48 protein-coding genes (1 of these 48 only partly in view) are annotated in these 56,688 nt (G+C 70.3%); 22 read left to right on the forward strand and 26 right to left on the reverse strand.

The genetic code is table 11. The features are described 5' to 3' along the window. Together pta and FM069_RS13780 are read left to right on the forward strand one after the other, a co-directional pair. Window positions 1–1,041: the 3' portion of a phosphate acetyltransferase gene (pta, locus tag FM069_RS13775; protein ID WP_143488937.1), read on the forward strand. The gene continues 1,038 nt to the left of window position 1, outside the view; 1,041 of the gene's 2,079 nt are visible here — the last part of the coding sequence; the start codon falls outside the window, past its left edge; the stop codon is at window positions 1,039–1,041. A gap of 190 nt (window positions 1,042–1,231) precedes the next feature. Beyond that, the gene (locus tag FM069_RS13780) at window positions 1,232–2,146 is read left to right on the forward strand and encodes an acyltransferase (RefSeq protein WP_143488938.1); all 915 of its coding nucleotides are present in this window, start codon (window positions 1,232–1,234) and stop codon (window positions 2,144–2,146) included. 9 nt (window positions 2,147–2,155) lie between these two features. Here the strand turns inward: FM069_RS13780 and FM069_RS13785 are convergent, their stop codons facing one another. The 5 genes from FM069_RS13785 to FM069_RS13805 form a co-directional block, all read right to left on the reverse strand. Next, entirely contained in the window at window positions 2,156–4,300 is a 2,145-nt protein-coding gene (locus FM069_RS13785; RefSeq protein WP_143488939.1) for a putative bifunctional diguanylate cyclase/phosphodiesterase, read from the reverse strand. A gap of 105 nt (window positions 4,301–4,405) precedes the next feature. Beyond that, window positions 4,406–8,158: a CHASE domain-containing protein gene (locus tag FM069_RS13790; RefSeq protein WP_143488940.1), complete on the reverse strand. Its 3,753-nt coding sequence runs from the start codon at window positions 8,156–8,158 to the stop codon at window positions 4,406–4,408. 187 nt (window positions 8,159–8,345) lie between these two features. Beyond that, window positions 8,346–9,077, reverse strand: a complete 732-nt coding sequence (locus FM069_RS13795; protein ID WP_143488941.1) for an OmpA family protein — start codon at window positions 9,075–9,077, stop codon at window positions 8,346–8,348. Window positions 9,078–9,159: 82 nt separating this feature from the next. Further along, window positions 9,160–9,804: an MBL fold metallo-hydrolase gene (locus FM069_RS13800; RefSeq protein ID WP_143488942.1), complete on the reverse strand. Its 645-nt coding sequence runs from the start codon at window positions 9,802–9,804 to the stop codon at window positions 9,160–9,162. Window positions 9,805–9,988: 184 nt separating this feature from the next. Continuing rightward, window positions 9,989–11,020 (reverse strand): AraC family transcriptional regulator, encoded by a 1,032-nt coding sequence (locus FM069_RS13805; RefSeq protein WP_143488943.1) that lies wholly within the window; start codon window positions 11,018–11,020, stop codon window positions 9,989–9,991. Between the two features lie 184 nt (window positions 11,021–11,204). Between FM069_RS13805 and FM069_RS13810 the strand changes: the two genes are divergently transcribed. Beyond that, window positions 11,205–12,053, forward strand: coding sequence for a metal-dependent hydrolase (locus FM069_RS13810; RefSeq protein WP_143488944.1), 849 nt, complete (start codon window positions 11,205–11,207; stop codon window positions 12,051–12,053). A 4-nt stretch (window positions 12,054–12,057) separates the two neighbouring features. On the opposite strand, the gene FM069_RS13815 is transcribed toward FM069_RS13810, so the two are convergent. The 5 genes from FM069_RS13815 to FM069_RS13835 all read right to left on the reverse strand — a co-directional run bounded on the left by FM069_RS13815 (window position 12,058) and on the right by FM069_RS13835 (window position 21,783). Continuing rightward, window positions 12,058–14,856 (reverse strand): LuxR C-terminal-related transcriptional regulator, encoded by a 2,799-nt coding sequence (locus FM069_RS13815; RefSeq protein WP_143488945.1) that lies wholly within the window; start codon window positions 14,854–14,856, stop codon window positions 12,058–12,060. 265 nt (window positions 14,857–15,121) lie between these two features. Next, window positions 15,122–16,483 (reverse strand): DUF1329 domain-containing protein, encoded by a 1,362-nt coding sequence (locus FM069_RS13820; protein ID WP_143488946.1) that lies wholly within the window; start codon window positions 16,481–16,483, stop codon window positions 15,122–15,124. A 106-nt stretch (window positions 16,484–16,589) separates the two neighbouring features. After that, window positions 16,590–18,518 carry a DUF1302 domain-containing protein gene (locus tag FM069_RS13825; RefSeq protein WP_143488947.1) on the reverse strand — a complete coding sequence of 643 codons (1,929 nt, stop codon included), beginning with the start codon at window positions 18,516–18,518 and terminating at the stop codon, window positions 16,590–16,592. A gap of 213 nt (window positions 18,519–18,731) precedes the next feature. Beyond that, window positions 18,732–20,414, reverse strand: coding sequence for a fatty acid--CoA ligase (locus tag FM069_RS13830; protein WP_143488948.1), 1,683 nt, complete (start codon window positions 20,412–20,414; stop codon window positions 18,732–18,734). Window positions 20,415–20,589: 175 nt separating this feature from the next. Then, the gene (locus FM069_RS13835; RefSeq protein WP_143488949.1) at window positions 20,590–21,783 is read right to left on the reverse strand and encodes an MFS transporter; all 1,194 of its coding nucleotides are present in this window, start codon (window positions 21,781–21,783) and stop codon (window positions 20,590–20,592) included. Window positions 21,784–21,875: 92 nt separating this feature from the next. Here FM069_RS13835 and FM069_RS13840 point away from each other — a divergent pair, with 92 nt between their 5' ends. Continuing rightward, complete coding sequence (locus FM069_RS13840) at window positions 21,876–22,655, forward strand: AraC family transcriptional regulator (RefSeq protein WP_143488950.1); 780 nt, start codon at window positions 21,876–21,878, stop codon at window positions 22,653–22,655. Here FM069_RS13840 and FM069_RS13845 read toward each other — a convergent pair. After that, complete coding sequence (locus FM069_RS13845; protein WP_143488951.1) at window positions 22,639–23,265, reverse strand: LysE family translocator; 627 nt, start codon at window positions 23,263–23,265, stop codon at window positions 22,639–22,641. The two genes, FM069_RS13840 and FM069_RS13845, sit on opposite strands and share 17 nt — an antisense overlap. A 151-nt stretch (window positions 23,266–23,416) precedes the next feature. Between FM069_RS13845 and FM069_RS13850 the strand changes: the two genes are divergently transcribed. From FM069_RS13850 to FM069_RS13870, 5 genes are all read left to right on the forward strand, one after another. After that, complete coding sequence (locus tag FM069_RS13850; protein WP_143488952.1) at window positions 23,417–24,376, forward strand: 2-hydroxyacid dehydrogenase; 960 nt, start codon at window positions 23,417–23,419, stop codon at window positions 24,374–24,376. A gap of 52 nt (window positions 24,377–24,428) precedes the next feature. Next, complete coding sequence (locus FM069_RS13855; protein ID WP_143488953.1) at window positions 24,429–25,430, forward strand: class I SAM-dependent methyltransferase; 1,002 nt, start codon at window positions 24,429–24,431, stop codon at window positions 25,428–25,430. A gap of 85 nt (window positions 25,431–25,515) precedes the next feature. Then, a complete protein-coding gene (locus tag FM069_RS13860; RefSeq protein ID WP_143488954.1) occupies window positions 25,516–26,982 on the forward strand; it encodes an amino acid permease in 1,467 nt (488 codons plus the stop codon). A 245-nt stretch (window positions 26,983–27,227) separates the two neighbouring features. Further along, a complete protein-coding gene (locus FM069_RS13865) occupies window positions 27,228–27,818 on the forward strand; it encodes a TMEM165/GDT1 family protein (protein WP_143488955.1) in 591 nt (196 codons plus the stop codon). 74 nt (window positions 27,819–27,892) lie between these two features. Then, a complete protein-coding gene (locus FM069_RS13870; protein ID WP_143488956.1) occupies window positions 27,893–28,696 on the forward strand; it encodes a SirB1 family protein in 804 nt (267 codons plus the stop codon). Window positions 28,697–28,846: 150 nt separating this feature from the next. Here the strand turns inward: FM069_RS13870 and FM069_RS13875 are convergent, their stop codons facing one another. Then, window positions 28,847–29,818 (reverse strand): XdhC family protein, encoded by a 972-nt coding sequence (locus FM069_RS13875; RefSeq protein ID WP_143488957.1) that lies wholly within the window; start codon window positions 29,816–29,818, stop codon window positions 28,847–28,849. A 139-nt stretch (window positions 29,819–29,957) separates the two neighbouring features. On the opposite strand from FM069_RS13875, the gene FM069_RS13880 reads away from it, so the two are divergent. Then, entirely contained in the window at window positions 29,958–31,205 is a 1,248-nt protein-coding gene (locus FM069_RS13880; RefSeq protein ID WP_143488958.1) for an MFS transporter, read from the forward strand. A 36-nt stretch (window positions 31,206–31,241) separates the two neighbouring features. Here FM069_RS13880 and FM069_RS13885 read toward each other — a convergent pair whose 3' ends face one another. From FM069_RS13885 to FM069_RS13895, 3 genes are read right to left on the reverse strand one after another with little or no spacing between them, the layout of a single operon-like run. Continuing rightward, window positions 31,242–33,440 (reverse strand): xanthine dehydrogenase family protein molybdopterin-binding subunit, encoded by a 2,199-nt coding sequence (locus FM069_RS13885; protein WP_143488959.1) that lies wholly within the window; start codon window positions 33,438–33,440, stop codon window positions 31,242–31,244. Beyond that, a complete protein-coding gene (locus FM069_RS13890; RefSeq protein ID WP_143488960.1) occupies window positions 33,437–34,435 on the reverse strand; it encodes an FAD binding domain-containing protein in 999 nt (332 codons plus the stop codon). The genes FM069_RS13885 and FM069_RS13890 overlap by 4 nt, the downstream gene beginning before the upstream one ends. Then, window positions 34,432–34,953 (reverse strand): (2Fe-2S)-binding protein, encoded by a 522-nt coding sequence (locus FM069_RS13895; RefSeq protein WP_143488961.1) that lies wholly within the window; start codon window positions 34,951–34,953, stop codon window positions 34,432–34,434. Before FM069_RS13895 ends, FM069_RS13890 begins: the two co-directional genes overlap by 4 nt. Window positions 34,954–35,278: 325 nt before the next feature. Here FM069_RS13895 and FM069_RS13900 point away from each other — a divergent pair, with 325 nt between their 5' ends. The 5 genes from FM069_RS13900 (at window position 35,279) to FM069_RS13920 (ending at window position 39,187) form a co-directional block, all read left to right on the forward strand. Then, a complete protein-coding gene (locus FM069_RS13900) occupies window positions 35,279–36,571 on the forward strand; it encodes an NCS2 family permease (RefSeq protein WP_143488962.1) in 1,293 nt (430 codons plus the stop codon). Between the two features lie 85 nt (window positions 36,572–36,656). Further along, window positions 36,657–37,745 carry a tRNA (uridine(54)-C5)-methyltransferase TrmA gene (gene trmA, locus FM069_RS13905; protein ID WP_143488963.1) on the forward strand — a complete coding sequence of 363 codons (1,089 nt, stop codon included), beginning with the start codon at window positions 36,657–36,659 and terminating at the stop codon, window positions 37,743–37,745. 104 nt (window positions 37,746–37,849) lie between these two features. Then, window positions 37,850–38,146, forward strand: coding sequence for a sigma factor-like helix-turn-helix DNA-binding protein (locus FM069_RS22155; RefSeq protein WP_143488964.1), 297 nt, complete (start codon window positions 37,850–37,852; stop codon window positions 38,144–38,146). Beyond that, window positions 38,143–38,505: a FecR/PupR family sigma factor regulator gene (locus tag FM069_RS13915; protein ID WP_143488965.1), complete on the forward strand. Its 363-nt coding sequence runs from the start codon at window positions 38,143–38,145 to the stop codon at window positions 38,503–38,505. Before FM069_RS22155 ends, FM069_RS13915 begins: the two co-directional genes overlap by 4 nt. A 253-nt stretch (window positions 38,506–38,758) precedes the next feature. Further along, the gene (locus FM069_RS13920; RefSeq protein ID WP_143488966.1) at window positions 38,759–39,187 is read left to right on the forward strand and encodes a DUF411 domain-containing protein; all 429 of its coding nucleotides are present in this window, start codon (window positions 38,759–38,761) and stop codon (window positions 39,185–39,187) included. 4 nt (window positions 39,188–39,191) lie between these two features. On the opposite strand, the gene FM069_RS13925 is transcribed toward FM069_RS13920, so the two are convergent. Both FM069_RS13925 and alaC read right to left on the reverse strand, forming a co-directional pair. After that, window positions 39,192–40,409: a hypothetical protein gene (locus tag FM069_RS13925; RefSeq protein WP_143488967.1), complete on the reverse strand. Its 1,218-nt coding sequence runs from the start codon at window positions 40,407–40,409 to the stop codon at window positions 39,192–39,194. Window positions 40,410–40,539: 130 nt separating this feature from the next. Continuing rightward, complete coding sequence (gene alaC, locus FM069_RS13930; RefSeq protein WP_233282040.1) at window positions 40,540–41,823, reverse strand: alanine transaminase; 1,284 nt, start codon at window positions 41,821–41,823, stop codon at window positions 40,540–40,542. A gap of 267 nt (window positions 41,824–42,090) precedes the next feature. Here alaC and FM069_RS13935 point away from each other — a divergent pair, with 267 nt between their 5' ends. The 3 genes from FM069_RS13935 (at window position 42,091) to ypfJ (ending at window position 43,874) form a co-directional block, all read left to right on the forward strand. Continuing rightward, on the forward strand, window positions 42,091–42,507 hold the full coding sequence (locus FM069_RS13935; protein ID WP_143488968.1) for an NlpC/P60 family protein: 417 nt from the start codon (window positions 42,091–42,093) through the stop codon (window positions 42,505–42,507). Between the two features lie 11 nt (window positions 42,508–42,518). Beyond that, window positions 42,519–42,890 carry a hypothetical protein gene (locus tag FM069_RS13940; protein ID WP_143488969.1) on the forward strand — a complete coding sequence of 124 codons (372 nt, stop codon included), beginning with the start codon at window positions 42,519–42,521 and terminating at the stop codon, window positions 42,888–42,890. A gap of 123 nt (window positions 42,891–43,013) precedes the next feature. Continuing rightward, the gene (gene ypfJ, locus FM069_RS13945; RefSeq protein WP_143488970.1) at window positions 43,014–43,874 is read left to right on the forward strand and encodes a KPN_02809 family neutral zinc metallopeptidase; all 861 of its coding nucleotides are present in this window, start codon (window positions 43,014–43,016) and stop codon (window positions 43,872–43,874) included. Window positions 43,875–43,910: 36 nt separating this feature from the next. On the opposite strand, the gene FM069_RS13950 is transcribed toward ypfJ, so the two are convergent. From FM069_RS13950 to FM069_RS13990, 9 genes are all read right to left on the reverse strand, one after another. Beyond that, window positions 43,911–44,504 (reverse strand): HAD family hydrolase, encoded by a 594-nt coding sequence (locus FM069_RS13950; protein WP_143488971.1) that lies wholly within the window; start codon window positions 44,502–44,504, stop codon window positions 43,911–43,913. A 55-nt stretch (window positions 44,505–44,559) separates the two neighbouring features. After that, window positions 44,560–45,540, reverse strand: a complete 981-nt coding sequence (locus FM069_RS13955; RefSeq protein ID WP_143488972.1) for a Csu type fimbrial protein — start codon at window positions 45,538–45,540, stop codon at window positions 44,560–44,562. Beyond that, entirely contained in the window at window positions 45,537–47,888 is a 2,352-nt protein-coding gene (locus FM069_RS13960) for a fimbria/pilus outer membrane usher protein (RefSeq protein ID WP_233282041.1), read from the reverse strand. The genes FM069_RS13955 and FM069_RS13960 overlap by 4 nt, the downstream gene beginning before the upstream one ends. Before the next feature lie 9 nt (window positions 47,889–47,897). Beyond that, window positions 47,898–48,680: a fimbrial biogenesis chaperone gene (locus tag FM069_RS13965; protein WP_143488973.1), complete on the reverse strand. Its 783-nt coding sequence runs from the start codon at window positions 48,678–48,680 to the stop codon at window positions 47,898–47,900. 9 nt (window positions 48,681–48,689) lie between these two features. Continuing rightward, entirely contained in the window at window positions 48,690–49,253 is a 564-nt protein-coding gene (locus FM069_RS13970; protein WP_233282042.1) for a Csu type fimbrial protein, read from the reverse strand. Then, window positions 49,250–49,768, reverse strand: a complete 519-nt coding sequence (locus FM069_RS13975) for a Csu type fimbrial protein (protein WP_178106742.1) — start codon at window positions 49,766–49,768, stop codon at window positions 49,250–49,252. The genes FM069_RS13970 and FM069_RS13975 overlap by 4 nt, the downstream gene beginning before the upstream one ends. A 115-nt stretch (window positions 49,769–49,883) precedes the next feature. After that, on the reverse strand, window positions 49,884–50,417 hold the full coding sequence (locus FM069_RS13980) for a Csu type fimbrial protein (RefSeq protein ID WP_456107176.1): 534 nt from the start codon (window positions 50,415–50,417) through the stop codon (window positions 49,884–49,886). A gap of 287 nt (window positions 50,418–50,704) precedes the next feature. Continuing rightward, window positions 50,705–51,574, reverse strand: coding sequence for an acyl-CoA thioesterase II (gene tesB, locus FM069_RS13985; RefSeq protein ID WP_143488974.1), 870 nt, complete (start codon window positions 51,572–51,574; stop codon window positions 50,705–50,707). 389 nt (window positions 51,575–51,963) lie between these two features. Continuing rightward, on the reverse strand, window positions 51,964–52,548 hold the full coding sequence (locus FM069_RS13990) for a GNAT family N-acetyltransferase (protein ID WP_143488975.1): 585 nt from the start codon (window positions 52,546–52,548) through the stop codon (window positions 51,964–51,966). A gap of 153 nt (window positions 52,549–52,701) precedes the next feature. Between FM069_RS13990 and FM069_RS13995 the strand changes: the two genes are divergently transcribed. The 4 genes from FM069_RS13995 to FM069_RS14010 all read left to right on the forward strand — a co-directional run bounded on the left by FM069_RS13995 (window position 52,702) and on the right by FM069_RS14010 (window position 56,540). Then, window positions 52,702–53,631 (forward strand): histone deacetylase family protein, encoded by a 930-nt coding sequence (locus FM069_RS13995; protein ID WP_143488976.1) that lies wholly within the window; start codon window positions 52,702–52,704, stop codon window positions 53,629–53,631. Window positions 53,632–53,680: 49 nt separating this feature from the next. Continuing rightward, window positions 53,681–54,937 (forward strand): TIGR03862 family flavoprotein, encoded by a 1,257-nt coding sequence (locus tag FM069_RS14000; protein ID WP_143488977.1) that lies wholly within the window; start codon window positions 53,681–53,683, stop codon window positions 54,935–54,937. A 124-nt stretch (window positions 54,938–55,061) separates the two neighbouring features. Further along, window positions 55,062–56,081: a response regulator gene (locus tag FM069_RS14005; RefSeq protein WP_143488978.1), complete on the forward strand. Its 1,020-nt coding sequence runs from the start codon at window positions 55,062–55,064 to the stop codon at window positions 56,079–56,081. Window positions 56,082–56,087: 6 nt separating this feature from the next. Then, complete coding sequence (locus FM069_RS14010; RefSeq protein ID WP_143488979.1) at window positions 56,088–56,540, forward strand: PAS domain-containing protein; 453 nt, start codon at window positions 56,088–56,090, stop codon at window positions 56,538–56,540. Window positions 56,541–56,688 lie beyond the last annotated feature (148 nt).

Raw genomic sequence — 56,688 nt, forward strand, 5'->3', positions numbered from 1 at the left:
CACCTGGACCAGGACTGGCTGCGCACCCGCTGCGGCACGCCGCGGGAACTGCGCCTGTCGCCGCCGGCGTTCCGCTACCAGCTGGTGCGCCGCGCCCAGGCGGCGGACAAGCGCATCGTCCTGCCCGAGGGCGCCGAGCCGCGCACGGTGCAGGCCGCCGCCATCTGCCAGGCCCGCGGCATCGCCCGCTGCGTGCTGCTGGCCAAGCCGGAGGAGGTCCACGCGGTGGCCCAGGCCCAGGGCATCGAGCTGCCGCCGGGGCTGGAGATCCTCGACCCGGACCTGATCCGCGAACGCTACGTGGATCCCATGGTGGAACTGCGCAAGGGCAAGGGGCTGAACGCCCCCATGGCCCTGGCCCAACTGGAGGACAGCGTGGTGCTGGGCACCATGATGCTGGCCCTGGACGAGGTGGACGGGCTGGTGTCCGGCGCGGTGCACACCACCGCCAGCACCATCCGCCCGGCACTGCAACTGATCAAGACCGCGCCCGGCTACAACCTGGTGTCCTCGGTGTTCTTCATGCTGCTGCCGGAACAGGTGGTGGTGTACGGCGACTGCGCGGTGAACCCCGACCCCAGCGCTGCCGAGCTGGCGGAGATCGCCCAGCAGAGCGCGGCCTCAGCGGAAGCCTTCGGCATCCCCGCGCGAGTGGCGATGATCAGCTACTCCACCGGCGACTCCGGCAGCGGCGCCGAGGTGGAGAAGGTCCGCGAAGCCACCCGCCTCGCCCGGACGCAGCAGCCGCAGCTGTTGATCGACGGCCCGTTGCAGTACGATGCCGCCGCCATCGAGAGCGTCGGCCGGCAGAAAGCCCCCGCCAGCCCGGTGGCCGGCCGTGCGACGGTCTTCGTGTTCCCCGACCTGAACACCGGCAACACCACCTACAAGGCGGTGCAGCGCAGCGCCCAGGTGATCAGCGTGGGGCCGATGCTGCAGGGCCTGCGCAAGCCGGTGAACGACCTGTCCCGCGGTGCCCTGGTGGACGACATCGTCTACACCATCGCCCTCACCGCGATCCAGGCGGCCTCGCGCGCCTGAATCGCCCTGTGACGATCGGAAGCCCCGCAATGCGGGCGCTTCCGGTGACCGAACGGTCGGTGACAAGGCTTGCAGTCCAGTGAACAAGCGTTAACCATTGCGCCTTTTCCGACCGCCGTGAAGGAGTACGGATGGTCTCCGATTTATCTGGCACGCCACCTGCGCGCCCTTGTGGAGGCTCGATCCGCCCATGCTCAGTTTCCTGCCCGCCGTCCTGCGCGGGATCATCGCCAACCTGTTGCTGTTCGCCAACACGCTGTTCTGGTGCTGGCTGCTGTTCCTCACCGCGCTGGTGAAGCTGTGCCTGCCGTTCCAGCCGGTGCGGCGGGCCTGCAACGCCGTGCTGAACGCCATCGCCGAGTCCTGGATCGCCTGCAACAGTGGCTGGATGCGCCTGACCCAGCGCACCGAGTGGGACCTCCAGGGCCGCGAGCAACTGGGCCAGGACGGCTGGTACCTGGTCACCAGCAACCACCAGAGCTGGGTGGACATCCTGGTGCTGCAGCACACCCTCAACCGGCGCATGCCGTTCTTCAAGTTCTTCCTCAAGCGCGAGCTGATCTGGGTCCCGGTGATCGGGCTGTGCTGGTGGGCCCTGGATTTCCCGTTCATGAAGCGCTACACCAAGGCCTACCTGGCGCGGCACCCGGAAAAGCAGGGCGAGGACATGGCCACCACCCGCCGCGCCTGCGAGAAATTCCGCGACGTGCCGGTGGCGGTGTTCAACTTCCTCGAGGGCACGCGCTTCACCCGGGCGAAGCACGACGAGCAGGGTTCACCGTTCCGCTACCTGCTCAAGCCCAAGGCCGGCGGCATCGCCTTCGTCCTGGACGCCATGGGCAGGCAGCTCAAGTCCATGGTGAACATCACCATCCATTACCCGGACGGGGCACCCAGTTTCTGGGCGTTTCTCAGCGGGCAGGTGCGCAAGGTGGTGGTGCGCTACGAACAACTGGAGATCCCGGCGCAGTTCCTCGGCCGCAACTACAGCACCGACGCGGACTACCGCGCGGAATTCCAGGCCTGGGTGAATCACCTGTGGCAGGAAAAGGACGAGCAGCTGGCGCGGTTGCACCGCGAGTACCCGCCCGCCCTGCCCCGCTGAGCGGGGCGATCAGCTACTGGGCTTGGCCAGGGGCAGACGGGTCCAGTCCACCTGCATGGGGAAGGTCTCGGCGTCCGCCACCGGCAGCCCCGGCGCCACCAGGAAACCCTGCATGATCGAGCAGCCGTGCTCGATCAGCCACTGGCGCTGCTCCAGGGTCTCCACGCCCTCGGCGATCACCTCCAGGCCCAGGTTGCGCCCCAGGTCGATGATGGTGCTGACCACCGCCGCGTCCCGGGGCGAGCCCAGCATGTTGGCGACGAACAGCCGGTCGATCTTCAGGGTGTCCAGCTCGAAGTGGCGCAGGTAGGCCAGGGACGAGTAGCCGGTGCCGAAGTCGTCGATGGCCACCCGCACGCCCAGGGTGCGCAGCTGACGCAACTGCTCCCGGGTGTTGTCCAGGTCCTGCATCAGGGCGCTCTCGGTCACCTCCACTTCCAGTTGCATGGGGTTCAGCTCGTTGGCCTCCAGCACCCGCCGCAGGTCGTCCGCCAGCTGCGGCATGCCGAACTGCACCGGGCTGACGTTCAGGCTCAGCACCAGCTCGTCGCCGAAGCGCTCGCGCCACTCGCGGCACTGCCGGGCGCCCTGGCGGAAGATCCAGTCGCCAACCCGGTTGATCAGCCGGGTCTCCTCCAGCAACGGGATGAACACGTTGGGCGCCACCATGCCGGCGACCCGGTGGCGCCAGCGCAGCAGGGCTTCGAAACCCCGCAGGCGGCCGCTGTCCAGGTGGACCTGGGGTTGGTAGACCAGCAGGAAATCATCCTGCTCGATGGCGTTGCGCAGGCTTTCTTCCAGCATCAGCCGGGAGCGCGCCCGGCCGTTCATTTCTGGCGAGAAGAAGCGGTACTGCTGGCGGCCGGCGCGCTTGGCCTCGTACATGGCCATGTCGGCGGCCCGCAGCAGGCCCTCCACGGTCTGCCCGCACTCCGGGTAGCAGGCGATGCCGATGCTGGCGCCCAGGGTGACGTCGATGCCGTCCACCCGGTAGCGCACCGAGACCAGCTCGATGAGCTTCTCCGCGACCCGGGCGGCGTCCTCGGGGTGGTCCAGGGAATCCAGCAGCGCGGTGAATTCGTCGCCGCCCATGCGCGCCAGCACGTCGTAGGGCCGCATGCAGCTCTTGAGTTGCTCGCCGACCCGCCGCAGCACCTGGTCGCCGGCGTCGTGGCCGAGGGAGTCGTTGATCCGCTTGAAGCCGTCCAGGTCGAGGTAGAGCACGGCGATGCGCTTGCCGCTGCGGCCGATGCGCGCCAGGGACGACTCCACCGCCTGGTGGAAACCGCGCCGGTTGAGCAGCCCGGTGAGGGCGTCGGTGATGGCCTGGGATTCCAGTTGAGCGTGCAACTGGCGCACCACCGACATGTCCAGGGCCAGGACCACCATGGAGCGCTGCAGGCGCGGCAACGGCGAGCTGGACAGCGCCACCGGCAGCAGCCCGCCCTCGAAGGTGCGCAGGTTGGCGTCGTGCAGGCGGTAGACCTCGCCGCGCTTCCAGAAGCGGTAGAAGTCCGAGAGTTTCCAGTCGCAGCCGTTGTCTTCCAGCTCCAGGCGCGACAGCAGCGGCGTGCCTTCCAGGTCGGTGACCGAGCAGTGGAGCATCTGCGCGATGGCCGGGTTGGCGAAGTTGATCAGGCCGTCCTCGCCTACCACCAGGATGCCCTCGGCGGCGTTCTCCAGCACCGAGGCGTTGAACGCCCGGGCGCTGTCCAGCTGTTGGGTGAGGTGCACCAGGTCGCGGCGGTTGCGCTCGTGGGCCAGCAGGGAATGGATCTTGTGCCGCAGGACCTGGGGGTCGAAGGGCTTGAGGATGAAGTCCACGGCGCCGCTGGTGTAGCCGCGCAGCACGGCATCCTGGGTCTGGGCGATGGCGGAGACGAAGATGATCGGGGTGTAGCGGGTGCGCGGGTTGCCGCGCATCAGGCGGGCCACCTCGAAGCCGTCCATGTTGGGCATCTGCACGTCCAGCAGGACCAGGCTGACCTCCTCGTCCAGCATCTTCTGCAGGGCCGCCTCGCCGGAGTCGACGCAACGCACCAACCAGTCGCCCTCCTCCAGCAACGCCTCCATGGCGACCAGGTTTTCCGGCCGATCATCCACCACCAGCAGGACGTTACGCTCGGCGACGCTTTTGATCTGTGCTTGCGCCATTTCTTTCTCCCCACAGGCAACCGGCAAAGGATTGCGTCGGCGGCGACTTCATCGATCTGTCGCTCTCTGATGCGAGCGGCCATGGTGTGTTCACGATTCGCAGCCTCAGCCGCCCTCAGATTCCGGGCCCTGCTGAGTTACGACCTTGTCGGTGGAGGTTCGATCCACCGGCGTATCCAGCCAGCGGTGCAGCATGTCCAGCAGGTCCTGGCGTTCCACCGGCTTGGCCAGGTAATCGTCGGCGCCGGCGGTGATGCATTTTTCCCGGTCGCCCTTCATGGCATGGGCGGTCAGGGCGATGATCGGCGTCACGCAGCCGTGGTGCTCCTTCAGCTCGCGGGTGGCGGTGTAGCCATCCTTCACCGGCATCGCCATGTCCATCAGGATCACGTCGAAGGGCTCGCGCAGGAAACAGTCGATGGCCTCCTGGCCGTCCCGCGCGGTGGTGATGTGGAAACCCACGTCGTCCAGCAGCGCGCTGAGGGCGTAGAGGTTGCGCACGTCGTCGTCCACCAGCAGCACCCGGCGCCCGCTCAGGGACTGCGGTGCGCGGATGTCGACCGACTCCCGCACGCCGTCGAGGAAGCCCTGCACGGCACCGCTCAGGCCCTGCAGGTCCGGCCCGGCCTTGCGCACCACCACCGCGGAGTAGCGGCGCAGCTGCTGCAGCGCGTTGTGGTTGACGTCAACCCCGGTGTTGATCACCACCCGGGTGCCGTTCAGCGGGCGCACCAGGTGCAGTGCTTCCAGCAGGTCGAAGCCGTGCTGGTCGGGCAGGTTGAGGTCCACCACCAGGGCGTCGAACGCATCGTCCACGTAGGCCGCGTGGGCCGCCTCGGCGGTGGACAGCGCGGTCACCTCGAAGCCCAGCTGGCTCAGGTGCTCCTTGTAGTGCTCGCGCTCGCTTTCCACGTCTTCCACCAGCAGCAGCTTCTTCGGCTCGGCCGGGCTCTTCTGGAGGGTGCTGAAGACTTCTTCCAGGTCGCGCCGGCCGATGGGCTTGACCAGGTAGCGGGTGCCGTCCTCGCTCCAGTCCAGGGGCTGCGGCACGCAGGAAATGATGTGCACCGGGGTCTCGCGGTGATTGGGCAGAGTGCGCAGGCTGCGGTAGATCTGCCAGCCGCTGATGTCCGGCAGCAGGATGTCGAGAATCACCGCGGCGAAGCGCTCGTCGTGCAACACCTGCATGGCCTGCTTGCCGCTGCGGCAGTGCACCGTGGAAAAGCCGTGGGCCTGGGCGCTCTCGGCGATCACCGAGGCGAAGTTGACGTCGTCCTCGACGATCAGCAGCGGGTCGCCCTTGCCGGCGCGCACCGGCGGCCCGTCCGGCTCCGGTTCCTCGCTCTGCACCACCGAGACCGGCAGGCGCACGGTGAATACCGAGCCCTCCCCCGGCGCGCTTTGCAGTGCGATGTCGCCGCCCAGGGCCAGCACCAGCTGGCGGGTGATGGCCAGGCCCAGGCCGGTGCCGCCGAAGCGCCGGCTGGTGGAGCCGTCGATCTGCTGGAAGGCCTGGAAGATCCGCTCGTGGTGGTCGGCCGCGATGCCGATGCCGGTGTCGCGCACGGCGAGGGTGAGCATCTCGGTGTCGCGGCCGGGATCGGGCGGCTCGACGCCCACGGTCAGTTCCACCTCGCCGTGGTCGGTGAACTTGAGGGCGTTGGACAGCAGGTTGCGCAGGATCTGGTGCAGGCGCACCCGGTCGCTGTAGAGGGTGCGCGGCACGTCCGGGGCGACGTGGGTGACCAGCCGCAGCCCCTTCACCTCGGCCATGGGCCGCAGGCTGCCGTCGATCTCCACCAGCATGTCCTGGACCCCCACCGGCTCCAGCTTCAGCTGTATGCGCCCGGCTTCCACCTTGGCCAGGTCCAGCACATCGTTGATCAGTTGCAGCAGGTCGCTGCCGGCGCGGTAGACGATGTCGGCGTGCTTCACCTGCTTGTCGGTGAGGTTGCCTACCACGTTCTGCCGCAATTGGTCGCTGAGGATCAGGATGCTGTTGAGCGGCGTGCGCAGCTCGTGGGACATGTTGGCGAGGAATTCCGACTTGTAGCGGTTGGCGAGCATCAGTTGCTCGGCCTGGTCCCGCAGCTGCTGCTCGGCGGCCTTGCGCTCGCTGATATCGATGATCACCGCCTGCACCTGGGTCTGCTCGCCGCTGAGGATCGGCGACAGGCCCACCTCCAGGGGGATCAGGTGGCCGTCGCGGTGCATGCCGAACAGCTCGCGGTTCTTGCCCATGCGCCGCGTCTCGGGCGCGTCGAGGAAGGCATCGCGGACCTTCACGTGGTCGGTGCGCAGCGATTCCGGCAACAGCATTTCCACCGGCCGGCCCAGCAGTTCCTGGCGCGGGTAGCCGAACATCTGCTCGGCCTGGCGGTTCACCAACGTCAGCAGGCCCTGGCGGTTGACCAGCACGATGGCGTTGGGCGACGCCTCCACCACCAGGCGGAAGCGCTCCTCGGCGATCTTCCGCGCCTGCAGGTCGATCAGGTTCAGCAGGTAGCCGGCGCCGCCCTCCTGGCTGAGGATGTTCAGGCTCACGCCCACCGGCACGCTGCTGCCGTTCTCGCGGCGAATCTGGTACTCGCCCAGGTCGCCGAACGCCGCGTCCTGGGTCAGCCCGTCGATGCCGCCCAGCTCCGGCAGGAAACGCCGCACCCGCTCCCCCAGCAGGTCGTCCGAGTGGCAGCCCAGCAGGTCGCCGGCGCTGCGGTTGGCGAACTCGATGCGCCCGTCGAGGCCGCACATCAGGGTGGCCACCGGCAGGCGCTCCAGCAGCAGGCGGAAGCGTTCCTCGCGCTCACGCAACTGGCCGGCCGAGGCCTGGTTGGCGCGCAGCTCCCGCTCCCGGTAGTGGAGGAAGCCGCCCACCAGCAGTGACAGCAGGACCGCTGCGGCCAGGCCGGTCCACAGGCTGAAGGTCAGTCGGTGGGTGCCCAGGGACGCCTCGTAGGCCGGCAGGCTGGTGAGGGTGAGTTCCCAGGTACGGCCGTATATGTGGAGTTCCTGGCGCAGCTGGAAGCGTGCCGGGTCCTGGGGCGCGGCCCCGTCCAGCAGGCGGGCGTCCGGCGCCTGCAGATCCTTGATCTCGACGTGGAACAGCGGCGCCTGGGTACCGAGAATGCCGGTCAGCAGGTCGCGGATGCGGAACGCCCCCATGACCACCCCGAACAGCGCGGCTCGACGTTCCTCCGCGGTGGTGACGGGCTGGTTGGGGTGGTACACCGGCATGAACAGCAGCACGCCGCTCTGGGTGTCCGTATCGGTTTCCTGCTTCAGGGTCACGGGTGCGGTGAGCACCGGCTCGCCGCTGTCCCGCGCCTGGTCCAGGGCGGCCTTGCGGGTGGGCTCGCTGAGCAGGTCGAAGCCCACCACCCGGCGGTTGCGCCAGTTCAGCGGGCTGATGTAGTCCACCAGCAGGTACTCATCCCGGGGACCGGGCGGGAATGGATGCAGGTCGTGACGGCCTTCGCCCAGAAGCGCGGCGCTGAACGGCGCCAGCTCGGCCTCGCGCAGGTAGCGGGCCCAGGCGATGGCCTGGATGCCGGGATAACGCTCCTGTAGCTGCAACTGGTCCGAGGCCCGCGCCCACTCGTCCAGGGAAACGTCGTCGCTGCCGATCATCACGCCGGCCATGCCGCGCAGCACCATCTCGTAGGCCTGCATGCGCGAATCGATGCGCTTGGCGATCTCCTGCGCTTCCATGGCGAAGCGCTGCTCGTACTCGTGCTGGTTGCGCGACTCCAGCGCCGCCCATTGTCCATAGACCAGACCGCCCAGGCACACCAGCAAAATCAGGGTCACCGCCAGCGGAAGGCGCGTACTGCGCTTCACGGGGACGTGCCTGTCATCCATGGGTATCGGTCCTTATCTGTGCAATCTGTGCAGCCGGATCGGCGAGCCTTTGACGCCGAGTAAATGGCGAGTCCTGAGGAGTCTAGACAGGAATCCTCCAAATGGCCTTGCGCCAGCAGCGACTCGACGAACGGCAGAAAGCAAAAAGCCCCTGGATAGGGGCTTTTGGCGACATTGTTAAGCGTGTTCAGGGATATTGCTGCACGGTGCCTGGTTGCGCCGCCGGTGCCTGCTGCTGGGGTTGCTGAACCTGGGCGCCCGGCAGCGGGCGCAGGTTGACCTCGACGCGGCGATTCTGCGCCCGGCCGCTCTCGGTGGCGTTGTTGCCCACCGGCTGGTCCGGCCCCATGCCGCGGGTGGTGACCCGCTGGACGTTGACGCCCTGGGCGATCAGGTAGTTGGCCACGCTCTGGGCGCGGCGCTGGGACAGGTCCATGTTGTGGGGGCGGGAGCCGGTGCTGTCGGTGTGGCCGACGATCTCGATGCTGTTCTGGTCGTACTGCTTGAAGGAGGTCGCCAGGTTGTTCAGCGGCGTATAGAAGTTGCTGGCGATGTCGGAGGAGTCGGTGGCGAAGGTGATGTTGCCGGGCATGATCAGCTGGATGTTGTCGCCCTGGCGCTGCACCTGCACGCCGGTGCCTTCCATGCTGCGGCGCAGTTCCGCTTCCTGGCGGTCCGCGTAGTAGCCGTAGCCGGCGCCGGCCGCACCGGCCACTGCCGCGCCGATCAGCGCACCCTTGCCGCGGTGGTTGTGGTCGATGGCGGCCCCGGCCACCGCACCGGCGAGGGCGCCGAGCCCGCCGTAGGTGGCGGTCTTGTTGCGGCTGGAACCCTGGCCCTCGTAAGGGTTCTGGGAGGCGCACCCGGCCAGCAGGGCGACGACGGTGGCGGCGATGATCGAGCGGCTCGAACGGGACATGGATCGGCTCCTGGCTAAGTCGCGCCCCGAAGGGTGGGGCGAGGCGTTAGAGCGACCGACGCCGGGGAAATTCCCGAGGGCCTCAGGCGCGCACGAAGGGGTTTTCCCGCATTTCATCGCCCAGCCGGGTGTCCGGCCCGTGGCCGGTGACCACCGTGGCGTCCTCGTCCAGGCGGTACAGGCGCTCGCGGATGGAGCGCTCGAGGGTGGCGTAGTCGCCGCCCCACAGATCGGTGCGGCCGATGCCGCGGCGGAACAGCGTATCGCCGGCGATCAGCAGCTTGGCCTCGGGGAACCAGAAGCTCATGGAGCCGGGCGTATGCCCCGGCGTGTGCAGCGCCACACCGCACCCGCAGGACAGCGCCTCGTCGTCCGCCAGCCACTGGTCCGGCGCCGGGACCGGCGCGTAGGGCACGCCGAACATCTGGCACTGCATCTCCAGGTTGTCCCAGAGGAAGCGGTCTTCCTTGTGCAGGTGCAGGGTGGCGCCGGTGGCCTTTTTCAGTTCACCGGACGCGAGGAAATGATCCAGGTGGGCGTGGGTGTGGATGATCGCCACCAGGGTCAGCCCATGGGCCCGCAGGCGCGCGACGATCAACTCGGGGTTGCCGCCCGGGTCCACCACCAGGGCCCGTTTGCTGACGGGATCGCCGATCAGCGTGCAGTTGCACTGCAACGGGCCGACGGGGAAGGTTTCGCGGATCAGGGCGGGAACGGTCTCGGACATGGGGCGCTTCGGGTCGGGGAACGAAACGCGGATGATCGGCCAGCGGGCGATGGATCACAAGGCGGAACGGCCGGCCCACGCCGCAGGCGGAGACTGTAGGCCAGGCACGGCCTGTGAGGCATGGCTGATCGAGCAGGGCTCACCGGGGGCTGGTGGGCGAAGCGAGGCCACTGGAGCGCCCTGTTCAGCCCCGGCCCGCCGCGCCGCGGCGGTAGGCCTGGGGTACCTGTCCGGTCCATTTCTTGAAGGCGCGGCGGAAGTTGGACGGGTCGCTGAAGCCCAGCAGGGCGGCGATCTCGTGGAGTGGCAGCTGGGTGCCGGTCAGGTAGTCCAGGGCCAGGCGCCGGCGCACGTCGTCCAGCACCTGCTGGTAGGTGGTGCCCAGTTCGGCCAGGTGGCGGCGCAGGCTGCGGCCGCTGGTGTGCAGGGCGGCGGCGGCGGTGTCCAGGTCGGGGAAGTCGCCGGGGCGCGCCAGCAGCAGGCGGCGCACCCGGGTCAGCAGCGGGTCGCCCACATCCAGCCGGGCCAACAGCGCCTCGCACTGGCGCTCGCACATCTGCACGGTGGCCGGGTTGGCCAGGGCCATGGGCCGCTCCAGGTAGGCCAGGGGGATGCGCAGCCAGTGACAGGCCTGGTCGAAGGCCGGGGCCTGGCCGAACACCGCGCGGTAGCGATCGGCGTACTCCGGCGCCGGGTAGGCGAAACCGGCCTCCAGGGCGAGGTCATCCTCCCCCAGGAGGAACCGCGCGATGGTCAGGAAGCTGACCAGCAGGCCCTCGGCGGCGAAGCGGCTGTGCAGGCCGGTGGGAAAGGCGTCCAGGGCGCGCAGTTCCAGATGGCCGTCGTGCGCCTGCAGTTCCAGCTCGAACATCAGGCCCAGCACCCGGTAGTACTTCATGGCGAACTGCAGGGCGTCCCCCAGGCTGGCGCTGGCCAGCACCGCGTAGCCGAGAATGCCATGGGTGGAGACGTTCAGCCGCTGGCCCAGCAGCAGGCCGAGGGCCGGTTCGCCACTGCGGGCGAGGGCTTCCTGGGCCAGCTGGTGGAACGCCAGGAACGACACCCGACGCTCCGGATCGTCCGGCAACCCTCGGTGCAGGCCGCTGGCGTCCAGCAGGGCCTGGCGCGCCGCGCCGTGTTCTTCCGCCACGGCCAGCAGCGCCTCGACGTAGGTCACCGGGATGCGTTCGGCGGTGAGGATGAAGGGGGTCTTCATGGGGTGCGCGCGGCCTCCTGGCCGAGTGGAACCCGAGCGGCGGACGATAGCCTCCCGGCGAGGCGTCGGACAAGCCGCAGCGGATGGCCGGATAGGACCTGATTTTTGGCGGGAGCGGACCTGCCACGATCCGCGCCAGGGGGCGATCATCATTCCATCACGGACCGCCCCTGGAGCCCGCCCCATGGCCAGCACCACGCCCACCGGCCTGCTCATCCGGCCACGCCACCTGGCGTTCGACCTGCCCGACCCGCTGCCGCGCCACTGGCACGGCGGCGATGCCTTCAAGAGCCATCTGTTCGACGCCATGTCGGTGCTGTTCCCCGACGGTGAGCGGTTCTTCATCGACTCGGTGAGGCTGTTCCGCGAGCGCATCGAGGACCCGGTGCTGAAGGAGCAGATCCGCGGCTTCATCGGCCAGGAAGGCCACCACAGCCGCGAACACCTGGTCTACAGCCAGCGCCTGCGCGACCAGGGCTACGACGTGGGCCGGCTGGAGGCGCGGGCACAGCGGCGCATCCGCTTCACCCAGCGCACGCTTTCGCCCCAGCGCCAGCTGGCAGCCACCGTGGCCCTGGAGCACCTCACCGCGATCATGGCCGACGCCCTGCTGGCGAAACCCCAGTACCTGGCCGGCGCCGACCCGGCCCTGGTGCGCCTGTGGCGCTGGCACGCCCTGGAGGAAACCGAGCACAAGGCGGTGGCCTTCGATGTCTACCAGCAGGTCTGCGGCGACCGCGCACTGTTGCGCCGGGCCATGCGCATGGCCACCTGGTTCTTCCTGCTGGATACCTTCCGCGGCCTGGCCCACATGCTGGCCCGGGACGGCCTGGCCTGGAATTGGCGGGTATGGCGCGACGGCCTGCGCTTCCTGTGGGGACGAGACGGGTTTTTCCGTTCCCTGCTGGGCGCCTACCGGGATTTCTTCCGGCCCGGCTTCCACCCCTGGCAGCACGACAACCGCCCGCTGATGCAGCGCACCCGCGACGAGTTCGAGGCCCCCGCCGACGCCGAGCGCGCCGCCCTGGCCTGACGGCTCAGTCCAGCAGGCCCAGGGTCTGGGCCCGGGCCACCGCCTGGGTGCGCCGCTCCACCCCCAGCTTGCTGTTGATGTGGCGGGCGTGGGTCTTCACCGTGTGCAGGGAGATGAACAGACGGTCGCTGATCTCCTGGTTGGAACAGCCCTGGGCGATCAGCCGCAGCACCGCCCGCTCGCGGCCGCTGAGGGTCTCGGTGGAACCGGTCGCGACGTCCCCGGCCGTCGCTGGCGGGTCCGTCTCCCGCGCCGGCAGGCAGGCCAGCAACTCATCACGGAGATCGGCGCGTGCGCTGGGGTCCCCGCCGGCCCAGGCCCCCGCCCGCCCCCCGTGGCCGCTGCAGCCACCGGGCGCCTGGAGCGCGTCCCGCAGCCAGTCCGGCTGTTGCCGCAGCAGGCCGGCGAAGGGCAGCAGCGCCCCGCCGCCGCTGGCGTCCAGCGCTGCCAATAGCAGCCCACGCGCTTCCTCGTCGTCGCCCCGCTCGCGCCGCAGCAGCGCCAGGTGCAGGCGCACCTTCTGCGCCAGCAGCTCGCCGCCGCTGGCACCGGCCCGTTGCAGCAGGGCCCGCAGGCGTCGCTCGGCCTCGGCCGCCTCGCCCTTCTGGCGGGCCAGCAGTGCGTGCTGCAGGTCGATGTGCAGGGCCAACTGCGGATGGCTCTCCGGCGCCGCGGCCGGGCGGTCGCCGCCGTAGGTGTCCGCCAGCCGCACCAGCCAGGCCTCGGCCAGTTCCAGCTGGCCCTGGGCCAGCCACAGTTCGCATTTGCTCAGGGTGACCATGGCCAGGTAGTAGATCGGCGGCACGTCCCAGATGTGCATCAGCCGCTCGGCCTCGGCCAGGTGGGCGAAGGCGGCGGCGAAGCGCCCTTCCCGGCCTTCCAGCCCGGCCAGGACGCAGTGGCCGATGAGCAGGCTGCCGTCGCGGCATTCGCGGGCCTCGGCGACCCCGGCCAGCAGCAGGCGGCGGGCGCTCTCGGGGTTCAGGCGCAGGGCCTGCAGGTAGCCCTCGTAGAGGGTCAGGCGCGCCCGGGCGGCGTAGAAGCGCCTGGCCGGCAGGTCGCGCAGGCGGGCATGGCCGAGGCGCACCTCATCCAAAGCCCGCAGCACCTCGCCCCGAGCCTGCAGCACTCGCGCCCGATCGTAGCGGGCCAGGGCCTCGAACAGCGGGTTGCCGACCCGCTGGGCCAGCTCCAGGGCGTCGCGGTTGAGACCGCGGGCGCGCCACAGGTCGCCGCGGGCCACCGCCATGTTGGCCAGGGCCGAGAGGCACAGCAGGCGCTGCCCGTAGCGGTCCGCCGGCAGCGCGGCGAGGGCCTCGCCGCAGTAGGCCTCGGCCCGGGCCAGGTCACCGCGGCCGCGGGCGATGACCCCGCTCAGGGCCATCCACTGGGCCAGCAGGCCCTGCTGCACCGCCGGCTCGGGCGCCGGCAGGAAGCGCGCCAGCTGCGCGCCCAGTTCCTCGGCGGCGTCCAGCTGGCAGGCCAGGGCCAGGGCCCAGCCGTAGAGCATGATCAGCCGCGGCGTGCTGGCCAGCAGGCTGTCCGGCAGGTCGGTCTTCCAGCGCAGCAGCATGGCGACGTTCTGCTCGGCCAGCAGCTGTTCCTCGGACAGGTTCTGCACCAGGCTGGCGGCCACGTCGGGCTGGCCGGCGCGCAGGGCCTGTTCCACCGCCTCGTCCAGCAGGCCGTGGGCGCTGAACCAGCGGCAGGCGCGCAGGTGGGCGCCTGCCTGGGGCTGCGGCGAGCGGGCCCGCAGCAGGTCAGAGAACAACTGGTGGTAGCGGAACCACTCGCCCTGCTCGTCCAGAGGCACCAGGAACACCTGGTGGGCCTGCAGGTGGCGGAGGATCGCCGCGCTGTCGTGGCTGTCGCGCACCGCGTCGCACAGGTCGGCGCAGAAGCGCTCCAGGCAGGCGGTCTGGTAGAGAAATGCCTGGACCTCGGCCGGCAGCCGCTCGATGACCTCTTCCAGCAGGTAGTCGCGGATCAGCCCTTCGGCGCCGCTGGGCTCCCCCGGGGTGCCGTCGGGGACCGCGCCGTCGCGGCCGGCCAGCAGCCACAGGCGCAACCCGGCGACCCAGCCCTCGCTGCGCCGCAGCAGGCACTCCTGGCCGTCCGGGTCGAGGCGTGCGCCGTGGCTGGCCAGCAGCGCGGCGCCCTCCTCGGCATTCAGCCGCAGGTCCTGCTCCTGCAGTTCCAGCAGGTGCCGGTTGAGGCGCAGGCGCGCCAGGTGCCAGTCCGGGCGCTGACGGCTGGTGACCAGCAGGACCAGGCCGGCGGGCAGGTGGTTGAGGAGGAACTGCAGGCAGCGGTCGAGCACCGCGCCCCGCGCCAGGTGGTAGTCGTCCAGGGCCAGCAGCAGGGGCGCCGCCGGGTCGAGGCGCCCGGCCAGTTCGTCCAGCAGGCCGTCAAGCCATTCCTCGAAGCCGAACGGCTGGTGCCGCTGGCGCAGCTTGAGCAGGCCCAGGGCGTTCTCGCCCAGGTCGGGGAAGAAGGTGCGCAGGCCTTCCAGCAGGCGTTCGAGGAACCGGCCGGGGTCGGCGTCGCGGGGGGTCAGGGCGACCCACAGGCTGCGCCAGCGCGCCGGCAGCCCCTCGCAGAACTCGATGGCCAGGGAACTCTTGCCGAACCCGGCGGGGGCGCTGACCAGCAACAGGCGCCCATCCAGTCCCTCGGCCAGGCGTGCGCAGAGCCGCGGCCGCGGCAGGTGGCCCGCAGGCAGCGGCGGACGGAAGAAACGGCTGTCCGCCGCCGGGGTAGTAGCGCGGCCGTCCGGCGACACGGGGGTCGTGGGGTCGGTCATTTCCGCCTCTTGTGGGATCAGCGCGATCCTGCGCGAAGGTCGAGCCTAGCCGCTGGGAACGCGCATTTGAAGGGCGGTCGCATCGACAGCGAAAGGTGACGCACCGGTCACGTTCGGCGAGGTGCCTGGACGGGGTGTTACGCGGGAGCTGCGACGGAAAGTCGCAGACTGCAACAAAAGACATTTTCCGTAGTCGCGACAGCCTCCCCGGGCGCCAGAACGCGAAAAGCCGGCACGAGGCCGGCTTTTCGGGATCAGCGGGTGATCAGCGCACGCCGGCCTGGCGAAGCGCCGCCGGGGTGAAGTCGCTCTCCGAGGCGGAATAGCCGAACTCGTAGGCCTGCTTCTCCTCGTTCTTCATGCCCAGGGCCAAGTAGCGGCCGGACTGCAGGTCGTAGAGGGTCTCCACGGTGTACCAGGGCACCTGCTTGTCGTAGTAGTACTGGGAATGGGCCTCGGCCACCCGCCACAGGTTGTTGCGGCCGTCGTAGTGGTCGATCACCGACGCCTGCCAGGTGTCCTCGTCGATGAAGAAGTCACGCTTGGCATAGATGTGCCGCTCGCCGGACTTCAGGGTCGCAGTCACGTGCCAGACCCGGTGCAGCTCGTAGCGCGCCAGGTCCTGGTTGATGTGACCGGCCTTGATGATGTCGCTGTATTTCAGGCTCGGCGAATCCAGCTTGTAGCTGTTGTAGGGGATGTACAGCTCCTGCTTGCCCACCAGCTTCCAGTCGTAGCGGTCCGGCGCGCCGTTGTACATGTCCAGGTTGTCCGAGGTGCGCAGGCCGTCGGCGGCGGTGCCGGGGCCGTCGTAGGACACCTGGGGCGCGCGGCGCACACGGCGCTGGCCGGCGTTGTAGAGCCAGGCCAGGCGCGGTTCCTTCACCTGGTCGAGGGTCTCGTGGACCAGCAGCACGTTGCCCGCCAGGCGCGACGGCGCGGTCACCCGCTGCTTGAAGTAGAACAGGACGTTGCTCGGCTTGTTCGGGTCGTAGTCCTTGAGCTGGTCGCGGAACACGAACTCGTCCTGGAAGTACACCAGGCTGTAGGAACCATTGGCCTGGGGCGTGGCCTGGGTCACCAGTCGGCGCACGCTGCCGCCACGGTAGCGGGTGATGTGGTTCCAGATGGCTTCCAGGCCGTTCTGCGGGATCGGGAACGGGTTGGCGGTGCGGAAATCCTCCAGGCCGTTGCCGCCCTGGATCAGCTTGGTGTGGGTGGCGTTGTAGCGGGTCGCCTCGAGCACGTTGGCCGGCACGCTGGCGCTGCGGTGGCTGGGGTACACCGGCATGGTGAAAGTGTCCGGGTAGCGCTTGAACATCGCCAGCTGCCCAGGGGTGAGTTTGTCCTTGTACTGCTCGACGTTCTTTGCGGTGATGGTGAACAGCGGTTTCTCGCTGGCGAAGGGGTCGGCGAGGAAGCCCTTGGCGTCCACGGCGCCGGCGTTCTTCGGCAGGCCACCGGTCCACTCGGGGATCGAGCCGTCGGCATTGCCGGCTTTCTCCGCGCCCAGGGGGGTCAGGCTGGCGCCCAGCTTGGCCGCCTCGTCGGGGGACACCGCCGCCAGGGCGCTGCCGGCCAGCAGGGACAGGGTCAGGGATTGCAGGAGCATTCTTGTTGTTTTCATGGGCACAGTCTTCCTCGAAAGTCCCGCCCGCCGGAGCGCGCGAGGATGGCGTTCGTGTCGTGTCGCAGCGAAGCGGCCGCGCCGGGCGCGCGGCCGCCGTCCCGCCTTAGAAGTTCACGCCGAAGCTGAGCGCGACGAAGTCGCGGTCGTCCACGGTGCTGTACTTGCCGTCGAAGAAGTTGGTGTACGACAGGCTGGCGGTGTAGGTGTTCTGGTACTCGGCGTCGAGGCCCAGGCTGATGGCCTTGCGGCCTTCCTCGAAGTTGCCGCCCGGGCCGGGCGAGTAGCCGTCGACGTCATGGGACCAGGCCACGTTGGGCTTGAGGTTGACCCCGGCAAAGACGTCGTTGTAGTCCCAGATCGCCCGGACGCGGTAGCCCCAGGAGTCGGAGGTGGTGAAGCCGTCCTTCTCGCAGTGGCGGCTGACGTTGGGTCCACCGGCGGCGCCCAGGGTGCTGGCGTTGAGCGCCTGGCAGGTGGGCATGCCGGTGAGGGTGCCGGCCAGCGGGCCGGGCCCGAAGATCGGGTCGCGGCCGTAGCGCGCCTCGGAGTTGCTTTCCAGACCGCCGACGTGGGTCCAGCCCACCTCGCCCACCAGGGTCAGCCGCTCGGCGCCCATCACCTGGTCGAAGAAGTGGGTGAGGGTGGTCTGCAGTTGGGTGACTTCCTTGCGCCGGTAGCCGTGCAGGTCTTGCCCGGCGTAGCCGTCCAGCACCGAGGCGTTGTCGTAGGGACGCACGCCGCCGAGGCTGATGGGGTTGAGGCCGGAATAGAGGATGTCGGTGGTGTTGAGCTGCACCGGCGCGTTGGGCCGGTAGCTCAGCTCGCCGCTCCAGGCGGTGCCGGTGGGCAGGGTGGTGGAGAAGCTCAGGCCGTACAGGCGGATGTCTTCCGGGTACTCGATGAAGTAGCTGGAGTTGCCGGCCATGGCCGCCGCCGCCAGGCGCGCCGCGGTGGACGCCCCCACCAGGCCGGCGGCGCCGGTGGCGATCTGGTTGATGGTGTTGGCGGCCGCCACCGACGGCCCCTGGCCGCTGAAGATCGGCAGGCGGCTGTGGTAGTTCATGAAGTAGCCGCCGAACTCGGTGTTGAGTTCCTCGGCGAAGTAGCGCAGGGCGAAGCCGAACTGGCCGCTGTCGCGCGGGTCGCGGTCGCCGCTGCGGCGCACCACCAGGCCCTCGCCCCAGGGCGACGGGGTGACCCCCAGGCCGGAGGGCTTGAGGATGCCGTTGACCAGGGCGATGGATCCCGGGTCGTTGCTCAGCACCGCCAGGTTCATGTCGCAGCCGTCGGCCACCACGTCGGCCTGGGAGAAGAAGGTGCCGCAGTTGTCCACCACCGTCTGGTCCCACTCCAGCTGGTAGAAAGCCTCGGCGGACAGGTTGTCGGTGATGCTCTGGGACACGTAGAACATGTTCACCGGGATCAGGCCTTCCTTGATCTCGGCGCCGGGGCGACGGAACGCGGAGACGTCCACCGGGTTGACGGAGTTGATGCCGTTCTGGATGAAGGTGCTCTCGCCCCAGCTCACCACCTGCTTGCCCACCCGCACCGAGCCGGGCAGGTCGGCGATGGTGTAGTTGTGGTAGACGAAGGCGTCGAGGATCTCGGCGCCGGAGGACTTGGCGCCCTCCTTGCGGTTGTGGTCGTCGATATCCTTGAACGGGCGGTTCTCGTCCTTCAGCTCGAAGTCGTACCAGTACTTGCCGCGGACGAACACGCCGGTGTCGCCGTATTTCAGCTCCAGGTCGTGGATGCCCTTGAAGATCTTCGAGAAGGTCTCGCCGCGCTTGAAGTTGAGGTGACCGTCGTCGGAGGTCTGCGACAGGCCCTTGCCGCCGTTGTTGACGCCGATCAGGTTGCTGTCGGGCTTGGCGGTGGCCCAGCTGGCGCCCACCGACAGCGAGGAGTCGAACTGGCCCTCGATTTCCCCGATGTTGAAGGTCACTGCGGACGCCGGGCCGGCCAGGGTGGACGCCAGGCTGACGGCCAGGGGCAGTTTGGCCATGCGCCAGAGCGGATTGGATGTGGTCATCGACGCGACTCCATGTGTTTTTTTGTTATGGCTGGCGGACTATAGCCAGCGTGAAGGCAGGACTGATCCCTCGAAAGTGTGATTTGCGACGTCCCGCTCGGCGTGACCGGGCGGTCTAGTCCGCGCCACGCAGGGCATTCACCCGGCGCTGGCGCCTTGCCAGCAATTAACACGCCAAGCGTTTGCTCGGGCGCGCCGTGACCGCCAAGGCCGCTACAACGTGGATAGGAACTCGCCGCCCGCCGCCTGCAGGCGGGCGATGTCGCCGCGAATGCGCTTCTTGTCCAGCTTGCCCACGCTGGTCTTGGGAATTTCGGTAACAAGGGCGATCTGGGTGGGAATCGCCCACTTGTTGATGAGCCCCTGCTCGACGAAGGGCTTGAGGTGCTCCTTCAGCCCGCGGGCATCCAGGCGCTGGTCGGGGCGCACCACCAGCAGGGCGAACGGCCGCTCGTCCCACTGGGGATCGGGGACCCCCACCACCGCCACCTCGCGCACCGCCGGGTGGCGGCTGATCAGGTCCTCCAGCTCCAGGGAGGACAGCCATTCGCCGCCGGTCTTGATCACGTCCTTGATGCGGTCGCGGATGTCGATCACCCCCATGCCGTCCAGGGTCGCCACGTCGCCGGTGTGCAGCCAGCCGTGCCGCCACAGTTCGGCGCCCTTCTCCGGCTCGCCCAGGTAGCCCTGGGTCAGCCAGGGCGCGCGCAGCACCAGTTCGCCGCGGGTCTCGCCGTCGGCCGGCAGCAACCGGCCCTCTTCGTCCATCAGCGCCGCCTCCACCAGCGGCACCGGCACCCCGGCCTTGATCCGGTAGGCGATGCGCTCGTCCTCGCTGCCGGCCAGCAGCTCGTCGTTGAGGTGAGCCACGGAGATCAGCGGGCAGGTCTCGGACATGCCGTAGGCGGCGGTCAGCTGGATACCCCGCGCCTTGGCCGCCTGGTACAGGCTGCGGTTCAGCGCGCTGCCGCCGATGATCACCTTCCAGCCGCCGAAGTCCACGTCCCGGGCGCCGTCGGCGTTGAGCACCATCTGCAGGATGGTGGGCACGCAGTGGGAGAAGGTCACCGCCTCGCGGCGCCACAGCTGCACCAGCAGCTCGGGGTCGTAGCGACCCGGGTAGACCTGCTTCACCCCCAGCAGGGTGGCGACGTAGGGCACGCCCCAGGCGTGCACGTGGAACATCGGGGTGATGGGCATGTAGACGTCGTGGCTGCCCATCAGCCGGGTGCTGTCCAGGGCGCCCATCACGCCGGCCATGGACAGGGTATGCAGGACCAGCTGGCGATGGCTGAAGAACACCCCCTTGGGGTTGCCGGTGGTGCCGGTGGTGTAGAAGGTGGTGGCCACCGAGTTCTCGTCGAAGTCGGGGAAGTCGTAGTGGGGGCTGGCGGCCGCCAGCAGCGCCTCGTATTCCCCTACCTGGCCGGGCAGCGCGATGCCGCCGGCGTCGCCATCGCTCAGCAGCAGGGTCGCGCGCACCTGTTCCAGCTGCGGCGCCAGGCCGTTGTACAGCGCGGCGAACTCGCCGTTGACCAACACGAAGCGGTCCTCGGCGTGGTTCATGGTGTAGAGGATCTGCTCCGGGGAAAGGCGGATGTTGATGGTGTGCAATACCGCGCCGATCATCGGGATGGCGAACATGCATTCCAGGTAGCGGTGGCTGTCCCAGTCCATCACCGCGACGGTGTCGCCGGGGCCCACGCCCATGCCCACCAGGACGTTGGCCAGCCGCGCCACCCGCTGGTCGAAGGTGGCGTAGCTGTAGCGCACCTGGTCGCGGTAGACGATCTCGCGGGTTTTCTCGTAGCGGCTGCCGGAGAGCAGTAGGCGCTTGATCAGCAACGGATAGGGATGGACGCCTTCGGCCGGCGAAATGACTCGGGTCTGCAACATGGACGACACCTGCACGCCTGGTTGTTGTTTTTGGCTTCGCCCGCACTCTAGAGCGGTGCCGGCGGCGCTCAATCACCCTAAGGAGTGATTTCCCCGGCCTGGCCGAGGGGGTGGCGTGTCGGGTGGCGGTTGCGCGCGAACGCGGCGGTGGGCACCGCCGCACGCGCTTTTCAGGCTAACCGGCCTGGTTGCCGGTCGCCGCCGGCATCGGCGCCGGGGTACGCGGGAAGGCCAGGGCGGCGAGGAAGGTGACCACGCCCAGTACCGCCAGCACCCCGTACAGCCCGGCCAGGCCCTGGCGCGGCTCCAGGTAGGCGATCAGCGGGATCGCCGCCGCGCTGGCGCCGAACGACACGAAGTAGCGCAGGGCGAACACCCGCGCCTGCCAGGCCGGCGCCACGTAGTGGGCCACCATGGAGTCGTTCACCGTCACCTGGCCGAACACCGCGAACATGAACAGCGCGCCCAGCACCACCACCGAACCGCCCTCGGCACCCATCAGGGCATAGAGCAGCGGGCCCTGGGCCAGGGTCAGCAGCACGAACGGGCCCTTGAGGCTGAAGCGGTCCAGCAGGCGCCCGATGATCAACTGCGCCACGGCGCCGAAGGCATAGGCGAGGCTGACCACCAGGCCGAGGGTTTCCGGCGAGGCCAGCAGGTCGTGGAGGCGCTCTTGGAACAGCTTCGGGTAGGTCACGGTGGTGGCGTTGAACACCACCCCGCCGGTGGCGGTGACCAGCGCCAGCACGGCGAACACCCGGCGCACCGAGACCCGGCCGGCCTCCTCGCCGCGGCGCGGCGCGGCGCCCGCCAGGGGCGACGGCTCGTCCCGCACGCAGGCGGCGAACCACAGGCCCAGGGCCAGGGAGATCGCCCCCGGCAGGATGAACGCGGCGCGCCAGCCGAAGTGGGCGGTGAGGAACCCGGTGAGCAGCGCGGCGAAGGCCACCCCCAGGTTGCCCCACATGCCGTTCAGGCCGATTTCGTGGCCGCGGCGGGTGGCATGGGCCACCAGCATCGCCGTGCCCACCGGGTGGTAGATGGCGGCGAACACACCGATCAGGGTCAGGCCCAGGGTCAGCATCGGCACCGAGTCGCTGAAGCCGGTGAACAGCGCCGCCGCGCCCAGGCCGAGGAAGAACACCAGCAGCATGTGCCGCCGGCTCCAGTGGTCGCCCAGCCAGCCGGCTGGTAGCGAGCAGGCGCCGAAGGCGATGAAGCCGCCCAGAGACAGGCCGATCAGCCCGGCGTAGTCCAGGCCGAAGGTGGCGGTCATGCCCAGCACCGCGGCGGGGAAGATCAGCATGAACATGTGGTCGAGCACATGGGCGGCGTTGACGAAACGGATGACGGTGCGGGGTCGGTTCATGGGGCGGTCCCGGGCGTTCTGGCGTGGAAAGGAACGGCCATGCTAGGTTGTCCGCCTCACCGCAACCGGACAGAAAGGTCATCGGATCGGACATGTTCGACCTCCTCGGCCCGCCGCCGCCCTTCCATGCCGTGGCCATCGACTACCCCGACGGCGCCCAGGTGGCCGCCCACGCCCACCGCGAGGCGCAGTTCCTGTATGCCGCCCAGGGGCTGATGCGGGTGCTGACCGCCGGCGGCGCCTGGACCATCCCGCCGACCCGGGCGGTGTGGATACCGCCGGGGGTCGAGCACACCCTGTTCATGTCCGGCGAGGTGCGCATGCGCACCCTGTTCATCGCCGGCGGCCCCCTGCCCGGCGCCCCGGACGGCTGCTGCGTGCTGGCGGTGACGCCGCTGATGCGGGAGCTGGTACTGCGCGCCATCCATCTGCAGCGCCATGAGGCGGATGACGCCCAGGCGCGGCTGGTGCGGACCCTGGCCCTGGACGAGCTGACCCGCCTGACGCGCATGCCGCTGTACCTGCCGATGCCGGAGGACCGCCGTCTGCGGGCGATCTGCACCGCCCTGCTGCGGGCCCCGGACGACGACCGCACCCTGGAGGACTGGGGGCTGGAGGTGGGCGCCAGCCCGCGCACCCTGGCGCGGCTGTTCGCCCGGGAACTGGGCCTGAGCTTCCAGGCCTGGCGGCAGCAGCTGCGCCTGACCGAGGCGCTGCCACGGCTGCACGCCGGGCAGAGCGTGCAGGCGGTGGCCACGGCCCTGGGCTACGGCAGCGCCCGGGCCTTCTCGGCGATGTTCCAGCGCCTGCTGGGGGAAGCGCCCCGGGCCTACCTGGGGCGCGCCGAGACGGCCCTCAGCGCAGGCTGGTGAAGGCCAGCTTGATGCCCAGGCCTACCAGCACCGCGCCCATCAGGCGGTCGAACCAGTGGCCGAGCCGGGCGAAGCCGGCACGCACCCGGTGCTGGCTGAACAGCGCCGCCACCAGGCAGAACCAGGCACCGGTGGCCACCGCCAGGTAGACGCCGTAGCCGGCCTGCACCAGCAGCGGCGTGTGGGGGTCGATCACCACGGTGAACAGCGAGAGGAAGAACAGCGTGGCCTTGGGGTTCAGGCCGTTGGTGACGAAGCCGCTGGTGAACGCGCCGCGCAGGCTGCGCGCCGGGGCCGGGCCGTCGGCCAGTTCGGCGGGCGCCGCCGGCCGCGCCCGCAGGGCCTTGATGCCGATGTACAGCAGGTACGCCGCCGCCAGCCATTTCAGCGCGTTGAACAGCCACAGCGACTGGGACACGATCAGGCCGATGCCCAGCAGCGAATAGGTCACGTGGACGAAGATCCCGCAGCCCACGCCCACGGCCGTCCAGCGCCCGGCACGGGACCCGTGGGCGACGCTCTCGCGCACCACCACGGCGAAGTCCGGCCCCGGGCTGGCCACCGCCAGCAGGTGGATCAGGGCAACGGTGAGGAATTCGGTCCAGTACATGGCGCCTCCGCGAACGCTCCGGGAAAGCCCGCAGCTGAACAGGCGCCGGCGCACTTGTCCAGCCTCGCATGGGGCTGGCACCCTGGCGCATGGCGGCGCCCCGCCCGTGCCCGCGCCGCCCTTTCCTCCCGCCGCAGAAGGTCCCTTGCCGATGAACCGCGCCGTCTTCCTCGATCACGCCTCACTCGACCCGGGCGACCTGGACCTCTCACCGCTGCGCGAGGCCTTCGACAGCCTGGAGCTGCACCCCGCCAGCGAGCCGGAGCAGGTGGCCGGTCGCCTGGCCGGCGCCCAGGTGGCCATCGCCAACAAGGTGCGCCTGGATGCGCCGGTGTTCGCCGCCTGCCCCGAGCTGCGCCTGGTGCTGGTGGCCGCCACCGGTACCAACAACGTCGACCTGGCCGCGGCCGCCGCCCACGGCGTCACCGTCTGCAACTGCCAGGGCTACGGCACGCCGTCGGTGGCCCAGCACACCCTGATGCTGTTGCTGGCCCTGGCCACCCGCCTGGAAGACTACCGCCAGGCCGTGCGCGAGGGCCGCTGGCAGCGCGCGCCGCAGTTCTGCCTGCTGGACTTCCCCATCGTCGAGCTGGACGGCAAGGTCCTCGGCCTGCTTGGCCACGGCGAACTGGGCGGCGCCGTGGCGCGCCTGGCCGAGGCCTTCGGCATGCGCGTGCTGCTGGGCCAGTTGCCCGGACGCCCACCCCGGCCCGACCGCCTGCCCCTGGACGAGCTGCTGCCCCAGGTGGATGCGCTGACCCTGCACTGCCCGCTCACCGAGCAGACCCGTCACCTGATCGATGCCCGCCGCCTGGCGCTGATGAAGCCCGGCGCGCTGCTGGTCAACACCGCCCGTGGCGGCCTGGTGGACGAACAGGCCCTGGCCGATGCGCTGCGCGCCGGCCACCTGGGCGGCGCCGCCACCGACGTGCTGTCCCAGGAGCCGCCGAAGGACGGCAACCCGCTGCTGGCGGCGGACGTTCCGCGGCTGATCGTCACCCCCCACAGCGCCTGGGGCAGCCGCGAGGCGCGGCAGCGGATCGTCGTCCAGCTGGCCGAGAACGCCGCGGCGTTCCTCGCCGGCGCGCCCCGGCGAGTGGTCGGCGGCTGAGGCCGGGCCGTTCGCTCTGCTAGAATCGCCGGCTTTTCCCAGGAGGATCCGCATGGACCCGCGCAGTGAAGTCCTGCTCCGCCAGGCGGAACACGTCCAAGGCCCGGTGCTGCTGGCCGGGTTGCCGGCCGACGACCTGCTCGGCACGCTGCCCGAGGCCCGCGGCTGGAGCTGGCATGCCGGCGAGCAGGCGGCCCTGGCGACGCGCTTCCCCGGCCGCAGCGAGTTCGGCATCCACGCCCCGGCCGGCGCCTTCCGCGCGGCGGTGCTGTTCCTGCCCAAGTCCCGGGAGCTGACCGACTACCTGCTGGGCGCCCTCGCCGCCCGCCTCGGCCCCGGCGGCGCGCTGCTGCTGGTGGGCGAGAAACGCGCCGGCATCGAGCGCGCCGCCCGCCAGCTGGGCGCGTTCGGCACCCCGCGCAAGCTGGACAGCGCGCGCCACTGCCAGCTCTGGCGGGCCGACCTGGAACGTCAGGTGGCGACCCCCGACCCGCTGGCCCTGGCCGAACGCTTCAGCCTCAACCTGGAGGGCGGCCCGCTGCAGGTGGTCAGCCTGCCCGGGGTGTTCAGCCACGGCCGCCTGGACCGCGGCAGCGCCCTGCTGCTGCGCCACCTGGAGGGCCTGCCGCGGGGCCCCCTCCTGGACTACGGCTGCGGCGCGGGCGTGCTCGGCGCCTGGCTGAAGCGGCGCTACCCGGACAGCCCGGTGAGCTTGCTGGACGTGGACGCCTTCGCCCTGGAGAGCAGCCGCCTGACCCTGGCCGCCAATGGCCTGGAGGCCGAGCTGATCGCCGCCGACAGCCTGCGCGCCGCGCCGACCCAACTGGCGGCGCTGGTCAGCAACCCGCCGTTCCACCAGGGCGTGCGCACCGACTACCAGGCCACCGAGGCGCTGCTGCGCAGCGCCCGCGAGCACCTGGCGGCGAAGGGCGAGCTGCGCCTGGTGGCCAACGCCTTCCTCAAGTACCCGCCGTTGATCGAGACCGCCTTGGGCGCCTGCCAGGTGCTGGCCGAGGCCGAAGGCTTCCGCATCTACCGGGCGACCCGCAACTGATGCGCCGTCCGTCCCCTTTTATCCCGGCCGCCCTGTCGCGCGCCGGCCATCGCCCCCGCCCGGGGCGTCCCGGAGTGTTGATCCCGTGACCGAGTCCACCGCCGCCCCCGCCTCCAGCGGGCTGCACCGCGCGCTCAAGCCGCGCCACCTGAACATGATCGCCATCGGCGGCTCCATCGGCACCGGGCTGTTCGTCGCCTCCGGCGCCACCGTGGCCACTGCCGGCCCGGGCGGCGCCCTGCTGGCCTACGCGCTGATCGGCGTGATGGTCTACTTCCTGATGACCAGCCTCGGCGAGATGGCGGCCTACCTGCCGGTCTCCGGCTCCTTCTCCACCTACGGCAGCCGCTTCGTCGAGGACGGCTTCGGCTTCGCCCTGGGCTGGAACTACTGGTACAACTGGGCGATCACCATCGCCTCGGAGCTGGTGGCGGCGCAGCTGATCATGAGCTTCTGGCTGCCGGACGTGCCCGGCTACCTGTGGAGCGCCGGCTTCCTCGGGATCATCTTCCTGCTCAACGCGTTCTCGGTGCGCGGCTTCGGCGAGAGCGAGTTCTGGTTCGCGCTGATCAAGGTGGCGGCGGTGCTGGTGTTCATCGGCATCGGCCTGGCCACGGTGTTCGGCATCATGAGCGGCATCGAGTCCCCCGGCCTGAGCGTCTTCACCCAGGGCGAGGGACCCTTCGTCGGCGGCCTGCAGGCCATGGTCGGGGTGATGATGATCGCCGGCTACGCCTTCCAGGGCACCGAGCTGATCGGCGTGGCCGCCGGGGAGTCCGAGGACCCGAAGAAGAACATCCCCATCGCCATCCGCCAGGTGTTCTGGCGCATCCTGATGTTCTACATCCTGGCGATCCTGGTGATTGGCCTGCTGATCCCCTACAACGACCCCAACCTGCTGAAGAACGACGCCAGCGACATCAGCGTCTCGCCCTTCACCCTGATGTTCGAGCGCGCCGGTCTGGCCGCCGCCGCGGGGGTGATGAACGCGGTGATCCTGACCGCCGTGCTGTCCGCTGGCAATTCCGGCATGTACGCCTCGACCCGGATGCTCTACAACCTGGCCAAGGACGGCAAGGCGCCGCGCCTGTTCGCCCGCCTGGCCGCCAGCGGCGTGCCGCGCAACGCGCTGTACGCCACCACCCTGGTGGGCGCGCTGTGCTTCCTCACCTCGGCGTTCAGCAACCAGACGGTCTACACCTGGCTGCTCAACACCTCCGGCATGTGCGGCTTCATCGCCTGGCTGGGCATCTCGGTGTCCCACTACCGCTTCCGCAAGGGCTACCTGGCCCAGGGCGGGCGCCTGGAGGACCTGCCCTACCGGGCCAAGCTGTTCCCCCTGGGGCCGTTCCTGGCCTTCGCCCTGTGCCTGTTCATCAGCCTGGGGCAGAACTACGAGGCCTTCGCCCACGAGCGCATCGACTGGCTCGGCCTCACCGCCACCTACGTCAGCCTGCCGCTGTTCCTGCTGATCTGGCTGGGCTACCGCCTGCGCCACGGCAGCCGGCTGGTCAGCTACCAGACCATGAACGTGCGCAGCGAGGCGGACTGAAAGAGGTTGCCCGGGTACGCGCGCTTGGGCAGAATGCGCGCGTCCTAGGGGAGTAGTCTCCCGCGAGCGCCCTGCTCGCCCGGCGTGCGTCAACACACTTGGTCCACCGACCATGGCGCCCGCGACCCGAGGTCTGCGCAGACAGACCCGCGGTTTGACAAGACCTATGACACGCATGACCTGACCCGGGGCGGGCAGATCGTACGTGTCATGGTATCCGTCGACCCGCCCCCGTTGGTTCCCTGATGCTTGAATCCCTGCTGGTCCCCACCCTGGTCGTCGCCCTGGCCGAAATCGGCGACAAGACCCAACTCCTCGCGCTCCTGCTCGCCGCCCGCTTCCGACGACCGCTTCCGATCATCCTCGGCATGGTGGCGGCGACCCTGGCCAACCATTTCCTCGCCGGTGCCGTGGGCACCTGGGTGGCGGGGCTGTTCTCCCCGGCCGCCCTGCGCTGGATCCTCGCCGCCGCCTTCGCCGCGGTGGCGCTGTGGACCCTGATCCCCGATAAGCTGGAGGACGACGAGGGCGCCAGGCTGAAGCGCTTCGGCCCGTTCCTCACCACCCTGGTGGCGTTCTTCCTGGCCGAGATGGGCGACAAGACCCAGGTGGCCACGGTGATGCTGGCGGCCCAGTACCCGCACTTCCTGCTGGTGGTGGCCGGCACCACCCTGGGCATGCTGCTGGCCAACGTGCCGGTGGTGCTGGCCGGCAACTTCGCCGCCGACCGCCTGCCCCTGACCCTGATCCGCCGCCTGGCCGCCCTGGCCTTCGGCGTACTGGCGCTATACGCGGCCTACGAGGCCCTCAAGGCCGGCGGCAGCCTGCCGGGCTGACCCCACCGCGGCCGGCGCCGACTGGACGGCGGGCGTCGCGGCGGCTAAAAGAAGCGGAATCGCCGGAGATGCCGATGAACCCGCGTCACGCCTGCCTCGACTGCCTCGCCCGTAGCCCCGCGGACCCGTTCGAGGCGGCGCTGTGGGTGGCCGCCGAGCACGATCCCCAGGTTCGCCCGGAGCAGGTGCGGCAGGACATGGCCGGCCTGGCCCAGCAGATCCGCGCCGGCCTGCCGGCACTTCCCCCGGCGGAACTGGCGCAGCCGCTGTTGCGCCGGCTCAGCGACCTGGGCTTCCACGAAGACGACGACACCCCGCTGCGACCGCGGGCGGCGCTGCTGCACATGGTGCTGGCGCGGCGCCGAGGCCAGCCGCTGTCCCTGGCGCTGGTGGCCCTGGAGCTGGCGCGGCGGCTGGAGATTCCCCTGGCGGGCGTGGCCTTTCCCGGCCACTTCCTGCTGCGGGTGCCGGGTGCCGACCACCTGCTGGACCCGTGCGGCGGCCGTCGCCTGTACACCCGGGACTGCCGCGAGCTGCTGCTGCGCTGCCTGGGCCCTCAGGCGGACTTGCACGCCAGCCACCTGCAGGCGGCCAGCGCGGCGCACATGCTGCAGCGGCTGTCGCGCAACCTGCGCACCCTCTACCTGCACGCCGGCGACTGCCTAGAAGCGCTGAAAGACGCCGAGCGGGTGCTGGAGCTGGGCCCGCCGAACCTGCTGGACCACCTGGCCCGGGCCGATATCTACCGCCACCTGGACTGCCCGCGGGCGGAGCGCTTCGATCTGCAGCGGGCGCTGCTGCTGTGCGACGACCCGGCCCAGCGGGTGAGCCTGGACCAGCGCCTGCGCCGCCTCGGCAGCACCCCGGCGCTGCATTGAGGGCCAGGTTGTGTACGAAAAAGTCGTCGAGCGAAGGTCAGGCGAGGAAGAAATGGGAGAGGAAGCGGTGTTGTTCACGCGCTGTAAATGCGCATCCCGAACCCATTTTTAACGAAGCATCACCGAGCGCAGGCACTTTTCGTACACAACCTAGAGGGCTTCCCGGGGGATGCCGTTGCGCACCCGGAGGATGTCGGCCAACACCGCCAGGGCGATCTCCGCCGGGGTCTTGCTGCCCAGGCCCAGGCCGATGGGGGCGATGATCCGGGCGATCTGCGCGTCGCTCAGCCCGCCGGAGCGGCGCAGCCGCTCGCGGCGTTTCTCGCTGGTCTGCCGCGAGCCCATCACGCCGATATAGAACGCGTCGCTGCGCACCGCCTCGATCATCGCCAGGTCGTCGATGCGCGGGTCATGGGTCAGCGCCACCACCGCGGTGTCGGCGTGGCAGGCGCCGGCGGCGATCACTTCGGAGGGCAGCTCCCGGCGGATGTCCACCCCCGGCAGGTCGACCCCGTCGATCACCTCCTCGCGGGGGTCGCAGAGCAGCACCTCGAAGCCCAGGGGTAACGCATAGCGGGCGCAAATCTCGGCGACGCTGGAGTAGCCGGCCAGCAGCAGGCGCTGGGCGGCGCCGACGCGGATGCGGATGCGCCGCGGCGCGCACTCGACCCGCGGGCCCTGGCCGCTGTCCTCCAGGAAGCGCCGCCCGCCTTCCGGCACCGTGACCTCGCGGATCAGGCGCCGGCGGCCGTCCAGGGCCTGCTCCAGGAAGTCCAGGTGGGCGCGGGTGGCGTCGTCCGCCGGCAGATTCTCCACCAGCACCTCCAGCACCCCGCCGCAGGGCAGGCGCACCCGGGACCGGGGATCGCTGCCGTCGCCGTAGCGCAGCTGGTTCACCGGCTCGACGAAGGCGCCCTCCCCCAGGCGCTCGAGGAACTCTTCTTCCACGCAGCCGCCGGACAGCGAACCGACCCATTCGCCCTCGTCGTTGGCCGCCAGTAGCGAGCCCGGCGCCCGGGGCGCCGAGCCGAAGGTGCGCAGCACGGTGCACAGCCACACGCGGTGGCCGTCGCGCGACCAGTCGAGGGCGCGCCGGATGACTTGCAGGTCGAGGTGATGCATGGCGGAGTCCTGCCGCGAAGGGGTGCCAGGGTTTGACCGCGGGCCGCGATGCAAGGTCGACTTTTCGTGGCGCCGGCGACCGGCGCGGGCCCGTGCCGTGCTAGGCTGGCGGGTCCGTTAGCCGCCTATGTATCTGCCCATGTCCGAGATTCTTCTGCGCCGGCACAAGCCGTTCCTCGCGTTCTGGCTGGCCCGGGTGTGCACCGCCAGCGCGTTCCAGATCATGACCGTGGCGATCGGCTGGCACATCTACCAGCTCACCGGCGACGTCTTCGACCTCGGCCTGGTGGGGCTGGTGGAATTCCTGCCGCGGGTGCTGTTCATGCTCCATACCGGGCACGTGGCCGACCGCTACGACCGGCGTCGGGTGGCGGCGCTGTGCCAGAGCGTGCAGGGCGTGGTGGCCCTGGCGCTGGTGATCGCCAGCGCCGGGCACGCGGTGACCCGGGAAATGATCTTCGTCATGGCCTTCCTGCTGGGCTCCGCCCGCGCCTTCGAGATGCCCAGCACCCAGGCGCTGCTGCCGAACCTGGTGCCGCCGGCGCTGTTCCCCCGAGCGGTGGCCGCCTCGGCCTCGGCGATGCAGGCGGCCACCATCGCCGCGCCGGCCTTCGGCGGCCTGCTGTTCGCCTTCGGCGAGTTGTGGGTATACGCGCCGACGGCGCTGCTCTACGCCATCGCCTGTCTGCTCAGTCTGAGCCTGCCGGCCCGTGGGCAACCGCCCCAGAAGGGCCGCGCCTCGATGGAGTCGCTGCTGGCCGGCATCCACTTCATCCGCAGCCGGCGCGACGTGTTCGGCGCCATCTCCCTGGACATGTTCGCCGTGCTGCTGGGGGGCGCCACCGCGCTGCTGCCGGTGTTCGCCCGGGACATCCTGGACACCGGCCCCTGGGGCCTGGGCCTGTTGCGCTCGGCACCAGCGGCCGGGGCGCTGCTGATGTCGTTCTGGCTGTCGCGCTTCCCCATCGAGCGGCAGGTGGGCCGGGTGATGCTGGCCTCGGTGGCGCTGTTCGGCGTCACCACCATCGCCTTCGGCCTGTCCACCTCCTTCTGGTTCAGCCTCGCCGTGCTGGTGGTATTGGGCGCGGCGGACATGGTCAGCATGGTGATCCGCGGCGCCTTCGTGCAACTGGAAACCCCCGACGAGATGCGCGGCCGGGTCAGCGCGGTGAACGGCCTGTTCATCGGCGCCTCCAACCAGCTCGGCGAGTTCGAGTCCGGGGTCACCGCCGCCTGGCTGGGCACGGTGCCGGCGGTGGTGATCGGCGGGGTCGGCACCCTGGTGGTGAGCGGCCTGTGGCTGAAGCTGTTCCCGACCCTGGCCCAGCGCGACCGCCTGCACGCCGAGCCGCCGGCTGACCCGCAGGACGAGGCGCGCCCCGCCTGAGGGTGAGCCGCCGGGGAGGTCCCGGCGGCCGGCCCGCTACAGCAGCTTGTCGAGGGTGATCGGCAGGTCGCGGACGCGCTTGCCAGTGGCGTGGTAGACCGCATTGGCGATGGCGGCGGCGACCCCGACGATGCCGATCTCGCCGACCCCCTTCGAGCCCAGGGGATTGACGATGCGGTCGTGCTCCTCGACGAAGATCACCTGGAGGTCCTGAATGTCCGCCTGCACCGGGATGTGGTACTCCGCCAGGCTGTGGTTCATGAAGCGGCCCAGGTGGTGGTCCAGCTGGGTCTCTTCCTGCAGGGCCATGCCGATGCCCCAGACCACCCCGCCGAGAATCTGGTTCTCGGCGGTCTTCGGGTTGACCACGCGGCCGGCGGCGATGGCGCTGACCACCCGGCTGACCTGCACGGTGCCCAGGGCCTCGTCCACCTTCACCTCGACGAACACCGCGGCGTGGCTGCCGGTGGCGTACTTGTCGCGCTCAGCCTCGGGCTTGGCGTCGGCCTGGGCTTCCAGGCTGGGCGAGCCGCTCTGGCGCACGATGTCGGTAAAGGTCAGGCTGCGCGCCGGGTCGGCCTTGAGCCTCAGGCAGCCATCGACGCACTCCACGTCGTCCGGCGTAGCGCCGGCCAGGGGCGAATCGTCGTCCTTCTGGGCGGTCTCCAAGAGGGTCTTGATCAGCGCCTGGCAGGCCTGCTGCACCGCGGTGCCCACCGACGACACGGTGAACGAGCCGCCCTCCAGGGGCGCTTTGGGCAGGCTGGTGTCGCCCAGCTTGAAGGTCACCTTGTCCATGGGCAGACCAAGGGTTTCCCCGGCGATCTGGGTCATCACGGTGTAAGTGCCGGTGCCGATGTCGGCGGTGGCGCTGGCCACCACCAGGGAGCCGTCGATGGCCAGGGTGGCCTTGGCGCTGGCGGGCATCAGCATCGCTTCCCAGGCGCCGCTGGCCATGCCCCAGCCGATCAGCTGGTGGCCTTCGCGCATGGAGCGCGGCTGTGGGTTGCGCTGGCTCCAGCCGAAGCGCTCGGCGCCCTGCTGGTAGCAGGCCAGCAGCTGCTTGCTGGAATAGGGCTTGCCCTCGTTCTGGTTGACCGGGCTGAAGTTGTCGATGCGCAGCTGTACCGGGTCGACGCCGGTGGCCACCGCCAGTTCGTCGAGGGCGCACTCCAGGGCGTAGATGCCCAGCACCGCCCCAGGCGCGCGCATGTCCAGGGGCGTGTACACGTCCAAGGCGGCCAACTGGTAGGCCAGGCGCACGTTGTCGCAGTGGTACAAGGCGCCGGACCATTCGGCGACGTGCTCGGTGAAATCCTCGAAGCGCGAGGTCTCCCCCAGCACCTCGTGGATCACCGCCTCCAGGTGGCCCTTCTGGTCGGCGCCCAGCTTCAGGCGCTGCAAGGTCTGAGGCCGGTGGCCGAAGGTGAACATCTGCTGGCGGGTCAGGGTGACCCGCACCGAGCGCTTCAGGTGCAGCGCCGCCATCACCGCCAGCACCACCTGGTACTGGGGCCGCAGGCCGGAGCCGAAGGCGCCGCCGACGAAGGGCGACAGCACCCGGGCGTCGCCGTCGGCCAGGCCGAAGATGTGGGAGACGAACTCCAGGGTATTCACCGCGCTCTGGGTCTTGTCGTAGATCGTCAGGCCGCCGTCGGGCTGGTACACCACGGTGGACGCATGGGGCTCCATGGGGTTGTGGTGCTCCACCGGCGAGGAATACGCCGCCTCCACCTTCACCGCCGCCCGGGCGAAGGCCTCGTCGGCATCGCCACGGGGCTTCGGCAGCTCCGCCGGGGCATCGTGGGGCGCCTGGCGGTGGATGTCGGTCTGGTGCGGCTCCTGGGCGTAGCGCACGCCCACCAGGGTCGCGGCGTAGCGGGCCGCTTCGAAGGTCTCCGCCACCACCAGGGCCAGGGGCTGGCCGCTGTACAGCACGCGGTCGTTGAACAGCGGGCGGAAGGGCGCGCCGTCGGCCGAGTCCATGTCGGTGTAGCTCTCGTCGTAGGCGGCCATGCGCGGACGGTTGAGGTGGCTGAGCACGTCCACCACCCCCGGCACCGCCTTGGCGGCGTCCACGTCGAGGGCGAGGATGCGGCCCTTGGCCAGGGTGCTGTTCACCGCCACCCCATAGGTCAGCCCGGGTACGGCGAACTCGCCGGCGTACTGCGCCTGGCCGGTGACCTTCAGCGGGCCGTCGACCCGGTCCAGGGGTTTGCCGATGTGTGCGGTCATGGGGTGCCCTCCTGGCTGGCCGCCTGTTCCAGCGCGCGGACGATGGCGCGACGCGCCAGTTCGATCTTGAAGTCGTTGTGGGCGAAGCCTTGGGCGCCCTGCAGCAGCGCGTCGGCGGCCCGGCCGAAGGACTCGGCGTTGCAGGGCTGGCCGCGCAGCAGGTCCTCGGCCCGCGGGTCCCGCCACGGCTTGTGGGCCACCCCGCCCAGGGCCAGGCGCGCTTCGGCGATGCGGCCGTCGGCCTCGCGCTCCAGGGCCGCCGCCACCGAGACCAGGGCGAAGGCGTAGGAGGCGCGGTCGCGCACCTTGAGGTAGGCATGGTGGCGGGCGAACCCGCGGGCCGGCAGGGTGATGGCGACGATCAGCTCATCGTCCTCCAGGGTGTTGTCCCGCTGCGGCTGGTCCCCGGGCAGCCGGTGGAAATCGGCGAAGTCGATGACCCGGCGTCCCGCCGGGCCGGCCACTTCCACCGTCGCCTCCAGGGCCGCCAGGGCGACGCACATGTCCGAGGGGTGCACGGCGATGCACTGGTCGCTGGCGCCGAGGATCGCATGGATGCGGTTGAGGCCGTCCCGGGCCGGGCAGCCGGAGCCGGGCTCGCGCTTGTTGCAGGGCACGCCGGCGTCATAGAAGTAGTAGCAGCGGGTGCGCTGCAGCAGGTTGCCGCCGGTGCTGGCCATGTTGCGCAGCTGCGGCGAGGCGCCGGCGAGGATCGCCTGGGCCAGCAGCGGGTAGCGCCGCTCCACCTCCGGGTGGTAGGCCAGGTCGGCGTTGCTCACCAGGGCGCCGATGCGCAGCCCGCCGTCGGCGGTGGTCTCCACGTCGTGCAGGGGCAGCCCGGTGATGTCGATGAGCATGCCCGGGCGGGCGACGTTTTCCTTCATCAGGTCCAGCAGGTTGGTGCCGCCGGCGATGAAGCGCGCCTCAGGGTGGCCGGCGCGCAGGGCCAGGGCCTCGTCCACCTGGCGTGCCCGGGCGTAGGCGAAGGGCGTCATGAGCGGCCCCCTTCGCGGCAGGCGGGCAAGGCATCCTCGATGGCCGCGAGGATGTTGGTGTAGGCGCCGCAACGGCACAGGTTGCCGCTCATCAGCTCGCGGATCTCGTCGCGGCTGTGGGCGCGGCCTTCGTTGGCCAGGCCCACCGCCGAGCAGAGCTGCCCGGAGGTGCAATAGCCGCACTGGAAGGCATCGCGCTCGATGAACGCCTGCTGCAAGGGGTGCAGGCGGCCGTCCTCGGCGAGCCCTTCGACGGTGGTGATCTCGGCGCCGTCCTGCATCACCGCCAGGCTCAGGCAGGCGTTGATCCGCTTGCCGTTCACCAGCACCGTGCAGGCGCCGCACTGGCCGTGGTCGCAGCCTTTCTTGCTGCCGGTGAGCTGCAGCTGCTCGCGCAGCAGGTCCAGCAGGGTGGTCCAGGGCTGCACCTCGAGGCGTCGTGGCTGCCCGTTGAGGGTCAGGCTGATGGAATGGGCGGCGGGAAGACCCGCGCCCGCGGTGGGGGACGTCGCGCTCATGGGTTACCTCACGGTTAGCGGCCGGGACAGGCCCGGTCGGCATCAGGGCGTGGGCAGGTCGGTCGCCTGCTTCTCGGGGTTACGACTGCCCCGCTCCGGCAATCGTTCAGGCCCGTGGATCGGACCGGAAACCGCACCGCGACGGCGCGTCGCGAGGCCGTCGCGCCCCCCGCCGGTGCATCCCCCGAAAAACCGTGCAAGCCGCGTCGACCGGGCGCTGCGCGGCCTTCCGCCTGCTGTTATGATGCGCGCCTTTTCGACCGCGCGACCCGTGCCGGCCGGTGCCATCGACTCCACCGCTTCAGCCCGAAACAGGGGAACGACCATGCTGGAACGACTCTTCCGCCTCCAGGCGCACAACACCGATGTCCGCACCGAAGTGCTCGCCGGCATCACCACCTTCCTGACCATGGCCTACATCCTGTTCGTCAACCCGAGCATCCTCGGCGAGACCGGCATGGACAAGGGCGCGGTGTTCGTCGCCACCTGCCTGGCGGCGGCCATCGGCTCCAGCATCATGGGGCTGATCGCCAACTACCCCATCGCCCTCGCCCCGGGCATGGGTCTCAACGCCTTCTTCACCTACACCGTGGTGCTGCACATGGGCCACACCTGGCAGGTGGCCCTGGGCGCGGTGTTCCTCTCCGCCTGCATGTTCTTCCTGCTGTCGATCTTTCGCATCCGCGAATGGATCATCAACAGCATCCCCCTGGCCCTGCGCTCGGCCATCGCCGCCGGGATCGGCCTGTTCCTCGCGCTGATCGCCCTGCAGAAGGCCGGCATCGTGGTGCCACACCCAGCCACCATGCTGACCCTCGGCGACCTCAGCCAGCCGGCCCCGGTGCTGGCGATCCTCGGCTTCTTCCTGATCGTCGGGCTGGAGGCGCGGCGGGTCACCGGCGCGGTGCTGATCGGCATCCTCGCGGTCACCGTGGCTGGCATCGCCCTGGGCGTGTCCCACTTCGGCGGGGTGTTCTCCATGCCGCCGTCCCTGGCCCCCACCTTCCTCCAACTGGACATCAAGGGTGCCCTGGACATCGGCTTGGTCAGCGTGATCTTCGCCTTCCTCTTCGTCGACCTGTTCGACAACTCCGGCACCCTCATCGCGGTGGCGAAGAAGGCTGGCCTGATGCGCGCCGACGGCTACATGCCGAAGATGGGCCGCGCGCTGATCGCCGACAGCACCGCGGCCATGGGCGGCTCGCTGCTGGGTACCTCCACCACCACCAGCTACATCGAGTCGGCGGCGGGCGTCAGCGCCGGCGGTCGTACCGGCCTCACCGCCCTGGTGGTGGCCGTGCTGTTCCTCCTGGCGCTGTTCCTCGCGCCCCTGGCTGGCAGCGTGCCGGCCTTCGCCACCGCGCCGGCGCTGTTCTTCGTCGCCGTGCTGATGGCCTCGGGCCTGGCGGAGATCGACTGGGACGACCTGACCACCGCCGCGCCGGTGCTGGTGACCGCCCTGGCCATGCCGTTCACCTACTCCATCGCCGACGGCATCGCCTTCGGCTTCATCGCCTGGGCGGCCATCAAGACCCTGGCCGGCCGCTGGCGCGAGCTGAGCCCGGCGCTGGTGATCCTCGCCGTCCTGTTCGTCATCAAGCTGGGCTTCTTCCAGTAAGCCCGCGCGTCGGGGCCGCCGGGCCCCGGTACTTCCCGGGGTCGGCCTGGCCGGCCCGCGCCTCCCCTGCCAGACGAGAACCGCCATGAGTCGCCCTTCCTTCGACCCGTCCACCTACGCCGCACAACTGGAGGAGAAGGTGACCCGCCTGCGGGAGTTGCTGGCACCGTTCCAGCCGCCCGCGCCGGAGGTCTTCGAGTCGCCCCGGGAGCACTACCGCCTGCGGGCGGAGTTCCGCCTGTGGCGCGAAGGCGAGGAGCGCTTCTACGCCATGTTCGCCGCCGGCGACAAACACACGCCGATCCTGCTGGAAGACTTCCCCGTCGCCAGCCAGCGGATCAACCAGCTGATGCCGCGTCTCAAGGCCGGCTGGCAGGCCAGCCCGGCGCTGTCGTTCAAGCTGTTCCAGGCGGAATTCCTCACCACCCTGGCCGGCGACGCCCTGGTCACCCTGGCCTACCACCGGCCCCTGGACGCCGACTGGCAGCGGGCCGCCGAGGCCCTCGCCGCAGACCTGGGGGTGAGCCTGGTGGGCCGCGCCCGCGGGCAGCGCATCGTCATCGGCCGCGACTACGTGGAGGAAGCCCTGGACGTGGCCGGGCGCACCTTCCGCTACCGCCAGCCGGAAGGCGCCTTCACCCAGCCCAATGGCGAGGTGAACCGCAAGATGCTGGCCTGGGCCCTGGACGCCCTCGGGCAGCGCCAGGACGACCTGATGGAGCTGTACTGCGGCAACGGCAACTTCACCCTGCCCCTGGCGACCCGCGTGCGGCGCGTGCTGGCCACGGAGATCAGCAAGGCCTCGGTCAGCGCCGCCCTGGCCAACCTGGCCGACAACGGGGTGGACAACGTCACCCTGGTCCGGCTGTCCGCCGAGGAGCTGACCCAGGCGCTCAACGAGGTGCGGCCGTTCCGCCGGCTGGCCGGGATCGACCTCAAGGGTTACGCCTTCGGCACCCTCTTCGTCGACCCGCCGCGGGCCGGCATGGACACGGACACCTGCGAGCTGGCCCGGCGCTTCCCGCGCATCCTCTACATCTCCTGCAACCCGGAGACCCTGGCGGCCAACCTGGCCCAGCTCCAGGATACCCACCGGGTGGTGCGCTGCGCGCTTTTCGACCAGTTCCCCTACACCCACCACATGGAAAGCGGCGTGCTGCTGGAGCGCCGCTGATCCACGGGCGAGAGATTCTTCGCGCCGGATAGTTGAGAATAAGTCTCAACAACTTTAAGCTCGTACCCGTCAGGACCGACACTTCCGCGCACGGGTACACCGCCATGACCAGCAAGACGCCGTCCCTGCAGTTCTTCACCGTCTCCCCGTCCCTCCCTTTGCCGCGCTCCGCGCCGCGGGCCGATGAAGCCCCCACGCCCCTCGACCCGCCCGGCCGCGCGTGGCTGCGCGCCTTGCGCGGACTGCCCCGGCGGGTGCAGCGGGTGTTCCTGCTGAGCCGCCTGGACGGCCTGGCCTATGGCGCCATCGCCCAGCAGCTGGGCGTGCCGCTGCTCACCGTGGAACGGGACCTGATCCGCGCCCTGCAGCACTGCCAGCGTTACGCCCGAGAGCACCGATGAGCGGGCCGTCCGCTCCACGCAGCCCGGAGGATGCCGCCAGCGCCTGGTACGTGCGCCTGCAGAACCCGGAGCTACCGGCCAGCGAGCGCATCGACTTCCGCCGCTGGCTCGACGCCGACCCGCGCCATTCCCAGGCCTTCAGCGACGTGGAGCGGCTCTGGCAGGCCCTGCGCCAGCCGGCGCGCCACCTGGGCGCCTCGGGCTGGCACCGGCGCGGTGGCCAGCCGCTGTTGAACGCCTCCCTGCGCGGCTCGGCGCTGCTCGCCGCGCTGCTGGCCCTGGCGATCCTGCTCTGGAGCGAATCGGCGCGGGCGCCCGACCCGGTGGCCCCCGCGGCACCGGCCGTCCAACCGCGCTAGCCCTACGACTCGATCAATGCCGCGCGGGCGGCGCGGCCACGCACGGCCGGAGCCTCCCATCTTCGTCAGCCCTCTCGGCCATCGGCGAACGGCCGGTCGACCGGATCGATCCGGACGACTTTTCGCCCACCCCTGCCACGCCGCCAGGCACGCGGGCTCGCGGCCTGGCGGTGCGACCTTGGGTAGCAGCGGCACCCGCCCGGGTCGGCGCTATGCTGGACGCGTCTTCCTTTCTTTCAGCGGGGCTTTCGCCATGCGCCGTGTCCTTTTCGCCCTCGGTCTGTTCGCCGCCAGCCTGCAGGCCGCCGAACCCCTCTCCCTGGATGTCTACCGCGATCCCAACTGTGGCTGCTGCAAGGCCTGGATCGCCGACCTGCGGGCCCACGGGCTCACCGTCAACGATCACGAGGAAAGCGACATGTCCGGCCTGAAGGCGCGCCTCGGCGTACCGTCGAACCTGGTCTCCTGCCACACCGGGGTGATCGGCGGGCGGTTCGTCGAGGGCCACGTGCCGGCGGCGGACATCCTCGCCCTGCAGGACCAGCCGGACCTGCGCGGCATCGCCGTGCCGGGGATGCCGGCCGGCGCCCCCGGCATGAACGCCGGCGGTCGCCAGGACCCCTACCAGGTCATCGGCGTGAACGCTCAGGGCCAGGAACGGGTGATGGCCCGCTACCCCTGAGGGCTCAGGTTCCGCCGCACCCCTCCACCTGGGGCTTGAGGCCGACGTAGCCCTGCCGCGCGTCGTAGAGGAACTGGTACTGGCGCAGGAAGTGCCGGCCGGTGTTGACGAACGGCGCGCGGCCGTCGCTGCTCCAGGGGATCACCTGGTACGGCGTGATGGGGTCGCTGCCACCCACCCGGTAACGCGTCTGGACCACCGGCGCGCGCTCGGCGGTGACCGCGCCCGGCACGCTGATCTGCACCTCGGTGCCCTTGGCCAGGACGTCGATCAGCACCTTGCGCGCGCTGGCGTCCGGTTCCCGCTCAGTGGCGTAGCGCACCGCGGTGGGCACGGTGATGTAGCTCTGGGACACCCCGGTGTCCACCAGCAGGCTGCCGGCCGAGCAGATCGGCCCGTCGGCGCTGCGGTTCACCTGCGGGTCGAGGGTCACGCACATGGGCGCCGCCTGCCAGTCGCCCGGGTAGGCGGCGTAGGGCTGCAGCTTGACGAAGCCGAAACCGCGGGTGTTCTGCGCGGTGAGCCCGAGGGTGATGCCGCGGCGGCCGATGATGTAGCCGCGGTTCCACTGCTCCGGCCCGAGGGCCGCGCCGCCCATGTCCACCAGGTTGAGCAGCGGGTTCTTGTCCGGCGTGCCCTCCGGCTGGCTGTCCGCCTCGCGGCCGAAGCCCACCCCCATGTACAGCACGCCCTTGGCCGGCGGCAGCGGCTGGCCCTTGCAGTCGGCGTCGCCCGCCACGTAGCCGCGGCAGACGCCTGCGGTTTCCACCCCCAGCACCGGCACCTGGGCGCTGGCCAGCACCTGGCGCCGGGCGTCGTAGAAGGTCACCCGCAGCGGCACCCAGGTGCCGACCCAGAGCACCTTGCTGCTGGAGAGGAACTGGGTACCGGGGCGCGCATCGGGCAGTGCCTTGAGCTGCGCGTAGCCGGGAATGCCGTCGGCGTCCATGGCGATGCCCACCGAGCCGGTGTCCATGGTCACCTCGTGGATCGCGCTGGCGGGGGCCGGCGACGGGTCGCGGGGGTCCTGCAGGGACAAGGCGAGCTTGGGCGCCGACTCGAACGCGGCGGTCTGTTGCGGGTTGGCGTAGGGGAGGCACTGGCTGCGGGTGAAGCCGCCGTAGTCGGGTGCCGCGTCCACGGCGGCCCAGGCGGGGGCACTCAGCAGCGGCAGGGCGAGCAGGCAGGCGATTGACGGCGACGATCCACGGCGGACGGTCATGGCGGGGCTCCTTGTGATGATCACTCGGCCGCCGGCCGGCCTGGCGGGCCGGCCGGCGGCGCGGAACGGGCCCGCGCGGTTGGCGACGGGCGCCGGAGCGCCCCTACGCCCTCATGGCGTATCGCTGGCGCTACGCCTTCACGCTAGCCAGCGGCTCGGGGTTGTCAACCGCCTCGGCGCCGCGGCCGGCCGGCTTCGCGCCACGCCCTGCGGGCGCCAGCCCGTCGGCACGGAACATCCCGCGGATACCGCGCACCGCCTGGCGGATACGGTCCTGGTTCTCGATCAGGGCGAAGCGCACGTGGTCGTCGCCGTAGTCGCCGAAGCCGATGCCCGGGGACACCGAGACCTTGGCGTCCTGCAGAAGCTTCTTGGCGAACTCCAGGGAGCCCAGGTGGGCATAGGCCGGCGGGATCTTCGCCCAGACGTACATGGAAGCCTTGGGGTTCTCCACCATCCAGCCGATCTCGTGCAGGCCCTTGACCAGCACGTTGCGCCGCTGCCGGTACTGCTCGGCGATGTCCCGCACGCACTGCTGGTCGCCTTCCAGAGCAGCGATGGCGGCCACCTGCAGCGGGGTGAAGGTGCCGTAGTCGTGGTAGCTCTTGATCCGCGCCAGGGCGTTGACCAGCTCCGGGTTGCCGACCATGAAGCCGATCCGCCAGCCGGCCATGTTGTAGCTCTTGGACAGGGTGAAGAACTCCACCGCGATGTCCTTGGCCCCCGGCACCTGCATGATGGACGGCGCGGTCCAGCCGTCGTAGACGATGTCGGCGTAGGCCAGGTCGTGGACCACCAGCACGTCGTACTGCTTGGCCAGGGCCACCACCCGCTCGAAGAAATCCAGCTCCACGCACTGGGCGGTGGGGTTGGAGGGGAAGCCGAGGATCATCATCTTCGGCTTGGGGATCGACTCGCGGATCGCCCGCTCCAGCTCGGCGAAGAAGTCCACCCCGGGGACCAGCGGCACCGAGCGCACCTGGGCGCCGGCGATCACCGCGCCGTAGATGTGGATCGGGTAGCTGGGGTTTGGCACCAGCACCGTGTCGCCGTGGTCCAGGGTGGCCAGCATCAGGTGCGCCAGGCCTTCCTTGGAACCGATGGTGACGATGGCCTCGCGCTCGGGATCGATCTCCACCTGGTAGCGCTCGGCGTACCAGCGGGAGATGGCCCGGCGCAGCCGCGGGATGCCCTTGGAGGTGGAGTAGCCGTGGGTATCCTCGCGCTGGGCCACCTGGCAGAGCTTCTCGACGATGTGCGGCGGGGTCGCGCCGTCGGGGTTGCCCATGCTGAGGTCGATGATGTCCTCGCCACGGCGGCGAGCGGCCATCTTCAGCTCGGCGGTGATGTTGAACACGTAGGGGGGAAGGCGATCGATGCGCGCGAAACGGCGCGGCTTAACCGGGTCGGTCATGCTGTCCTCGAGATACGTAAGCGCCCGGAACCGTCCGAGCGACGCCGGCCGCTGCGGCGGCCTGGACCGGGCGCGTCGGCCCTGTCCTGCCGGCGACCATAAAGCCCGTCCACGGGCCTGTCGAGTCATTTTTCGCACGCACGCCTCGGGGTCGGGCTGGCGCACGCCGCGCCTCCAGGGTGGGCGGCGCGGCGTGCGCCTGTGGTAGGTTCGGGGGCCGCGCCCGTCCGCCGGGGGCGAAATCGACATCAGAAAAAGGACCCGCAGATGGCCGAAGACAAGGCACAGAAGATCATCGCGTTGTGCGAGACGCACTGGGCAGCCCACAAGCGCGACTGCAGCGGCTTCGTCAAGAGCGTCGCCGATGAACTGGGCATCCCCCTGAGCGGCCAGGCCAACGCCATGGTCGACCAGATCCAGCGGGCGCCGTGGAAAGTGCTCGCCAATGGCCGCGAGGCGCAGCGCCATGCGGCCCTCGGCGACCTGGTGATCGCCGGGCTCAAGGCCAACCCCCACGGGCACGTGGTGATCGTCGTCGACGGCCCGCTGAGCCAGGGCAAGTACCCCACCGCGTACTGGGGCAGCCTGGGCGGGGTCGGCAAGAAGAACACCACCCTCAACTGGTCCTGGAACGCCACGGACCGCGACCGGGTGATCTACGCCAGCTGGGCCTGGCAACAATGACCGGAGGCCGGATGAACTCGACTCGCCTGCACACCCTCTTCGCCCTGGGCGCCCTGCTGCTGGGCACCAGCCTCAGCGCCTGCGCGGTGGACGCCCCCGCCGTCTCGCCCTCGCACTGCGACAGCCAGACGCCCCACAACCTGCGCCAGATCGGCGATTACCGCGTGCTGCTCTACGAACCCGACGACGAAGCGGCGCCCCAGGCCTGGCAGGGCCCGGTGTGCATCGAGGCCGACACCCTGGCCAAGGCCTGCGTGCTGGACCTGTCCCTGGTGAAGGCGGTGGAACCGGGGCCGAAACCCGGCACCCTGCGCATCACCACCTTCAGCGGCTCCATGGCCTACCGCCAGGACGTCGACCCGCGCGCCTGCCCGCGCCCCTGATCCGCCGGCACGTCGCGAATCGGCGGTGACGAACGCCGCCGCTTCGGGTCCATACAGGCAATGGGCGGTCGCCACGCGCGCCGCCCGCTTCAGGACCGGCATTCCCGACAGGAGACGCACAGCATGCAATGGGGCAAAGGGCGGCGCAGCGACAACGTGGTGGATGGGCGTGGCGGTGGCGGCGTCGGCCGTCTCGGCGGGGGCCTGGGGCTGGGCGGCATCGCCGTGGTGGTGGTGTTCGGCCTGATCACCGGGCAGAACCCCCTGGACCTGCTGGCGATGCTCTCCGAGCAGGGCACGGCACCGGCCCATACCCAGCAGCAGCCGCCACCGGCCGGCGACCGCGACGCGGATTTCGTCAGCGCCATCCTCGGCGACACCGAGGACACCTGGGGCGCGCTGTTTGCTCAGTCCGGCCAGCAGTACCAGCAACCCAAGCTGCAGCTGTTCAGCGGTGGCGTGCGTTCCGCCTGCGGCTTCGCCGATTCGGCGGTAGGCCCCTTTTACTGCCCCGGCGACCAGCGGGTTTATCTGGACATGAGTTTCTTCCGCGAGATGGAAACCCGCTTCGCCGCCGCTGGCGACTTCGCCCGGGCCTACGTGATCGCCCACGAGGTGGGCCACCACGTGCAGACCCTGCTGGGGGTGTCCGCCAAGGTGGACGACGCCCGCCGGCGCGGCGCGTCCATGGAGGGCGCCAACGGCTTGTCGGTGCGCATGGAGCTGCAGGCCGACTGCCTGGCCGGGGTCTGGGCCTATCACGCCCAGCAGCGGCTGAACTGGCTGGAGCCGGGGGACCTGGAGGCCGCGCTGAACGCCGCGAACGCCATCGGCGACGACCGGCTGCAGCAGCAGTCCCGCGGCCGCGTGGTGCCGGATTCCTTCACCCACGGCACGTCCGCGCAGCGGGCGCGCTGGTTCCGCACCGGGTTCGACAAGGGCGACATGAACCGCTGCGACACCTTCGCCGCCCGCAGCCTGTAGGCCCCTGGACTGCGCCTCGCCCCAGCGGGCGGGGCCTCAGCGGTCCAACTGCTCCGCCAGCGCCGCGCAGTCCCGGGCGTGCCAGTCGGTCAGTTCGGGCCAGGGGTTGTCCGGCAGGTTGACCAGGGCGGTGCGGGTGCCGGCGGCGCGGCCGCAATCCAGGTCGAAGCGGTAGTCGCCCACCATGGTCATCCGCGCCGGCGCCACGCCCCAGCGCGCCGCCAGTTTCAGCAGGCCATCCGGGTCCGGCTTCGGCCGCGCCTCGTCGCGTCCGAGAACATTGTCCGGAAGAAAGCAGTCCCCCAGGCCGATAGCCTCCAGGGTGATCAGCGCCAGTTCGTGGGCGTTGCGGGTGAGGATGCCCAGGCGCACGTCCCGCGCGTGAAGCCTGCGCACCAGCGCCACCGCCCCGGGGGCAGCCCGCGAACCCAGCGCCAGGCCGCGCTCATGCTCCAGCAGCCAGGCGTGCTTGGCCGCCGCTTCGGCGTCGGGCAGCGCGGCCAGGTGGCCGAGGATGTCGTCCTCCGCCGGGATGTCCAGGTGGCGCCGGATGGCGGCGAAATCGTGGACCGCCACGGTCAGGGTTCCGTCCATGTCGAACACCCAGTGTCGACAGTCCGCCAGTCGCATGCTGCACCTCGTCATACTCGAACAGGCGCCCAGCATACCTGCCCGGCGCCGGCCCTCAGTAGTTGATGATCACCGTGACGTTGTCCAGGTAGATCCCGGCCGGCTTGTTGGGCTGGGTCGGGTCCACCGTTACCTGGAAATTGAAGGTCTGCAGGGCGCCGTTCCCTACCGCCGACTGGGTCTGACTGGTGGTCCACACCGTGGTCGTGCCGGGGAAGTAAATCTGGTAGTTGAGGTAGTTGCCGGAGAAGGCCATGCGCCGCCAGGGGGCCGCGTAGTTCTGGCCATTGTCGAAGCCGACGGTGTAGCCCTCGGTGTTGGTACAGATCACCGCCAGGGTCTGGGTCACCGTACCGAACTGGTTGGCCAGCGCCTTGGCGCCGAAATCCACCTGGGGCAGGCTGCTGATCAGGCAGGCCTTGGTCACGACCAGGGTCAGGGTCACCACCGCCTGGGACCCTGTTCCCCAGTTGGTGGGGCTGCCGCAGATGCCCAGGTTGCAGGTCTGGGTCAGGCCGGGACTGCGCTGCCAGACGCACAGGTTGAGGGCGCCGGTGGTGCAGATCGCCCACTGCCAGTTGAGGGTGACCGTGGCGGTGTAGGTGCCGGCCGGCACGTTGGCGCCGGCCTGGGTACGGAAATACAGCGCCACCGCGCTCTGGCTGGTACCGAGCCCCACCAGGGCCAGGCTGCTGAGCACTTGGGGCTGGCCGTTCTGCAGCGCCTGGCTGTAGGCGGCGTCGGCGTAGACCTGGAAGGGAATCTGGTTGCCCTTGCCGTCGCTCAGGACCATGGTCGGGCTGTTCAGAGTCACCCGCACGTAGGCGGCGGTCAGTGCCGCCAGCACCCCGTCGCAGGCCAGCCCGCCGGACGCCGCCGCTTGCTGCGGCACGGTGGCGAGGGTCAGGGAGCTGGCGGTGCCCAGGCTGACGGCGGGGCTGTTGACGCCACAGTCGGCGGCGCACAGGCCGCTGCACAGGGACAGCAGTAGGGCCAGCAGCAGGGCCAGCCCGTTCCGGCGAGTGGGGGCGGTCATCGGCATACCAGGGGTCCTACCAGGGCGATCTGGTCGCTGCGGGTGTCCAGGTCGAAAGCGGCGGCGCAGTGCCGGCCCCCGGGCAGCTCCGCTTCCAACTGGTTGCGGGCCTGCAGCCGCTCGAAGTAGACCAGGCCGTCCCAGCCGACGAAGGCGCTCTGCTGGCTGCCCCGCTCCACCACCCGGGTGCCCCGGGGCAGCGGCTGGTTTCGGCTGTCCACCAGCACGATGCTCGCCGCGGTGATCGCCTGCAGGGGGAATTTCAACAAGGCGCCGCTGCCCTGGCGCACCGCGATGAACTGCGCCAGCTCGTCGCTGCGCACGTTGTCCGGCAGGTCGATCAGGTCCACCTCGTACTGCCCGCGGTAGTAGGACGGCACCCAGGGCACCAGTAGGTGGCCGTCGGCGTCGGTGCTGCCCAAGGCCTGGTGCTCGAAACGCACCGGCACGTTGCCGAAGCCGGCGGTGTCCACCAGCACGAAGGCGTCGTCGATGCGGTTGCTGGCGAACAGCGAGCCGTCCATCCACACCAGCGAGCCGCTGGCCTCGCCCCAGTGGGTGGCGCGACCCTCGTCGCTGTAGACGCCGCCCTGCAGTTGCAGGTGGCGCGAGCGCCAGGTGAGGTCGGCCTGGCGGTAACCGCTGCTGGTGTAGCCCAGGTTCCAGCCCAGGCCGCCCTCGCTGGGCACCGAGCGGCTGTAGCTGACCCGCTCGCTGAGGCGCCCGCGGGGCGTGCGCTCGACCCCGACGTTGACCGTGGAATACAGGTCGAAGGGCACCACCACCTGGGCCTGGGCCGCATAGCCCTGGTCCCCCAGCACGCGGTTGACGGACAGGTACAGGCTCACCTGGCTGAACAGGTTCTTCGACCACGACAGGTTCACCAGGCGGGTGCGCGGCCCCTGGTGGGTGCGGGTCTCGAAATAGCCGAGGCCGACGGTGCCCAGGTTCACTTCGCCCAGCTCGCCGGGGCTGTAGGAAAAGGTGAGCTGGTCGCTGCCGGTGGGCAGGTAACTGTCGTCCTCGCGGCTGTCCAGGGCATCGAGCACGCTGAGGTCGGTGTAGCCGGCGCTGCGCTCGATGTGCTGCAGGGCCACGCCGAAGCGCGACGAGTAGTAGCTGTAGCCGAGGCTCACCTGGTGGCCGCCGCGCCCCGGGGCGTCACCCTGGCTGATGGAGGTGCCGAGCACGCCCCAGCGACCCAGGGCGAAGGTGGTGCCGACCCCGGCCAGGGTCAGGGACGGGCCCACCTCCAGGTGCCCCTCCAGGGTCAGCGCGTCGCTCAGGCCGTAGCGCAGGGTGCCGCTGGAGGCGGCGTCGCCATAGTCGAAATTGTCCACGCCATACCCCCGGCGCAGCTTGCCCACCGACAGCGAGTAGTCGAACAGCCCCTCCTGCAACAGGCGATCGGTGACGTAGAACGGCACGTTGGTGGAAACCCGCCGGCCCAGGGCGTCGGTGGTCACCAGGGTGGCGGTGCCGGCGCCGCTGATGAAGGGTACGTTGTTCAGGGTGAACGGCCCGGGCCGCAGGTCGTCGCTGCTGATCTGGGCGTTGTTGATGAACAGGTCGAGGGTGCTGGGCACCGCCGCCTCGCCGGTGAAGCGCGGCAGCGGGTAGGTGATCAGGTCCGGGCGCAGGCCGAAGTCCCGGGCGATCTGGACACCGCCCATGCGCACCGAGGTGTTCCAGGTCAGCGCGCCGGTCACCAGGTCGCCGACGGTGTAGCTGACCAGGCCGTCCTGGTCGTCGGTGCGCCACTGAGTGTCGTAGCGGATGAAGCCGTCGCCATAGGTATCGCCGGAGAAGTGCTGGCGATAGGTACCGTTGGTGGAGAACACCCCGGCCGCGTTGAAGACCCGCTGCTCCAGGTAGGCGCTGGCGCTCTCCGGGCCCTGCTGGGCGCGGGTGTAGTACAGGTCGTAGTTGAACAGCGCACCGACGCTGCTGCGGGCCGGCAGGTACTCGTGCAGGCGTCGGTTGCTCAGCTCCTGGGGCGGCAGCCGGCCGCTGGCGAGCTGCAGGTCGAGGCGCTGGGTGCTGGCCTCGTAGCGCACCTGCAGCCCGGGGATGACGTCCAGCGCCAGGGGGTCCTGGTCGCCGGTGCCGCCCAGGGGAATGCCCACCGCCTGCAGGTCGTCGCGGCCGACGAAGTAGCGCCCGGCCCGCGCAGTCACCGCCGCCACCCGGCCGGTGGGCAGCTGGTTGACCACCAGTTCGAGGAACAGCTCCAGCGGGGCGTCGTCCGGCTCCGCCGCCAGGGCGCCGAGCACCAGGGAACCGGACAGCAGCGCCAGCAGGCCGCGCCCGGGTCTCGACCTCCGCGTCACGCTACCACGGCGGGGCACGCATCCTCCTCAGTCGGCCGCGAGCCGCACAGGTTGGTCCGCGTCGTTGACGCGCGCCTCCAGCACGCCGGCGCCGGCGGGCATCTCCCGAGGCAGCGGCCAGCGCATCTCGGCCCCCGCCAGGACGTAACCGAGCAGGCCGTCGGAAATGGAGAAGGCGCGGCTGCCCTGCACCAGGCGCACCGCCGACAGCCGCGCATGGGCATCGCCGACGTTGCGCACGCTCAGGTAGCGAGTGCCGCCCGCCTCGCTGATCCGGTAGCGCAACTGCGGCCGCAGCCGCCCCGGCTCCTCGGTGCCCCGCAGGTCGACCCGGGCGCCGCTGCCGATCACGAACAGCGGCACCGAGTAACGCATCTGGAACTGCACCCCGAGGTCGGCATTGCCCTGGCTGTCGGGGGTGAGCATCTCGTCTACTAGGACCCGGTAGGCGTGCTCGCGGCCGGCGCTCACCGGCTCGCGCAGGATCAGCCGGACCATCTGCTGCTTGCCCGGCTGCACCTCCGTCACCGGCGGGCTGCCCACCACCGCGCGCTGGGGCTCCAGGCCATCGGTGCGCTCCTGCTGGTGCCAGTCGAAGACGCGCACCTGCAGGCTCACCGGTTTCTCGCCGCGGTTCTCCAACCACAGTGCGGCGGCCTTGCGGTCACCCTCGATCAGCGGGTTGATCGGCCAGATCAGGATCGACGTGGCCGCCCAGGCCGTCGGCGCGGCCAGCAGCAACGTCGCCACCAGCAGATGGCGCCAGGCCGGTGGGTGCCGCGTCGGCGTGTGGGGGGCGTTCTGGCACATCCTTGTCCCTCAGTAGGTGATGGTCACGGTCACGGTGTCGCTGTAGAGGCCGGCGGACGGCATCGGGGTGACCGCGAACAGCCGGGCATAGACCGGGTAGGTCTGGGCCACGCCGCTGCTGGGAAAGGTCACGCTCAAGGCCGTGCCGCCGTTGGTGGCGTCGCCCCACACGGTGTTGTAGGCGGCGTCCTGGTAGAGCTGGTAGCGCAGCCGCTCGCTGCCGTTGGCCAGGTAGCGCCCGGCGGTGACGGTCGCGGTGGCGTTCAACCCGGTGTTGAGGGCGATGCTCACCGCCATCCCCGGGGTGCACTGCAGAACGATGGAGCCGGTACCGGCCGTGGTCACCCGGTTGACGTCGCCGGGCAGGCTGGCGAACTGGCCGAACGAGAGGGTGCCGAAGGTGGTGACGTCGCTGGCGCCGGTGCCCAGCAGGCAGCCGGAGACCACCTGGGCGCGCAGCTGGAAACTCTGGGACACGGTCAGCTCGTTGGTGCCGGTGTCGGCCATCGCCCGACCCGCCAGCAGGCTGGCCAGCACCGCGCCGGCCACGCCCGTCCACACCCGGGCCCTCACCAGACCACCGTGACCGTCAGGGTGTCGACGTAGGCACCCGGGGCCGGGGTGCTCTGGGCCGGCACCCGGCCGTACACCGGCAGCCACTGGTCGGCGCCGTTGCCGGTGCCGCTGACCCCGGTGACGTTGTCCCAGACCGTCGCGTAGGTAGACGAGGTGTAGAGGTTGTAGGCGATGGTGGCCGCGCCGGGCCCCACCATCCGCCGGGCGCTGGGGTTGCCGCTGCTGCCGCCGGCGATCAGCACCTTGTAGGGCACGTTGGCGACGCAGTTGACCCGCACCCCGCCGCTGCCCGCGCCGCCTAGGGCGGTGACCGTCGCCGACAGGGAATAGTGGGTGCCGAAGCTCAGCGGGTCGAACTGCCCGGGGGTGGACAGGTTGACCCCGCCCGCCACGCAGGCCGGCAGCACCAGCGCGTTGAAGCCAATGGTGGCGCTCTTACTGATCGCTCCGGCGAAGGCCGGTATCAGGCAAGCCGCCAACGCCAGCGGCCTCCTCAGGTCCCTGTAGTCCATGCCCGTCCCTGCTCCACCCTGGAAATGAATCGTCGTTCGCGTGGCGTCGGCCGCTCCCCATCACACCGGGCCCGGAGGCGACGGCGGCGGATCGCGTACCAGAAGGCGCGGCCAGTTACCAGGTCACCGTGACCTGCACGGTGTCGAGGTAGGTGCCGGCGGCCGGGGTGGCCTGGACCGGTACCCGGCCGTAGACCACGATCTCCTGGGCGGCGCCGCTGCCGGTGCCGGACAGCACGCTGCCGCCGTTGCTGCCGTTGCCCCAGGCCACGGTGCGGGCGGTGTCCTGGTAGAGGTTGTAGGCGATAAAGGCGCTGCCGTTGCTCATGCGCCTCTGGGTGCCGGAGGAATACAGCCCGGAGTCGATGGCCACGCTGTAGTTGGTGCCGGAGCTGCATTGCAGGCCGAAGGAACTGCCGCCACCGGCGCCCACCGAGCTGCCCTCGACGATGTTGTCCAGGGACGGGTGCTCGCCGAAGTTCAGGGTACCGAAGGTGTTGGTACTGCCGTCGCTGCTGCCATTGGTCACGGTGCAACCGCTGCCGACAGTCATCTGGACATTCATCTGCCCCTGCACCTGGCCGGCGGACTGAGCCTGGCCGGCGGCGCAGAGAAGGCAGAACACAGGTAAGGTCTTGCGGAAGGTGATCACTGGGACGCTCCTCTCACGGGGTATGGCTCCCCTCGTCCGTGACCTTAGTACAAATGGCCATCATCGGATTTTACGACGAGCGGCCACAGCGATCGGCACCGATCTGTCGGAGCGGCGCAAAAGCTTGTAGGACAATCCTTTGGCGGAAGGTCGTAGGCAAATCACGGCGCCGCGCAATGGCGTTTGTCCTACAGAAAAAACCGCCAGTAACGGCGGTTGCTTCCTGTAGCGGCATGGCGACCCTGGCGAAACGGCGGAAACCGTCTAGCGCGGGCCTGTCCCCATCACTTCCAGTCCTCGCGCTGGCGAATCAGGCCCTCCTGGGCGACCGAGGCCACCAGCCGGCCCTGGCGGTCAAAAACACTGCCCCGGGAAAACCCGCGACCGTTGCCGGCCCAGGGGCTGTCCATGGCGTACAGCAGCCACTCGTCCGCCCGCAGCTCGCGGTGGAACCACAAGGCATGGTCGAGGCTGGCCACCTGCATGAACTTCTGCCACACCGACACGCCGTGGGGCAGCATCGAGGTGGTGAGCAGGTTGAAGTCCGACGCATAGGCGAGGATGTACTTGTGGATCGCCGGGATGGCCGGCAGCGCACCGTCGGCACGGAACCACACGTAGCGGGCCGGCCGGGTGCAGCCGGGGGTGAAGGGGTTTTCCACGGTGACCGGGCGGATCTCGATGGGCTTGGCGCTCATGGCCCGCTCGCGCAGAGCCTCCGGCAGCTTGTCCGCCACTTCCCGGGCCAGTTCGGTCTCCGTGCGCAGGTGCTCGGGGCCGGGCACGTCGGGCATCTCGATCTGGTGGTCGAAGCCTTCCTCGAAGGTCTGAAACGAGGCGCTGCAGGTGAAGATCGGCTGGCCTTTCTGGATCGCCGTGACCCGCCGGGTGGTGAAGCTGCCGCCGTCGCGGACCCGGTCCACCTGGTAGACCACCGGCAGGCTGGCGTCGCCGGGGCGCAGGAAGTAGCCGTGCAGGGAGTGCACCGAACGCGCCTCGTCCACCGTCTGGCTGGCGGCGGAAAGGGACTGGCCCAGCACCTGACCGCCGAACAGCTGGCGGAAGCCCAGGTCCTGGCTGACCCCGCGGAACAGGTTTTCCTCGATGGACTCCAGGCTCAGCAGCGCGACCAGGTTATCCAGAACATGACTCATGACGGCATCTCCCCTCGTAGTGACCCGCACACCCCACTGGAGGGGCATGGCCCGGACTGCATCGACCGCAGTGCCCGGCGCGAAGATCGGCGGCGGATGCGCCGGGGCGGCGCGTCTTCGCTGATCCTCACGGCGCGGGCCTGCGGGATGTTCCGGCGAGCCCTGGGAGGGGCCGGGGTCCCGGACCGACAGGGGCATCGACCTGAGGCCCCACTTCGCACGATCCGGGCCGCCATGGTAATGGCTTTACCGGCGGCTGTCGGCGCACCCGCGCACGTCCCGACGCGAGGCCGTGGACAACCCGGGCACCGACCCGACGTCAACGGCCGTCCGGGGCCAGCCGGCGCGGCCTCCACGTGCCCCCAACGCGTGTGCCGACGATGCCGGCCCTAGCGGGGCGTAGCGGGCGCCCCGTTCTGCAGCGGCCACTCCGTCTGCCACAGGCGGTACAGCACGTGGCGGCGCAGCCAGTGGCCGGGCGGCAGGTCCGGGTGGTCGAAGTCGTCCGCCGGGTCGCGGTGCATGCCGATGGCCTCCATCACCCGCCGCGACGGCTGGTTTTCCACCGCGGTGTAGGCCACCACCTGCTCCAGCCCCAGGCGCTCGAAGCCGCAGGCCAGGGCGGCCCGCGCCGCCTCGCGGGCGAAGCCTTGTCCCCAGTGCGCCCGGGCCAGGCGCCAGCCGATCTCCACCGCCGGGCTGAAATGCGCCTCAAAGCCCATGTAGCCGAGCCCGGTCATGCCGATGAAGGCACCGTTGTCCTTGCGCTCCATCGCCCACAGGCCGAAGCCGTGCCGGGCGAAATGGTCCTGGATACGCTCGTAGGAGGCCTCGGTGCGGGCGGCGTCCTGGGGCGCCGGGAAGTAACGCATCACCTCGGGGTCGGCGGACATCTCGACGTAGGCCGGCAGGTCCGAGCGGCGCCATGTGCGCAGGCGCAACCGCGGGGTTTCCAGTTCGATCGGTTCGGTCATCGCATCCTCGTTTCCTTGAGCGGCACCGGCACGGCCGCCATACTCGGGCGCTGCCGCCCACGCGGCTGACCAGCGTCATTCAGCCTCTTAGTGGGAGGGTCGATCCGTCCCGGGAGTTCGATCCATGCCGTCGCCGCGGCCGCCGGAGCCCTCATGCGCGTGCCCCTGATCTACCACGACGAGTACAGCCCGCCCTTCCCCGCCGGGCACCGCTTCCCCATGGACAAGTTCCGCCTGCTGCGGGACCACCTGGTGGCCAGCGGGCTGGTCAGCGACGCGGCGTTGCTGCGCCCCGAGCCGTGCCCGGCGGACGTGCTGGCCCTGGCCCACCGGCCGGCCTACATCCAGGCCTTCCTCGAGGGCGCCCTGGACCGCGAGCAGCAGCGCCGCCTCGGCCTGCCCTGGAGCGAAGCGCTGGCGCGGCGCACGGTACGCGCGGTGGGCGGCTCGCTGCTCACCGCCGAGTGCGCCCTGCGCGACGGCATCGCCTGCCACCTGGCCGGCGGCACCCACCACGCCCACTACGATCACCCGTCCGGGTTCTGCATCTTCAATGACCTGGCGGTGGTCAGTCGCTACCTGCTGGAAAGCGGCCGGGTCCAGCGGGTGCTGATCTTCGACTGCGACGTGCACCAGGGCGACGGCACCGCGCGGCTGCTGGCGGAGGTGCCCGAGGCGGTCACCGTTTCCCTGCACTGCCAGACCAACTTCCCCGCGCGCAAGGCGGCCAGCGACTGGGACATTCCCCTGCCGGCCGGCCTGGGAGACACCGACTACCTGCGGGTGGTGGACGATGCCCTGAACTACCTCCTGCCGCTCTATCAGCCGGACCTGGTGCTCTACGACGCCGGGGTCGACGTACACCGCGACGACGCCCTGGGCTACCTGGACCTGAGCGACGCCGGCCTGGCCGCCCGTGACCGCAGCGTGCTGGCCCACTGCGTGCGCCGCGGCATCCCGGTGGCCGGGCTGATCGGCGGGGGCTACGACCGCGACCGCGAGGCCCTGGCCCGGCGCCACGGCATCCTTCACCACAGCGCCCAGGCGGTGGCGGACCGCCTGCTGGGCGGCGGCCGCGCCTGAGGCGCCCGCCTCGGCTAGAATGCCGCTCCCCCTGCCCACGTCGACCGCCATGCCCACCGCCACCCGCGCCCCCGTTTCCCCCACGCCTCGCGTCGCCATCGTCGGCGGCGGCCCCGCCGGGCTGATGGCCGCCGAGACCCTGGCCGACGCCGGGGTGGACGTGGACCTCTACGACGGTATGCCCTCGGTAGGGCGCAAGTTCCTCCTGGCCGGGGTCGGCGGCATGAACATCACCCACTCGGAGCCCCGCGAGGCGTTCCTATCCCGCTACCGGGAGCATCGCGACGACGTGGCGACCCTGCTCGCGGGGTTCGACGCCGACGCCCTGCGGGACTGGGTCCACGGACTGGGCATCGAGACCTTCATCGGCAGCTCCGGGCGAGTATTCCCCCGGGACATGAAGGCCGCGCCGCTGCTGCGGGCCTGGCTCAAGCGCCTGCGGGAACACGGCGTGGCATTGCACACCCGGCACCGCTGGCTCGGCTGGGGCGCGGACGGCGCCCTGCGCCTGGCGACCCCCGGGGGCGACTGCGCGCGGCACGCCGACGCCGTGGTGCTGGCCCTGGGCGGCGGCAGCTGGCCCCGCCTGGGATCGGATGGCGCCTGGACCGGCCTGCTGGCCGAGCGGGGCGTGGAGGTCGCGCCGCTGCGCCCGGCCAACTGCGGCTTCGAGGTGGAAGGCTGGAGCCCGCTGCTGCGGGAGCGTTTCGCCGGCGCACCGCTGAAGTCCGTGGCTCTGGGCCTGGTCGGTACCCCGCTGCGCCGGGGTGAATGCGTGCTCACTGCCGACGGCCTGGAAGGCAGCCTGGTGTACGCGCTGTCCGCCATCTTCCGCGAGCGGATCGAGGCCGAAGGTGCCGCCGAGGTCCACCTCGACCTGCTGCCGGACCGCTCCGAAGCCCACATCCGGGCAGCCCTGGGCCGGCCCCGTGGGCGCCAGTCCATGGCCGGCCACCTGCGCCGGCAGCTGGGCCTGGAGGGGGTAAAGGCCGCCCTGCTGCGGGAGCGCACCGCCGCCGAGGTCTTCGCCGACCCGGCGCGCCTGGCGGCGGCGATCAAGGCCCTGCCGCTGCACCTGGTGGCGCCGCGGCCCCTGGCCGAAGCCATCAGCAGCGCCGGCGGCGTGCGCTTCGAGGCGTTGGATCAGCGGGGCATGCTGCGGGCGCTGCCCGGGGTGTTCTGCGCCGGCGAGATGCTCGACTGGGAAGCCCCCACCGGCGGCTACCTGCTCACCGCCTGCTTCGCCAGCGGTCGCCACGCCGGCCTCGGCGCGCTGGACTGGCTGCGCCGCCGGCAGCCGGCCTGATACCGTCCGGCCGCCCCGCGCGCGGCGGGCTGGACGGCAGCGGCTATGCTTGCGTTAAGCTGGCGCGGCGGACGCCCCGGGCGCCGCCGGTCCTCGTTCCCTGCGCACAGGTAGTCCATTCATCGTGATCCCCCTGCTGGTCTGCGACGATTCGAACATGGCGCGCAAGCAACTGATCCGCGCCCTGCCGGCCGACTGGCCGGTTTCCATCAGCCAGGCGGCCAATGGCCAGGAAGCCCTCGCGGCGATCCGCCAGGGCCTCGGCCAGGTGATGCTGCTGGACCTCACCATGCCGGTCATGGACGGCTACCAGACCCTCGCGGCGCTGCGCGAGGAAGGCCTGCAGAGCCGCGTGGTGGTGGTCTCCGGCGACGTCCAGGAAGAAGCGGTGCGCCGGGTCAAGGAACTCGGCGCCCTGGCCTTCCTGAAGAAACCCGCCGACCCCGAGGCCCTGCGCGCCACCCTGGCCGAGCTGGGCCTGTTGGACCTGGCGCCGGCCGCCCCCGCCGACGCCCCGCCCGCCGCCAACCCCCAGCAGGCGGTGCTGGACTCCCTGAAGGTGAATTTCCGCGATGCCCTGCGGGAGGTCACCAACGTCGCCATGGGCCGCGCCGCGGCGCTGCTGGCCAAGGTGCTCGGGGTCTTCGTGCAGTTGCCGGTGCCCCAGGTGAACCTGTTCGAGGTCAGCGAACTGCACATGGCCCTCAACGACGCCCAGCGTGGCCAGCGCCTGAGCGCCGCCTGCCAGGGCTTCATCGGCGACGGCATCGCCGGCGAGGCCCTGCTGCTGTTCCACGACGCCGAGGTTTCGGACGTAGCGCGCCTGCTCAAGTGGCAACCCCGGGACGACAGCGAGACCTCGGAGATGCTGCTGGACCTGGCCAGCATCCTCATCGGCGCCTGCCTGTCGGGCATCGCCGAGCAGATCGACGTGCGCTTCTCCCAGGGCCACCCCATGCTGCTGGGCCAGCACGCCTCCATCGAGCGGCTGATCCACCTCAACCAGAAACGCTGGAAGAAGACCCTGGCGGTGGAGATCAGCTACAGCCTGGAGGGCGACCACATCCATTTCGACCTGCTGCTGCTGTTCACCGAGGACTCGGTCCGCCGCCTCACCCACAAGATCAACTACCTGATGAGCTGACCGCCCATGCCCGCGCAGATCGACATCAAAGAGGTTCACTGGCTGCTGGACATCGTGCAGTGCATCGACGTGGGGGTGATCGTGCTGGACCGCCAGTACCGCATCGAGGTGTGGAACAGCTTCATGGAGAACCACTCCGGCCTGGGCCCGGACGAGGTCCACGGCAAGGTGATCTTCGAGCTGTTCCCGGAGATCGACGAGACCTGGCTGCGGCGCAAGGTGGACACCGTGGTGCAGCTGGGCACCCGGGCCTTCAGCCTGTGGGAACAGCGGCCCTACCTGATGCACTTCAAGAACTACCAGCCCATCACCGGCCAGGAGGACTTCATGTACCAGAACGTCACCCTGCTGCCCCTCGCGGCGTCCCATGGCGTGGTGGAACACCTCTGCGCGGTGGTCTACGACATGACGGCCGCCGCCACCCACAAGAAGCAACTCGCCGCCCGGGACGCCGACTGACCGTCCATCCCCGCCAGACGCACGTTCGGCGGATCGCGACCGCTTACTGTTAAAAGCCCCTGTTATAAGACGACGCGGCGTTATTTCGCGATGACCGGTCGTCTACACCTTCCGCACGCCTCCGAGGCGCGCGCCAGACGCTCCGGTT

This window comes from Pseudomonas mangiferae (assembly GCF_007109405.1).
Taxonomy (GTDB): Bacteria; Pseudomonadota; Gammaproteobacteria; order Pseudomonadales; family Pseudomonadaceae; genus Pseudomonas_T; species Pseudomonas_T mangiferae.

Bases quoted from the DNA above. Each gene is read 5' to 3' on its own strand.
- FM069_RS13810 (WP_143488944.1), top strand. From the start codon at position 11,205: ATGGCCAGCACCACGCCCACCGGCCTGCTCATCCGGCCACGCCACCTG.
- FM069_RS13850 (WP_143488952.1), top strand. From the start codon at position 23,417: ATGAACCGCGCCGTCTTCCTCGATCACGCCTCACTCGACCCGGGCGAC.
- FM069_RS13895 (WP_143488961.1), bottom strand. From the start codon at position 34,953: ATGAGCGCGACGTCCCCCACCGCGGGCGCGGGTCTTCCCGCCGCCCAT.
- FM069_RS14010 (WP_143488979.1), top strand. From the start codon at position 56,088: ATGCCCGCGCAGATCGACATCAAAGAGGTTCACTGGCTGCTGGACATC.
- FM069_RS13840 (WP_143488950.1), top strand. From the start codon at position 21,876: ATGTTCGACCTCCTCGGCCCGCCGCCGCCCTTCCATGCCGTGGCCATC.
- FM069_RS13890 (WP_143488960.1), bottom strand. From the start codon at position 34,435: ATGACGCCCTTCGCCTACGCCCGGGCACGCCAGGTGGACGAGGCCCTG.
- FM069_RS13795 (WP_143488941.1), bottom strand. From the start codon at position 9,077: ATGTCCCGTTCGAGCCGCTCGATCATCGCCGCCACCGTCGTCGCCCTG.
- FM069_RS13845 (WP_143488951.1), bottom strand. From the start codon at position 23,265: ATGTACTGGACCGAATTCCTCACCGTTGCCCTGATCCACCTGCTGGCG.
- trmA (WP_143488963.1), top strand. From the start codon at position 36,657: ATGAGTCGCCCTTCCTTCGACCCGTCCACCTACGCCGCACAACTGGAG.
- FM069_RS13780 (WP_143488938.1), top strand. From the start codon at position 1,232: ATGCTCAGTTTCCTGCCCGCCGTCCTGCGCGGGATCATCGCCAACCTG.
- FM069_RS13835 (WP_143488949.1), bottom strand. From the start codon at position 21,783: ATGAACCGACCCCGCACCGTCATCCGTTTCGTCAACGCCGCCCATGTG.
- FM069_RS13875 (WP_143488957.1), bottom strand. From the start codon at position 29,818: ATGCATCACCTCGACCTGCAAGTCATCCGGCGCGCCCTCGACTGGTCG.
- FM069_RS13900 (WP_143488962.1), top strand. From the start codon at position 35,279: ATGCTGGAACGACTCTTCCGCCTCCAGGCGCACAACACCGATGTCCGC.
- FM069_RS13785 (WP_143488939.1), bottom strand. From the start codon at position 4,300: ATGGCGCAAGCACAGATCAAAAGCGTCGCCGAGCGTAACGTCCTGCTG.
- FM069_RS13800 (WP_143488942.1), bottom strand. From the start codon at position 9,804: ATGTCCGAGACCGTTCCCGCCCTGATCCGCGAAACCTTCCCCGTCGGC.
- FM069_RS13955 (WP_143488972.1), bottom strand. From the start codon at position 45,540: ATGACCGCCCCCACTCGCCGGAACGGGCTGGCCCTGCTGCTGGCCCTA.
- FM069_RS13925 (WP_143488967.1), bottom strand. From the start codon at position 40,409: ATGACCGTCCGCCGTGGATCGTCGCCGTCAATCGCCTGCCTGCTCGCC.
- FM069_RS13990 (WP_143488975.1), bottom strand. From the start codon at position 52,548: ATGACCGAACCGATCGAACTGGAAACCCCGCGGTTGCGCCTGCGCACA.
- FM069_RS13950 (WP_143488971.1), bottom strand. From the start codon at position 44,504: ATGCGACTGGCGGACTGTCGACACTGGGTGTTCGACATGGACGGAACC.
- alaC (WP_233282040.1), bottom strand. From the start codon at position 41,823: ATGACCGACCCGGTTAAGCCGCGCCGTTTCGCGCGCATCGATCGCCTT.
- FM069_RS13915 (WP_143488965.1), top strand. From the start codon at position 38,143: ATGAGCGGGCCGTCCGCTCCACGCAGCCCGGAGGATGCCGCCAGCGCC.
- FM069_RS13830 (WP_143488948.1), bottom strand. From the start codon at position 20,414: ATGTTGCAGACCCGAGTCATTTCGCCGGCCGAAGGCGTCCATCCCTAT.
- FM069_RS13815 (WP_143488945.1), bottom strand. From the start codon at position 14,856: ATGACCGACCCCACGACCCCCGTGTCGCCGGACGGCCGCGCTACTACC.
- FM069_RS13805 (WP_143488943.1), bottom strand. From the start codon at position 11,020: ATGAAGACCCCCTTCATCCTCACCGCCGAACGCATCCCGGTGACCTAC.
- FM069_RS13790 (WP_143488940.1), bottom strand. From the start codon at position 8,158: ATGGATGACAGGCACGTCCCCGTGAAGCGCAGTACGCGCCTTCCGCTG.
- ypfJ (WP_143488970.1), top strand. From the start codon at position 43,014: ATGCAATGGGGCAAAGGGCGGCGCAGCGACAACGTGGTGGATGGGCGT.
- FM069_RS13870 (WP_143488956.1), top strand. From the start codon at position 27,893: ATGAACCCGCGTCACGCCTGCCTCGACTGCCTCGCCCGTAGCCCCGCG.
- FM069_RS13920 (WP_143488966.1), top strand. From the start codon at position 38,759: ATGCGCCGTGTCCTTTTCGCCCTCGGTCTGTTCGCCGCCAGCCTGCAG.
- FM069_RS13935 (WP_143488968.1), top strand. From the start codon at position 42,091: ATGGCCGAAGACAAGGCACAGAAGATCATCGCGTTGTGCGAGACGCAC.
- FM069_RS13855 (WP_143488953.1), top strand. From the start codon at position 24,429: ATGGACCCGCGCAGTGAAGTCCTGCTCCGCCAGGCGGAACACGTCCAA.
- FM069_RS22155 (WP_143488964.1), top strand. From the start codon at position 37,850: ATGACCAGCAAGACGCCGTCCCTGCAGTTCTTCACCGTCTCCCCGTCC.
- FM069_RS14000 (WP_143488977.1), top strand. From the start codon at position 53,681: ATGCCCACCGCCACCCGCGCCCCCGTTTCCCCCACGCCTCGCGTCGCC.
- FM069_RS13885 (WP_143488959.1), bottom strand. From the start codon at position 33,440: ATGACCGCACACATCGGCAAACCCCTGGACCGGGTCGACGGCCCGCTG.
- FM069_RS13825 (WP_143488947.1), bottom strand. From the start codon at position 18,518: ATGACCACATCCAATCCGCTCTGGCGCATGGCCAAACTGCCCCTGGCC.
- FM069_RS13940 (WP_143488969.1), top strand. From the start codon at position 42,519: ATGAACTCGACTCGCCTGCACACCCTCTTCGCCCTGGGCGCCCTGCTG.
- FM069_RS13820 (WP_143488946.1), bottom strand. From the start codon at position 16,483: ATGAAAACAACAAGAATGCTCCTGCAATCCCTGACCCTGTCCCTGCTG.
- FM069_RS13880 (WP_143488958.1), top strand. From the start codon at position 29,958: ATGTCCGAGATTCTTCTGCGCCGGCACAAGCCGTTCCTCGCGTTCTGG.
- FM069_RS13995 (WP_143488976.1), top strand. From the start codon at position 52,702: ATGCGCGTGCCCCTGATCTACCACGACGAGTACAGCCCGCCCTTCCCC.
- FM069_RS13865 (WP_143488955.1), top strand. From the start codon at position 27,228: ATGCTTGAATCCCTGCTGGTCCCCACCCTGGTCGTCGCCCTGGCCGAA.
- FM069_RS13965 (WP_143488973.1), bottom strand. From the start codon at position 48,680: ATGTGCCAGAACGCCCCCCACACGCCGACGCGGCACCCACCGGCCTGG.
- tesB (WP_143488974.1), bottom strand. From the start codon at position 51,574: ATGAGTCATGTTCTGGATAACCTGGTCGCGCTGCTGAGCCTGGAGTCC.
- FM069_RS13975 (WP_178106742.1), bottom strand. From the start codon at position 49,768: ATGGACTACAGGGACCTGAGGAGGCCGCTGGCGTTGGCGGCTTGCCTG.